Source organism: Rhodococcus sp. 14-2470-1a (assembly GCF_002259425.1).
In the GTDB taxonomy this organism is placed as follows: domain Bacteria; phylum Actinomycetota; class Actinomycetes; order Mycobacteriales; family Mycobacteriaceae; genus Rhodococcoides; species Rhodococcoides fascians_E.
In genome coordinates this window covers 172208-229252 of the sequence record NZ_NPFZ01000001.1, presented here as the reverse complement: position 1 = coordinate 229252, position 57045 = coordinate 172208, and the positions used below count along the sequence as shown (strand labels likewise).

The 57045-nt window shown below is 65.7% G+C and carries 54 protein-coding genes (2 of these 54 only partly in view); 26 read left to right on the top strand and 28 right to left on the bottom strand.

Features of this window, described 5'->3' with window-relative positions; translation table 11 throughout:
• On the bottom strand, positions 1-833 hold the 5' portion of the coding sequence (locus tag CH292_RS01095) for a LacI family DNA-binding transcriptional regulator (protein ID WP_094653818.1). Its footprint begins 166 nt before the window's first position; the window shows 833 of its 999 coding nt (coding positions 1-833); it begins with the start codon at positions 831-833; its stop codon lies beyond the left edge, outside the window.
• 201 nt (positions 834-1034) lie between these two features.
• Between CH292_RS01095 and CH292_RS01090 the strand changes: the two genes are divergently transcribed.
• Positions 1035-2198: a Gfo/Idh/MocA family protein gene (locus tag CH292_RS01090; RefSeq protein WP_179277882.1), complete on the top strand. Its 1164-nt coding sequence runs from the start codon at positions 1035-1037 to the stop codon at positions 2196-2198.
• Positions 2199-2216: 18 nt separating this feature from the next.
• On the opposite strand, the gene CH292_RS01085 is transcribed toward CH292_RS01090, so the two are convergent.
• From CH292_RS01085 to CH292_RS01075, 3 genes are read right to left on the bottom strand one after another with little or no spacing between them, the layout of a single operon-like run.
• Entirely contained in the window at positions 2217-3197 is a 981-nt protein-coding gene (locus CH292_RS01085; protein WP_094653817.1) for a Gfo/Idh/MocA family protein, read from the bottom strand.
• 3 nt (positions 3198-3200) lie between these two features.
• Positions 3201-4097, bottom strand: a complete 897-nt coding sequence (locus tag CH292_RS01080; RefSeq protein ID WP_020112189.1) for a sugar phosphate isomerase/epimerase — start codon at positions 4095-4097, stop codon at positions 3201-3203.
• Positions 4094-5101 (bottom strand): Gfo/Idh/MocA family oxidoreductase, encoded by a 1008-nt coding sequence (locus CH292_RS01075; RefSeq protein WP_094653816.1) that lies wholly within the window; start codon positions 5099-5101, stop codon positions 4094-4096. Before CH292_RS01075 ends, CH292_RS01080 begins: the two co-directional genes overlap by 4 nt.
• A 104-nt stretch (positions 5102-5205) precedes the next feature.
• On the opposite strand from CH292_RS01075, the gene CH292_RS01070 reads away from it, so the two are divergent.
• Positions 5206-6228, top strand: coding sequence for a LacI family DNA-binding transcriptional regulator (locus tag CH292_RS01070; RefSeq protein ID WP_033190630.1), 1023 nt, complete (start codon positions 5206-5208; stop codon positions 6226-6228).
• An 18-nt stretch (positions 6229-6246) separates the two neighbouring features.
• Here CH292_RS01070 and CH292_RS01065 read toward each other — a convergent pair whose 3' ends face one another.
• Positions 6247-7275, bottom strand: a complete 1029-nt coding sequence (locus tag CH292_RS01065; protein WP_020112186.1) for a Gfo/Idh/MocA family protein — start codon at positions 7273-7275, stop codon at positions 6247-6249.
• 60 nt (positions 7276-7335) lie between these two features.
• Here CH292_RS01065 and CH292_RS01060 point away from each other — a divergent pair, with 60 nt between their 5' ends.
• From CH292_RS01060 to CH292_RS01045, 4 genes are all read left to right on the top strand, one after another.
• A complete protein-coding gene (locus tag CH292_RS01060; protein WP_094653815.1) occupies positions 7336-8313 on the top strand; it encodes a Gfo/Idh/MocA family oxidoreductase in 978 nt (325 codons plus the stop codon).
• 14 nt (positions 8314-8327) lie between these two features.
• Positions 8328-9155, top strand: a complete 828-nt coding sequence (locus CH292_RS01055) for an aldo/keto reductase (RefSeq protein ID WP_037142828.1) — start codon at positions 8328-8330, stop codon at positions 9153-9155.
• A 32-nt stretch (positions 9156-9187) separates the two neighbouring features.
• Positions 9188-10567, top strand: coding sequence for an MFS transporter (locus CH292_RS01050; RefSeq protein ID WP_094653814.1), 1380 nt, complete (start codon positions 9188-9190; stop codon positions 10565-10567).
• Positions 10568-10677: 110 nt separating this feature from the next.
• Positions 10678-11013, top strand: coding sequence for a hypothetical protein (locus CH292_RS01045; protein ID WP_094653813.1), 336 nt, complete (start codon positions 10678-10680; stop codon positions 11011-11013).
• A 133-nt stretch (positions 11014-11146) separates the two neighbouring features.
• Here the strand turns inward: CH292_RS01045 and CH292_RS01040 are convergent, their stop codons facing one another.
• From CH292_RS01040 to sdhC, 4 genes are read right to left on the bottom strand one after another with little or no spacing between them, the layout of a single operon-like run.
• The gene (locus CH292_RS01040; RefSeq protein WP_019666216.1) at positions 11147-11926 is read right to left on the bottom strand and encodes a succinate dehydrogenase iron-sulfur subunit; all 780 of its coding nucleotides are present in this window, start codon (positions 11924-11926) and stop codon (positions 11147-11149) included.
• Between the two features lies 1 nt (position 11927).
• Positions 11928-13679, bottom strand: a complete 1752-nt coding sequence (sdhA, locus tag CH292_RS01035; RefSeq protein WP_019666215.1) for a succinate dehydrogenase flavoprotein subunit — start codon at positions 13677-13679, stop codon at positions 11928-11930.
• A 16-nt stretch (positions 13680-13695) separates the two neighbouring features.
• The gene (locus CH292_RS01030) at positions 13696-14151 is read right to left on the bottom strand and encodes a succinate dehydrogenase hydrophobic membrane anchor subunit (RefSeq protein ID WP_019666214.1); all 456 of its coding nucleotides are present in this window, start codon (positions 14149-14151) and stop codon (positions 13696-13698) included.
• Positions 14151-14561 (bottom strand): succinate dehydrogenase, cytochrome b556 subunit, encoded by a 411-nt coding sequence (gene sdhC, locus CH292_RS01025; protein ID WP_094620628.1) that lies wholly within the window; start codon positions 14559-14561, stop codon positions 14151-14153. The genes CH292_RS01030 and sdhC overlap by 1 nt, the downstream gene beginning before the upstream one ends.
• Positions 14562-14829: 268 nt before the next feature.
• On the opposite strand from sdhC, the gene CH292_RS01020 reads away from it, so the two are divergent.
• The 3 genes from CH292_RS01020 (at position 14830) to CH292_RS01010 (ending at position 17710) form a co-directional block, all read left to right on the top strand.
• A complete protein-coding gene (locus tag CH292_RS01020) occupies positions 14830-15243 on the top strand; it encodes a cytidine deaminase (RefSeq protein WP_094653824.1) in 414 nt (137 codons plus the stop codon).
• Positions 15236-16516: a thymidine phosphorylase gene (locus tag CH292_RS01015; protein WP_094653812.1), complete on the top strand. Its 1281-nt coding sequence runs from the start codon at positions 15236-15238 to the stop codon at positions 16514-16516. Before CH292_RS01020 ends, CH292_RS01015 begins: the two co-directional genes overlap by 8 nt.
• A 69-nt stretch (positions 16517-16585) precedes the next feature.
• The gene (locus CH292_RS01010) at positions 16586-17710 is read left to right on the top strand and encodes an adenosine deaminase (protein ID WP_094653811.1); all 1125 of its coding nucleotides are present in this window, start codon (positions 16586-16588) and stop codon (positions 17708-17710) included.
• Positions 17711-17730: 20 nt separating this feature from the next.
• Here the strand turns inward: CH292_RS01010 and CH292_RS01005 are convergent, their stop codons facing one another.
• Genes CH292_RS01005 through CH292_RS00985 form a run of 5 tightly spaced genes read right to left on the bottom strand, consistent with a single transcriptional unit; the run spans position 17731 to position 21108 of the window.
• The gene (locus CH292_RS01005; protein WP_020112179.1) at positions 17731-18993 is read right to left on the bottom strand and encodes a hypothetical protein; all 1263 of its coding nucleotides are present in this window, start codon (positions 18991-18993) and stop codon (positions 17731-17733) included.
• Positions 18994-19008: 15 nt separating this feature from the next.
• Entirely contained in the window at positions 19009-19311 is a 303-nt protein-coding gene (locus CH292_RS01000; RefSeq protein WP_230595720.1) for a YbaB/EbfC family nucleoid-associated protein, read from the bottom strand.
• Positions 19308-19649: a hypothetical protein gene (locus tag CH292_RS00995; protein ID WP_094626491.1), complete on the bottom strand. Its 342-nt coding sequence runs from the start codon at positions 19647-19649 to the stop codon at positions 19308-19310. Before CH292_RS00995 ends, CH292_RS01000 begins: the two co-directional genes overlap by 4 nt.
• Positions 19646-20812, bottom strand: coding sequence for a C40 family peptidase (locus tag CH292_RS00990; RefSeq protein WP_094653810.1), 1167 nt, complete (start codon positions 20810-20812; stop codon positions 19646-19648). The genes CH292_RS00995 and CH292_RS00990 overlap by 4 nt, the downstream gene beginning before the upstream one ends.
• Positions 20809-21108, bottom strand: a complete 300-nt coding sequence (locus tag CH292_RS00985; RefSeq protein WP_026347965.1) for a type VII secretion target — start codon at positions 21106-21108, stop codon at positions 20809-20811. Before CH292_RS00985 ends, CH292_RS00990 begins: the two co-directional genes overlap by 4 nt.
• A gap of 106 nt (positions 21109-21214) precedes the next feature.
• Here CH292_RS00985 and upp point away from each other — a divergent pair, with 106 nt between their 5' ends.
• Positions 21215-21838, top strand: a complete 624-nt coding sequence (gene upp / locus CH292_RS00980) for a uracil phosphoribosyltransferase (RefSeq protein ID WP_026347964.1) — start codon at positions 21215-21217, stop codon at positions 21836-21838.
• Here the strand turns inward: upp and CH292_RS00975 are convergent.
• Positions 21820-22152, bottom strand: a complete 333-nt coding sequence (locus tag CH292_RS00975; protein ID WP_230621115.1) for a hypothetical protein — start codon at positions 22150-22152, stop codon at positions 21820-21822. The two genes, upp and CH292_RS00975, sit on opposite strands and share 19 nt — an antisense overlap.
• Before the next feature lie 3 nt (positions 22153-22155).
• On the opposite strand from CH292_RS00975, the gene CH292_RS00970 reads away from it, so the two are divergent.
• Complete coding sequence (locus tag CH292_RS00970) at positions 22156-22761, top strand: DUF2797 domain-containing protein (RefSeq protein WP_256977826.1); 606 nt, start codon at positions 22156-22158, stop codon at positions 22759-22761.
• A 1-nt stretch (position 22762) separates the two neighbouring features.
• Here CH292_RS00970 and CH292_RS00965 read toward each other — a convergent pair whose 3' ends face one another.
• A complete protein-coding gene (locus CH292_RS00965; protein WP_094653808.1) occupies positions 22763-24364 on the bottom strand; it encodes a phospho-sugar mutase in 1602 nt (533 codons plus the stop codon).
• The gene (locus CH292_RS00960) at positions 24361-25194 is read right to left on the bottom strand and encodes a purine-nucleoside phosphorylase (protein ID WP_094653807.1); all 834 of its coding nucleotides are present in this window, start codon (positions 25192-25194) and stop codon (positions 24361-24363) included. The genes CH292_RS00965 and CH292_RS00960 overlap by 4 nt, the downstream gene beginning before the upstream one ends.
• Before the next feature lie 74 nt (positions 25195-25268).
• Here CH292_RS00960 and CH292_RS00955 point away from each other — a divergent pair, with 74 nt between their 5' ends.
• From CH292_RS00955 to CH292_RS00945, 3 genes are read left to right on the top strand one after another with little or no spacing between them, the layout of a single operon-like run.
• Positions 25269-25976 (top strand): enoyl-CoA hydratase-related protein, encoded by a 708-nt coding sequence (locus CH292_RS00955; RefSeq protein WP_094653806.1) that lies wholly within the window; start codon positions 25269-25271, stop codon positions 25974-25976.
• A gap of 15 nt (positions 25977-25991) precedes the next feature.
• A complete protein-coding gene (locus tag CH292_RS00950; RefSeq protein ID WP_094653805.1) occupies positions 25992-27161 on the top strand; it encodes a M20 family metallopeptidase in 1170 nt (389 codons plus the stop codon).
• Positions 27158-28336, top strand: a complete 1179-nt coding sequence (locus tag CH292_RS00945; protein ID WP_020112170.1) for a M20 family metallopeptidase — start codon at positions 27158-27160, stop codon at positions 28334-28336. The genes CH292_RS00950 and CH292_RS00945 overlap by 4 nt, the downstream gene beginning before the upstream one ends.
• A 6-nt stretch (positions 28337-28342) precedes the next feature.
• Here the strand turns inward: CH292_RS00945 and CH292_RS00940 are convergent, their stop codons facing one another.
• A complete protein-coding gene (locus tag CH292_RS00940; RefSeq protein ID WP_026347963.1) occupies positions 28343-28804 on the bottom strand; it encodes a gamma-glutamylcyclotransferase in 462 nt (153 codons plus the stop codon).
• Positions 28805-28974: 170 nt separating this feature from the next.
• Between CH292_RS00940 and CH292_RS00935 the strand changes: the two genes are divergently transcribed.
• A complete protein-coding gene (locus CH292_RS00935) occupies positions 28975-30381 on the top strand; it encodes an NAD(P)H-quinone dehydrogenase (RefSeq protein WP_019666193.1) in 1407 nt (468 codons plus the stop codon).
• A gap of 139 nt (positions 30382-30520) precedes the next feature.
• The gene (locus CH292_RS00930; protein WP_094653804.1) at positions 30521-31702 is read left to right on the top strand and encodes a PLP-dependent aminotransferase family protein; all 1182 of its coding nucleotides are present in this window, start codon (positions 30521-30523) and stop codon (positions 31700-31702) included.
• Here CH292_RS00930 and glpK read toward each other — a convergent pair.
• The gene (gene glpK, locus CH292_RS00925; protein WP_020112167.1) at positions 31687-33192 is read right to left on the bottom strand and encodes a glycerol kinase GlpK; all 1506 of its coding nucleotides are present in this window, start codon (positions 33190-33192) and stop codon (positions 31687-31689) included. The two genes, CH292_RS00930 and glpK, sit on opposite strands and share 16 nt — an antisense overlap.
• Positions 33193-33302: 110 nt before the next feature.
• Here glpK and glpD point away from each other — a divergent pair, with 110 nt between their 5' ends.
• Positions 33303-35039, top strand: coding sequence for a glycerol-3-phosphate dehydrogenase (gene glpD / locus CH292_RS00920; RefSeq protein WP_094653823.1), 1737 nt, complete (start codon positions 33303-33305; stop codon positions 35037-35039).
• A 134-nt stretch (positions 35040-35173) separates the two neighbouring features.
• On the opposite strand, the gene CH292_RS00915 is transcribed toward glpD, so the two are convergent.
• Together CH292_RS00915 and CH292_RS00910 are read right to left on the bottom strand one after the other, a co-directional pair.
• Entirely contained in the window at positions 35174-35956 is a 783-nt protein-coding gene (locus CH292_RS00915; protein WP_037142798.1) for a DNA-formamidopyrimidine glycosylase family protein, read from the bottom strand.
• A 1-nt stretch (position 35957) separates the two neighbouring features.
• Positions 35958-40499, bottom strand: coding sequence for an ATP-dependent helicase (locus CH292_RS00910; protein WP_094653803.1), 4542 nt, complete (start codon positions 40497-40499; stop codon positions 35958-35960).
• A 74-nt stretch (positions 40500-40573) separates the two neighbouring features.
• On the opposite strand from CH292_RS00910, the gene CH292_RS00905 reads away from it, so the two are divergent.
• From CH292_RS00905 to CH292_RS00895, 3 genes are all read left to right on the top strand, one after another.
• The gene (locus tag CH292_RS00905; RefSeq protein WP_019666186.1) at positions 40574-40825 is read left to right on the top strand and encodes a hypothetical protein; all 252 of its coding nucleotides are present in this window, start codon (positions 40574-40576) and stop codon (positions 40823-40825) included.
• 220 nt (positions 40826-41045) lie between these two features.
• A complete protein-coding gene (locus CH292_RS00900) occupies positions 41046-41561 on the top strand; it encodes a hypothetical protein (protein ID WP_373454663.1) in 516 nt (171 codons plus the stop codon).
• Between the two features lie 63 nt (positions 41562-41624).
• A complete protein-coding gene (locus tag CH292_RS00895) occupies positions 41625-43220 on the top strand; it encodes a flotillin family protein (protein WP_094653802.1) in 1596 nt (531 codons plus the stop codon).
• A gap of 75 nt (positions 43221-43295) precedes the next feature.
• On the opposite strand, the gene CH292_RS00890 is transcribed toward CH292_RS00895, so the two are convergent.
• Entirely contained in the window at positions 43296-43931 is a 636-nt protein-coding gene (locus tag CH292_RS00890) for a hypothetical protein (RefSeq protein ID WP_033190504.1), read from the bottom strand.
• Positions 43932-44091: 160 nt separating this feature from the next.
• Between CH292_RS00890 and CH292_RS00885 the strand changes: the two genes are divergently transcribed.
• On the top strand, positions 44092-44589 hold the full coding sequence (locus CH292_RS00885) for a DUF1992 domain-containing protein (protein WP_020112159.1): 498 nt from the start codon (positions 44092-44094) through the stop codon (positions 44587-44589).
• Here the strand turns inward: CH292_RS00885 and CH292_RS00880 are convergent.
• Together CH292_RS00880 and CH292_RS00875 are read right to left on the bottom strand one after the other, a co-directional pair.
• Positions 44525-46066, bottom strand: coding sequence for an NAD-dependent epimerase/dehydratase family protein (locus tag CH292_RS00880; RefSeq protein WP_033190505.1), 1542 nt, complete (start codon positions 46064-46066; stop codon positions 44525-44527). The two genes, CH292_RS00885 and CH292_RS00880, sit on opposite strands and share 65 nt — an antisense overlap.
• Positions 46063-47292, bottom strand: a complete 1230-nt coding sequence (locus tag CH292_RS00875) for a pyridoxal phosphate-dependent aminotransferase family protein (RefSeq protein ID WP_170947476.1) — start codon at positions 47290-47292, stop codon at positions 46063-46065. Before CH292_RS00875 ends, CH292_RS00880 begins: the two co-directional genes overlap by 4 nt.
• 290 nt (positions 47293-47582) lie before the next feature.
• Between CH292_RS00875 and CH292_RS00870 the strand changes: the two genes are divergently transcribed.
• Positions 47583-48716 (top strand): acyl-CoA dehydrogenase family protein, encoded by a 1134-nt coding sequence (locus CH292_RS00870; protein ID WP_094653800.1) that lies wholly within the window; start codon positions 47583-47585, stop codon positions 48714-48716.
• Positions 48717-48752: 36 nt separating this feature from the next.
• On the opposite strand, the gene CH292_RS00865 is transcribed toward CH292_RS00870, so the two are convergent.
• Positions 48753-49352, bottom strand: a complete 600-nt coding sequence (locus CH292_RS00865; RefSeq protein ID WP_094626502.1) for a ribulose 1,5-bisphosphate carboxylase large subunit — start codon at positions 49350-49352, stop codon at positions 48753-48755.
• Positions 49353-49463: 111 nt separating this feature from the next.
• On the opposite strand from CH292_RS00865, the gene CH292_RS00860 reads away from it, so the two are divergent.
• Positions 49464-50666 carry an NAD(P)H-binding protein gene (locus CH292_RS00860; protein WP_019666177.1) on the top strand — a complete coding sequence of 401 codons (1203 nt, stop codon included), beginning with the start codon at positions 49464-49466 and terminating at the stop codon, positions 50664-50666.
• Positions 50666-51376 carry a CPBP family intramembrane glutamic endopeptidase gene (locus CH292_RS00855; RefSeq protein ID WP_094653799.1) on the top strand — a complete coding sequence of 237 codons (711 nt, stop codon included), beginning with the start codon at positions 50666-50668 and terminating at the stop codon, positions 51374-51376. Before CH292_RS00860 ends, CH292_RS00855 begins: the two co-directional genes overlap by 1 nt.
• Here the strand turns inward: CH292_RS00855 and CH292_RS00850 are convergent.
• The gene (locus CH292_RS00850; RefSeq protein WP_094653798.1) at positions 51356-52411 is read right to left on the bottom strand and encodes an acyl-CoA dehydrogenase family protein; all 1056 of its coding nucleotides are present in this window, start codon (positions 52409-52411) and stop codon (positions 51356-51358) included. The two genes, CH292_RS00855 and CH292_RS00850, sit on opposite strands and share 21 nt — an antisense overlap.
• A 76-nt stretch (positions 52412-52487) precedes the next feature.
• On the opposite strand from CH292_RS00850, the gene CH292_RS00845 reads away from it, so the two are divergent.
• Together CH292_RS00845 and CH292_RS00840 are read left to right on the top strand one after the other, a co-directional pair.
• Positions 52488-52925: an Lrp/AsnC family transcriptional regulator gene (locus CH292_RS00845; RefSeq protein ID WP_094653797.1), complete on the top strand. Its 438-nt coding sequence runs from the start codon at positions 52488-52490 to the stop codon at positions 52923-52925.
• Positions 52922-54010 carry a lysylphosphatidylglycerol synthase domain-containing protein gene (locus CH292_RS00840; RefSeq protein ID WP_037142774.1) on the top strand — a complete coding sequence of 363 codons (1089 nt, stop codon included), beginning with the start codon at positions 52922-52924 and terminating at the stop codon, positions 54008-54010. The genes CH292_RS00845 and CH292_RS00840 overlap by 4 nt, the downstream gene beginning before the upstream one ends.
• On the opposite strand, the gene CH292_RS00835 is transcribed toward CH292_RS00840, so the two are convergent.
• Both CH292_RS00835 and CH292_RS00830 read right to left on the bottom strand, forming a co-directional pair.
• Positions 53959-56664 (bottom strand): molybdopterin cofactor-binding domain-containing protein, encoded by a 2706-nt coding sequence (locus CH292_RS00835; protein WP_094653796.1) that lies wholly within the window; start codon positions 56662-56664, stop codon positions 53959-53961. The genes CH292_RS00840 and CH292_RS00835 overlap by 52 nt on opposite strands.
• A protein-coding gene (locus CH292_RS00830) for an FAD binding domain-containing protein (protein ID WP_094653795.1) crosses the window boundary here: on the bottom strand, positions 56658-57045 show its final stretch. Its footprint extends 428 nt past the window's final position; only the last 388 of its 816 coding nucleotides appear in the window; its start codon lies off the right edge, out of view; it ends in the stop codon at positions 56658-56660. Before CH292_RS00830 ends, CH292_RS00835 begins: the two co-directional genes overlap by 7 nt.

The window sequence follows — 57045 nt, the reverse complement described above, 5'->3', positions numbered from 1 at the left end:
CCGGCGAGCGAGGTGTTGTCGTAGCCGACGATGGAAATGTCCTCGGGCACGGAGATCTGCCGTTCCTTGCAGGCCGTCATCGCGCCGATGGCCACGATGTCGTTGACGGCGAAGATCGCCGACGGTGCGTCGGTACCGTCCAGAATCGCCGACGCGGCGGCGTACCCGTCGTCCTCGGTCATACCGCTCGGGACGACCGAGGCGAACCGGTCCAGTCCGTGCTCGGCCATGGCAGCGCGGTAACTGGCGGCCCGAATGTTCGCGACTGCACCGGTTCCGGCGAGATGAGCGATTCGGGTGTGCCCGAGTGCGACGAGGTGATCGATCGCGAGTGCGGTGCCCATCGCATCGTCGTTCGCGACGACGTCCACGCCGGGTAGATCCAGGTCGCGGCTGGCGACCACGACCGTCGGAATGGTGCGAGCCGCCTCGAGGATCGTGGGGGTCGGTGTCCGGGTGCCGACGAGCGCGAGGCCGTCGAGTCGCAGATCCATGAAGCTTCGGACGAAGGACGAATCGGAGCTGCGGTCCAGCCTGCCGTCGGCGAGGAACATCTTCAGGTCCTGTTCTTGCAGAACCGAGTTCATGCCTTCGAGGCAGTCGACGAACCAGGGGTTGCGTAGGTCGTTGAGAAGAACGCCGACGATGTCGGTACGGCGTTGGGTCAGGCTGCGGGCGCTCAGGTTGGGGCGGTAGCCGAGCTCGGTGATGGCGTGTTCCACAGCGGCGCGTTTCTCGTCGCTGACCGAGCTGGATCCGCGGAGGACGAGCGAGACAAGAGATTTGGACACGCCTGCGTGGGCTGCCACTGTGCGGATGGTCGGCCTGCTCACTGCGCCGTCCTCTCCTCGTATCCCGGTGGTCCGGGTGAACGCTAGCAGTTCGGTGTTGACTCGACCGTCCTGCGTGGTTCACACTTTACATAGATTGGACCGGTCCAAAGCTGACGTCCATTCGCCACCGTCCCCTTCACGTGAGTGGAAATGTAGGCCTGGCCTACATTTCCACTCACGTAAACGTCAGGAGAACAGCTCGTGAGCTCAGAGCAGAACATTCGCGTCGGAGTTGCCGGATTCGGCTGGATGGGCCGGGTGCACACCCAGGCCTACGCCCGCGTCCGGCATCACTACCCGGATCTGGCGCTGACGCCCGTGTTGGCCTCCGTCGCGGACGAGGTTCCCGGGCGCGCCGAGGAAGCCGCTGCGCAGTTCGGTTTCGCCGACGCCACCACCGACTGGCACGACATCGAGAACGATTCGACCATCGGTGCAGTGTCGATCACGGCCCCGAATTTCCTGCATCGCACCATCGGCACCGCCATGGTCGAGGCGGGCAAGCACATCTGGATCGAGAAGCCCGTGGGACTGTCGTCCGACGATGCGCGCGCAGTCGCCGTCGCGGCGGACAAGGCGGGCGTGCAGACGGCCGTCGGCTTCAACTACCGCAACGCGCCCGCGGTCGAGGAAGCGAAGGCGCTCATTGCCTCGGGTGAGATCGGAACCGTCACCCACGCGCGTTTCCGATTCTTCAGCGACTACGCCGCACACCCGGACGGTGCACTGAGCTGGCGCTTCGAGCGGGCGCGCGGCGGCAACGGCGTCCTCGGTGACCTTGCCTCGCACGGTGCCGACCTGCTCTGGTACCTGCTGGGAGACATCGAGTCCCTCGTTGCCGACACCGCGGTGTTCGTCCCGCAGCGCGCCAAGCCGACCGGCGCGACCAGTGGACATGCGCTCGCCACGGGCGGGGAGCTGGGTCCGGTGGAGAACGAGGATTATGTCTCGAGCCAGATCCGGCTCGCGTCGGGTGCCCGCGCAACGCTCGAGGCGAGCCGAGTGTCGGTAGGGGAGCAGAACGCGTACGGCTTCGAGATCCACGGCACCAAGGGCGCTGTCTTCTGGGACTTCCGCCGGCTGGGTGAACTCGGGCTGAGCGTCGGAGACAAGTACCAGGATCAGTCCGTCCAGACGGTGTACGTCGGTCCCAAGCACGGTGAATACGGTGCGTTCCAACCGGGTTCGGCCTCGTCGATGGGCTACGACGATCTCAAGATCATCGAGGCCAAGCGGTTCCTCCAGTCGATTGCAGACGGCAAGCCCGCCGGTGCGACGGTGTGGGACGCCGTTCGTAGCGCCGAGGTGCTCGACGCGATGACGCAGTCGGTTGCTTCGGGCAGCTGGGTGACGCCAGGGGCGTGATGCCGAGATGTCGCCCCGTTAGCGGGGCGACATTCCTGCGGCCCGGTAGGCGTCGTCGACCATCGCCATGTTCGCGACGGCGTCGCCGGGGCCCATCGGAAGCTCGGTTCCGTGCTGCAGGTGACGCGCGAACGCCTCGAGCTGATACGAGTACGACGAGCGGGTTCCCAGATGCTCGGTACTGGTGGTGTTTCCGACGGTGATGCTCACGCGGTCGTCGGTGCTGGGTTTGATGTAGTTGTGCGCGAACGCTTCGCCCCTGGATCCGGTGACGCGCAGGGTGAACAGATAGTCCGGGTCCGTCATCGAGTTCAGGGTTGCACCTGTTGCGCCGCTGGGGAATTCGACGTTCGCGTCGAACGACTCGTCGACTCCCGGGTGCCGTTCGACGGCGCGTGCCTCGCGAACGGTCGGTTCGCCGCCCGCGTAGGCGCCGAGGTGGCGCAGAACGTGCAGCCCGTAGCACCCGAGGTCCATCATGACGCCGCCGGCGAGGTCGAGTGACCAGCGAAGATCGTCGGGCTCGGGTGCGGGCATACGCATCTCGACCTCGACGTGGCGCAGTTCGCCCAGCGTGCCGTCGGCGACGAGTTGGAAGATCCGCTGCGTCACGGGGTGGAAGAGGTAGTGAAACCCTTCCATGACAACGATGTTCGCGGCGTCCGCGGCAGCGGAGACCCGGACGGCTTCCTCGCGATCGCGAGAGAACGGTTTCTCGGTCAGTACCGATTTGCCCGCATGGATCGCAGCCAGATTCCACGGAGCGTGCAGCGAATTCGCCAGTGGGTTGTAGACGACGTCGACGTCCGGGTCGTCGACGACGTCCTGGTAGGACTCGAGCACGCGCTCGAATCCGTACTTGTCACCGAACGCCTCGGCACGCGCCTTGTCACGCGCAGCGCACGCGACGAGGCGGTGTCCGAGGGCGGTGGCGGGCTCGACGATTGCTTCCTCGGCGATTCGAGATGCACCGAGGACGCCGATCCTGAGTTGATTCACGTCTCAGGACGGTACCCGGGCCTCCACGACGCTCCGAAGGTAGGCGACGCTGGAAATGACGTCGCTCACAGGACCGGCACCGGCAGGCTCCTCGGCGAGAATGGTGTCCTGCTCGAGCACGAACCAGCCGTCGAAACCGGCGTCGAGCAGCTCGTTCACCACCTTCGCGATGTCGACGTCGCCCGTTCCGAGTGGCGTGTACATGCCCTGCGCGACGGCTTCGGTGTAGGTCAATTCACCGGCTTGCACGCGCCCGGCGAGCGCTGCGTCGACGTCCTTGAGGTGTGCATGGGTGATGCGCGACGCGTAGGCCTCCACCAGTTCGAGCGGGTTCGTTCCGCCGATGAGAAGGTGGCCGGTGTCGAGGCACAGTGGGATCGAGGAGCCGTCGAGCACGCGCAGCACCTCGTCGCGCTGTTCGATCATCGTTCCGACGTGCGGGTGAAGCACGGCGCGGATGCCCCGTTCCGCGGCAGCGGCTTGGAGTCGATCGAGGTTGCCGAGCAGTGTGTTCCACTGTGCGTCGTCGAGTTCGGGGCGTGAGTCGTAGCCGTCGCTGCCGGTGGCTGCCGCGAGGACGAGTACTTCGGCGCGGGAGGCGACGAACGCGTCGAGCAGGGGGGCGATGCCGGGCACCGGGTCGTGGTGGGCGTGATGCAGCAGCACGGGTGCGAAACCGCCGACGGATTTCAGGTCGTACTTGTCCAGGGTTGCGGCCAGCTCGTCGGGATCGGCGGGCAGGAACCCTTCGGGTCCGACCTCGGTGGCGGTCAATCCGGCGTCGCGCATCTCGGTCAGGACGCGCTGGGAGTCGATCTGGTATCCCCAGCCGGGAACTTCGCAGACGCCCCAGGAGATGGGCGCGCCGGCGATTCGGATGTCGGTGTGTGTCGTTGTCACAGTCGTACCTCGTCGATTCGCACCGGTCGGTGCTGTTGCAGGGACAGGGTGGCCGCCTCGGCGATGTAGGCCACTTCGAGCGCATCGCGTGCGGTGCAGGGGGATTCGATGCGTCCGGAGATCACGTCGACGAACGCGCCGAGCTCGGCCTGGTATGCCGAGGTGAAGCGGTCCATGAAGAACGAGTGAGGCGTCCCACCCGGGAACGTCGCACCGGATTCGAGGTTGCGCACCGGAACCTGCTGGTCCCAGCCGGCGACGACGGCGTCGTTCGATCCGTGCACCTCTAGGCGGCAGTCGTATCCGCGCGCGTTGTAGCGGGTGTTCGAGACGACGCCGATCGTTCCGTTCTCGAACGTGAGCGTCGTCGTAGCGGTATCGACGTCGCCGTACTCGGTGAACTTCGGGTCGCCCTGGTTGGACCCGGCCGCGTACACCTCGGTGACCTCGTGGCCGACGATCCACCGGACGATGTCGAAGTCGTGGACGCTGCAGTCACGGAAGATGCCCCCCGAGACCGCGACATAGTCGAGCGGCGGGGGCGCAGGATCGAGAGTGGTCGAGCGGACGGTGTGCAGCCATCCGAGATCGCCCGACGCAACAGCGTTCTTGGCCGCGGCGAACGCCGGTGCGAACCGGCGGTTGTAGCCGATCTGCACCTGGACGCCCGACGACTCGATGCCCTGGACGACGGCAAGGCTCTCGCCGGGGGTGGCGGCGATCGGCTTCTCGCAGAACACGGGGATGCCGGCGTCGACGCAGGCGAGTACGAGCGAAGCATGTGCCGGAGTTGCCGCAGCGACGACAGCTCCGTCGACTCCGGACTTCAACAATGCCTCAGCGCTGTCGACCGAGGTGGCGCCGAACTTCGAGGCGACTGCCTCCGTGACGGCGGGGCGCTCGTCGGTGACGACGAGTCCGTCGACCCCGGCGAGCGTGCTCAGTGTGTCGGTGTGAAATGCGCCGATCCGGCCAAGGCCGATGACGCCGACGGTTACGCCCATCTGTGGTGGTCTTTCTGCAGGAGAAATGTAGACCTCGAGTGTGACTCAGATCGAGGCGTAGGATCAACCGTCGGAACGCATCAAAAACGCCTCAGAGGATGGTCGTGACGCATCGCTACAAGGTCAGTGAGATCGCCCAGCAAGCCGGGCTCAGTCGCGCCACCGTCGACCGCGTACTTCACGAGCGGCCGGGGGTGCGCAGTGCTACCAGAGCGGAAGTGCAGCAAGCGATTTCCGACCTGGACAAACAGCGGTCACAGCTTCGTCTGAACGGCAGGAAGTTTCTGTTCGACGTCGTCATGCAGACACCCGCGCGCTTCTCGGCGGAATTCAGGGCGGCGCTGGAGGCGGAACTGCCGATGCTCTCGCCCGCCGTGGTTCGGTGCCGGTTCCACTTCCGGGAGACCGAATCGGTGACCGAGATGGTGGACACGCTGGGCCGGTTCACCGCGCGCGGATCGCACGGTGTCATCGTCAAGGCGCCGGACGACCCCGAGGTGGTGGAGGCGGTCGACCGGCTCGTGGCACTCGGTATTCCCGTCGTGACGTACGTGACCGACGTGCCGAGCAGCGCGCGGCTCGGCTACGTCGGCATCGACAATCGGGCGGCGGGATCCACCGCGGCCTACCTGGTCGACTCCTGGCTGGGCGACGCGCAGTCCTCGGTACTGATCTTGTTGACCAGCAACATCTTCAGGAACGAGGGGGAGAGGGAGATCGGGTTCCGCAGCACGTTGCGGGCGTTGGACTCCGGCAGACGCGTCGTCGAGATATCCGACAGTGAGGGGCTCGACTCGACGGTGGAGGAACGGGTCTCGGACGCGCTCGCGGAGTACCCGGACATCGAGGCCGTGTACTCCATCGGCGGCGGCAACACCGGCGCGGTCCGGGCGTTCGAACGGGCGGGCAGGAGGTGCCGGGTGTTCGTCGCACACGACCTCGACGGCGACAACCGGCCGCTGCTGCGCTCCGGAGCCTTGTCGGCCGTGCTGCACCACGACCTGCGCGCCGACGCCAGGACGGCCTGCCGCCTGCTGATGCAGGCCGCAGGTGCCGTCGACGGCGTCGCGGCCGAGCCGTCTCCGATCCAGATCGTGACGAGGTTCAACACCCCGGCTGTGCGCTGAGGGCTCCGGCGCGCGTCGTTACCGGGCGAACGGGCCGTCGGTGATGCCCAGCTGTCCGCGAATCGAGTCGATGATCGCCAACGTCTGCACGGCGTCCTCGATCGTGTGCACCGACGATTCGAGGCGTCCTTCGCCGATCGCGCGGGCAGCATCGACGGCTGCGTAGTGGAGACCGTCCACCTGCACGCCCTTGTCCTCGCGGTACTCGAGGGTCTCGCCGTCGCGGAGGGTCACGGTGAAGGATCCCGGCATGAAGAACGGGCCCTCGACCGTCAGCGTTCCGTCGCGGCCACAGATCGTCGCCGACGTCGGGGTGTTGCTCAGGATCGTGGTGTTCATGACCGAATGGTTGCCGCCGGTGTGGGTCAGCACGGCGGAGACCTGGCCGTTAAGTTCGTCGTTCGCGGGCTGGCCGACGGCGGTGATGGACTCGGGCGCACCCAGGATCGTGTGGATGAACGATGCGTCGTAGGTGCCGAGGTCCAGCAACGGGCCGCCTGCCAGTGCCGGGTCGTAGATGCGGTGGTCGGTGGTGAAGTACTCGCCGTGGTCCACCAGGACCGTCCGGATCGGGCCGAGCACGCCGCTGTCGACGATCTGCCGGAGTACGTCGAACTTCGGCAGGAACTTCGTCCACATGGCTTCGCCTACGAACACGCCTGCTTCGGCGGCGGCTGCACCGATCTCGGCGGCGCGAGTTGCATCGACGGCAAGTGGCTTCTCGACGAGCACGTGCTTGCCTGCGGCTATCGACGCCAGCGCGTTCGTGTGGTGTTCGGTGTGCGGCGTCGCGATGTAGACGACGTCGATGTCCGGATCGGCGAGCAGAGCGTCGTAGCTTCCGTAGGACTTCGGCAGGGAGTGGCGCCCGGCGAATTCCGCTGCGCGATCTTCGCTTCGGGAGGCCACGGCCACGACCTGCTGAGTCGAGTTCTTCGCCAGCGATTCGGCGAAGCGGTCCGCGATCCAGCCCGGACCGAGAATGCCCCAACGCAGTACCGGTGCCTCGTTCGGATTCGGCACGGTGGAGACGGGTAGCGAAGTCATCGGCAAACCTGTTCTGTCGAAGGGTAGTTTGTTAGGACATCAGGATGTAATACTCAGCACATGACTGTACGCGTTGGAATCATCGGAGTCGGCGTCATGGGTGCCGATCACGCTCGCAAGATCAACGGATCGATCTCGGGTGCGGAGGTGTCGGCAGTCGCCGATTTCGACACCGACCGGGCCAAGACCGTCGCCGCAGAGCTGAAGGCCGCAGACGTGGCGGCCGACGGCTTCGAGCTCATCGCCAGCGACTCGGTCGACGCGATCGTCGTGGCGTCGCACGACTCCACCCACGCCGAGCTCGTGCACGCCGCGCTCGCAGCGGCCAAGCCGGTCCTGTGCGAGAAGCCCCTCGCGCCGACGGCCGACCTGTGCCGCGAGATAATCGCCGCACAGGGCGACCGCAACCTCATCACCGTCGGGTTCATGCGCCGATTCGACCCCGCGTACAACGAACTCAAGCGCGCAGCGGCACCCGAGCGGATCGGCGACACCCTCGTTGCGCACTGCATCAGCCGCAACGTGGTGGCCGGTCCCGGCGACTCCGCCGCGACCATCACCAACTCCGCGATCCACGAGCTCGACATCATGCCGTGGCTGCTCGGCTCACCCATCACCGAGGTCAGCTGGCATGCGGGACGCACCAGCAAGTACTCGGGAGTTCGTCAGGACCCCCAGATCATGCTGCTGCGCACCGAATCCGACGTTCTCATGACCGTCGAACTGTTCGTGAACGCACGGTACGGTTACGACACGCGATGCGAGATCGTCGGGGAAGAAGGGATCGCGCAGTTCGCCATCCCGGCACACGTCATCGTCGACAGCGAACTCAAGCGCTCCATCGAATACCCCCTCGACTGGGTTCCCCGCTACGCCGAGGCCTACCGACTCGAACTCCAGGAATGGGTCGATTCGATCGAGGAAGGCCGCGCCTCCACCCTCGCCGACGCCGACGCGGGCCTGCGCGCCGGTCTCGTCGCCGACGCACTCGTGGTATCGATGAACGAGGGCGGCCGAACGGTCACCGTCGAATACTGATCGAAAGAGGTTCCATGACATCGACATTCCCGCTCGCCGACGGAACCGTCCTCCCCGCAGTGGGTCTGGGGACGGTTGTCGCCGACGGGGAAGACATGGCGGCGACGGTCACGTCGGCGCTCGAATCCGGTTACCGTCTGATCGACACCGCGCTGCGGTACGGCAGCGAGGAAGGCGTCGGACAGGCTGTCCGGGAGTCCGGCGTTCCTCGTGACGAGATTCTCGTGACGACGAAGATTCCCGGTCGCTACCACGGCTACGACGAGGCCAAGGAATCCGTCCGGCTCTCGCTGGAGAACCTGGGCCTGGAACGAATCGACCTGCTGCTCATCCACTGGCCCCTGCCGAAGGTGGACAAGTACGTGGACACGTGGCGCGCGATGATCGACCTCCAGCGTGACGGTGTCGCGACGTCGATCGGTGTTTCCAACTTCACCGAAGCGCATCTCGACCGGCTGGTGCAGGAGACCGGAGTTGCTCCGGTGGTCAACCAGATCGAGCTCCATCCGTACTTCCCCCAAGCACGGTTGCGCGCGTACCACGCCGAGCACGGAATCGTCACCGAGAGCTGGAGTCCACTCGGTCGAGGCTCGGAGCTGTTGAAGGCCGACCCGGTTGCGGATGCAGCCGCCGCACACGACGTTTCGCCGGGCCAGGTGGTCCTGCGGTGGCACAATCAGCTCGGTTCGGTGTCGCTACCGAAGTCGTCCAACCCTGACCGTCAGCGCCAGAACCTCGACATCTTCGGTTTCACCCTGACCGACGACGAGGTGGCGGCGATCTCGTCACTGGAGCGTGGGCGTATCTGGGGCCAGGATCCCGACACCCACGAGGAGTTCTGACCGGCGCAGGCGCGTCGGTATTTCCTCGCGGGCTGGCGCTGCTCGTCGCCGGCGCGTTGTTCATGGAAATTCTCGACGCGACGGTCATCGCGACCGCTGTGCCCGCGATGGCCGAATCGTTCGGAGTGGATCCGGTCGACATCGGTATCGCCATCTCGTCGTACATCCTCACGCTCGCCGTTCTGATCCCGGCGAGCGGGTGGATGGCCGACCGCTTCGGTGTTCGACGTGTGTTCCTGGCTGCGATCGTGGTGTTCACCGCGGCGTCGATCGGGTGTGCGCTGAGCCCGACCCTTCCGGCTCTGGTCGTGATGCGGGTACTGCAAGGCGTCGGCGGCGCCATGATGGTGCCGGTCGGCAGGCTGGCAGTGCTGCGCGCCACGACGAGAACCGAACTCGTGCGAGCGATCGCGTACCTCACCTGGCCTGCACTGACCGCGCCGGTCATCGCCCCCGCGGTCGGCGGCGCAATCGTCACCTATGCGTCCTGGCGGTGGATCTTCCTGATCAACGTGCCGCTCGGCATCATCGGATTCGTGGTGGGACTGCGGCTCGTGCGCGGCGTCGACGGCAGCCGGGCGCGTCGGCCACTCGACTGGCGCGGGTTGGTGGCTACTGCCGTCGGTGTCGCGGTGTTGATCGTGTCCCTAGACGGTGTTCGCACCGAGGGAACGAACTGGCTCACGGTGGGAACCGGCGTGGTCTTCGCGGCGCTGGTCCTGGCTGTCGCCGCTGTTCACCTGACCCGGACCGAGCATCCGCTGCTGGACCTGACGGTGCTGAAGATCGAGTCGTTCCGCAACACCGCGACCTACGGATCGTTCTACCGCATGCTGATCACGGCTGTCCCGTTCCTGCTGCCGTTGATGTTCCAGCTTCGCTTCGGCTGGTCGCCGTTCGTCTCCGGACTGATGGTCATCGCTCTGTTCGCGGGCAACATCCTCGTCAAGCCGACGACGACGCCGCTCATGCGACGATTCGGAATCAGGACCGTCATCATCGCCGACGGAGCGTTGTCGGTGCTGTGCTTCGGAGCGATAGCACTCGTCGACGTGGACACGTCGCCGGTGATCATCGCTGCCGTCCTGGTGATCAGTGGGGCGTTGCGGTCCGTCGGATTCACCGCGTACAACACCCTGGCCTTCGCGGACATCGACAGCGACAGACTCACCCACGCCAACACGTTCCACGCGTCGGCTCAAGAGCTGTTCTCCGGATTGGGCGTCGCGCTGGGAGCAATCGCCCTGACCGTGTCCACCGGCGTCGTCGGCGGGTTGGGGTGGCAGTCGGGGCAGGCGTTCGCACTGTCCTTCGCCTCACTGGGGGTCCTCATGACCGTCGTGGTGGTCGGCGGCCTACTCCTCCCGTCCGACGCCGGTGCCGCGGTGACGAAGCCCAAGACCTCGGCCTGATCCACCCTGGTGGACGATGAGAATTTCCTCATCTCGGCTTCCTCTTCCTCTCACGTTCGGAGGACATGCTTGCCATGTCACCGAAAGTCGGACATCGAAGGGAACACACCATGAGGAAAGTAGTCACACTCGCCGTCGCCGGATCCGCGGCGACACTTCTCGCACTCGGCGGAATCGGCGCCGTCGCACTCGCCGACGACAGCCCAGCGCCCGCACAGCTACCGACATCGGCTCCGACCGCACCCGACTCCGCGCCGGCATCGCCGAACCCAACCGATCCAGGGGTACCACCGCAGCCGTTCGACGACGACTGGCACGACGACGACTGGGACGACCGGCACGATGATGACTGGGACGACCGGCACGATGATGACTGGGACGACCGGCACGACGATGACTGGGACGACCGGCACGACGATGACTGGGACGACCGGCACGACGACTGATTCCCCCTCGACGCAGCGGGGCCTGTCCGACCCACCACATACGCGAAAGGGCCGTGCATACGATCAGATCGTATGCACGGCCCTTTCACGCGATCAGCGGTGCGGCTACCCGCGACGCCGTGGCGACAGAGGTCTAGCGAGCGAACAACAGTGCGCGCTTGACTTCCTGGATCGCCTTGGTGACCTGGATGCCACGGGGGCATGCGTCGGTGCAGTTGAAGGTGGTGCGGCAGCGCCACACGCCTTCGACGTCGTTGAGGATGTCCAGACGCTCGGAGGCGCCTTCGTCGCGGCTGTCGAAGATGAACCGGTGTGCGTTGACGATGGCGGCCGGACCGAAGTAGCTGCCGTCGCTCCAGAAGACGGGACACGACGTGGTGCAGCATGCACAGAGGATGCACTTGGTCGTGTCGTCGAACCGGGCGCGGTCGGCCTGGCTCTGGATGCGCTCACGCGTCGGCTCGTTGCCGCTGGCCATGAGGAACGGCTTGACGGCGCGGAAGGCATCGAAGAAGGGCTCCATGTCGACGATGAGGTCCTTCTCGACCGGCAGACCCCTGATGGGCTCGATCGTGATGGTCAACGACTTGGACGAGTCCTTCGGCAGCATGTCACGCATCAGCACCTTGCAGGCGAGACGGTTGACGCCGTTGATGCGCATGGCGTCGGAGCCGCAGACACCGTGCGCACAGGAGCGACGGAACGTCAGGGTGCCGTCGAGGTAGCCCTTCACGTACAGCAGCAGGTTGAGCAGGCGGTCCGTCGGCAGCGTCGGCACCTGGAAGCTGTCCCAGTGCTGCCCTTCGCCGTTCTCCGGGTTGAAGCGGGCGATCTTCAGGGTGACCATCACTGCACCGTTGGGCACGGGCGGCTCGGCGACCTGATCTGGCTTGTCGAGAGTGGGGGCGCTCATATCAGTACTTCCGCTCCATCGGCTCGTAACGGGTCTGGATTACCGGCTTGTAGTCCAGACGGATGTCGGTGAGCAGGCCAGTGCCTTCTTTGTAGGCCATGGTGTGCTTCATGTACTCGTCGTCGTTGCGGTTGGGGTAGTCCTCGCGTGCGTGCCCGCCGCGCGATTCCTTCCGGTTGAGTGCTCCGACGACCGTGACCTCTGCCATCTCGAGCAGGAAGCCGAGTTCGACGGCCTCGAGGAGATCGCTGTTGTAGCGAGTTCCCTTGTCCTGCACGGTGATGTGGTTGTACCGCTCCTTGAGGGCGCGGACGTCCTTCAGCGCGGTCTCGAGACGCTCCTCGGTACGGAACACCGAGGCGTTGTTGTCCATGGACTGCTGCAGCTCGGTGCGGATGTCCGCGACGCGCTCGTGGCCGTGGTCGGACAGAACGAGCTCGAGCCACTCCTCGACCATCTTCGCCGGCTCCTCCGGAAGCGGGGTGAAGTCCACGGAGTTGGCGTACTTGGCCGCTGCGATGCCCGAGCGACGTCCGAAGACGTTGATGTCGAGCAGCGAGTTGGTGCCGAGACGGTTTGCGCCGTGCACCGACACGCATGCGCACTCACCTGCCGCATAGAGGCCGGGGACGATGTCGTCGTTGTTGCGCAGCACCTCACCGTTGATCTTGGTGGGGATACCGCCCATGACGTAGTGGCACGTCGGGTAGACGGGCACGGGCTCCTTCACGGGGTCCACGCCGAGGTAGGTGCGCGAGAACTCCATGATGTCCGGGAGTTTCTCGTCGAGAACTTCCTCGGGGATGTGCGTGACGTCGATGTAGACGTAGTCCTTGTTGGGACCGCCACCGCGTCCTTCGAGTACCTCGAGGACCATCGAGCGCGCGACGATGTCGCGAGGTGCGAGGTCCTTGATGGTGGGGGCGTAGCGCTCCATGAAGCGCTCGCCGGACTCGTTGCGGAGGATGCCGCCCTCGCCTCGCACGGCCTCGGAGATGAGGATGCCGAGACCTGCGAGACCTGTCGGGTGGAACTGGTGGAACTCCATGTCCTCCAAGGGAAGTCCCTTGCGGAAGACGATGCCCATACCGTCGCCGGTGAGCGTGTGGGCATTGGAGGTGGTCTTGTACATCCGGCCCGAGCCGCCCGTCGCGAAGACGATCGACTTGGCGTGGAAGATGTGCAGTTCGCCCGTCGCCAACTCGTAGGCGATGATGCCGGTCGCAACCGGACCGTTGTCCGTCTCGGTCAAGCAGAGATCGAGCGCATAGAACTCGTTGTAGAACTCCACGTCGTGCTTGACGCAGTTCTGGTAGAGCGTCTGGAGGATCATGTGGCCGGTGCGGTCGGCGGCGTAACACGCACGTCGAACGGGGGCCTTGCCGTGGTCACGGGTGTGGCCACCGAAACGACGCTGGTCGATCTTGCCCTCGGGTGTCCGGTTGAACGGCAGACCCATCTTCTCGAGGTCCAGAACGGCGTCGATCGCTTCCTTGGCCATGATCTCGACGGCGTCCTGGTCGGCGAGGTAGTCGCCACCCTTGACGGTGTCGAAGGTGTGCCACTCCCAGTTGTCTTCCTCGACGTTGGCGAGTGCGGCACACATGCCACCCTGCGCGGCACCGGTGTGCGAGCGCGTCGGGTAGAGCTTGGTCAGTACCGCCGTGCGGGCCCGGGGGCCGGCTTCGATGGCTGCTCGCATGCCTGCGCCGCCGGCGCCGACGATGAGCACGTCATAACGATGTTCCTGCATGAATGCTTCAGTTCCCTTAGCTCGCCGAAATGTTCGGATCGAAGGTGAAGATGACGTAGGTGCCCAAGCCCATGATCAGGATCATCGACAGTACGAGCAGCGTCGTCAGCCAGAATCGGGTCGAGTCCTTGCGCGAGTAGTCCGCGATGATGGTGCGCAGGCCGTTGCCTCCGTGCAGCTGAGCCAGCCACAGCATCGTCAGGTCCCAGAACTGCCAGAAGGGGCTCGACCAGCGTCCGGCGACGAACGCGAAGTTGATGCGGTGCACTCCCTCGTCGAGCATCAACATGATGAACATGTGGCCCAGAACGAGGACGACGAGCGCGAGTCCGGAGAATCGCATGAACAGCCATGCGTACAGCTCGAAGTTGCCGCGGGACTTCCGGCGCGGCGAGCGCGGGTTGTCCAGGCTTGCCGGTCGGTCGTAGGTCTTGCCGAGGGACTTGGCCTCGGATCCGTGTGTCGTTGCCATCAGTGCCCGCTCGCTGTGAACATGTTGTAGAAGATTCGGCCCGCTCCCGGAATCATGACCACGATCCACACCGCGGCGATGACCCACAGCATCAGCTTCTGGTACTTCGGTCCCTTGGACCAGAAGTCGACCAGCATGACGCGGATGCCGTTGAGTGCGTGGTACAGCACTGCAGCGACGAGACCGATCTCCATGAGGCCGACGAGCGGCGTCTTGTAGGTGTCGATGATCGCGTCGTACGTCTCGGGGTTGACCCGGACCATTGCGGTGTCCAGAACGTGGACGAACAGGAAGAAGAACACCAACACACCGGTGATCCGGTGCAGAACCCAGGACCACATTCCGGGATCACCGCGGTACAGAGACCGCTTACGCTCCTTGGCCGGAGCGACTTCCGTCGTGCTACTCATCGAGTGCAAAGCCTCCAACGTCATTGGTGGACGCGTCGAGCCTGGTAGCCGGGGCTTGAATGCCTGGCTCGATTTGTCTTACTCCGGCTCCGAACGGTTATCGAATGCCGCCGTCTTCGAACTCTAAACCCATTGGAAACTTGGAACTAATTCGACTCGAGATTCGTACTGACCTGCATTTCGTTGTTAGGTTTGCCTTCCCAATTCTTCGGGATCGGTTCAGTCGTCTGTGGTGCACGGCGGACTCGCCCGTGATTTGATTGTGAGCATGCCTGAAATCGACTGGAAAACGTTGCGAGACAAAGCTCATGAGGTTATGAGGCAAGCCTATGCGCCGTACTCCGACTATCCGGTCGGTGCCGCGGCTTTAGTGGACGATGGGCGAATTGTCACCGGATGCAATGTGGAAAATGTCTCATATGGTTTGGGGCTCTGCGCAGAGTGTGGGCTCGTGTCCAACCTTCATTCGACCGGAGGCGGACGTTTGGTCGCCTTCGCATGTTGCGACAGCCGCGGGCAGAAGTTGATGCCCTGCGGCCGATGCAGGCAGTTGTTGTTCGAGTTCGGCGGGGCCGGGTTGCTCGTCGACGCCGCATCCGGACCGACCCCGCTGGGGGACCTGCTGCCGTCTGCCTTCGGTCCGGACGACCTCGAATCGGGCAGAGTGGGGAACCATGTCTGACGCAACTTCCGTCATCTCCGCCAAACGCGACGGCCACGAGCTCACCGCCGACCAGATCGATTGGGTGATCGACGCCTTCACTCGGGGCGTCGTCGCCGACGAGCAGATGGCCGCCCTCGCGATGGCCATCTTCTGGCGAGGCATGTCGCGCTCCGAACTGAGCCGATGGACGTCGGCGATGATCGCGTCTGGATCGACGATGGACTTCAGCGGTCTGCCCCGGCCCACCGTCGACAAGCACTCGACGGGGGGAGTGGGTGACAAGATCACGTTGCCCCTCGCCCCGCTGGTGGCCGCCTGCGGCGCTGCGGTTCCCCAGCTGTCCGGTCGGGGGCTGGGCCACACCGGGGGCACGCTCGACAAGTTGGAGTCCATTTCTGGGTGGCGCGCGGACCTGACCGGCGACGACATCCACCGGATCCTCGCCGATCCCGCGGTCGGTGCCGTCGTCTGCGCCGCCAACGCGGACCTCGCGCCCGCCGACAAGAGGCTCTACGCCCTGCGTGACGTCACCGGAACCGTCGAGTCGATCCCGTTGATCGCCAGTTCCATCATGAGCAAGAAGATCGCCGAAGGAACCGGCGCACTCGTCCTGGACGTCAAGGTGGGCGCGGGCGCGTTCATGAAGAACCTCGCCGACGCTCGGACATTGGCGGAAGCCATGGTCGATCTCGGAAGCGACGCAGGTGTGCGCACCATCGCTCTTCTGACAGCGATGGATTCACCGCTCGGACTGACCGCAGGCAACGCGCTCGAAGTCGAGGAATCGCTGGAAGTTCTCGCCGGCGGAGGGCCCGCGGACATCGTCGAACTGACGGTCACGCTTGCCCGAACGATGCTGTCCGCAGCCGGAATCGAAGGTGTCGACCCCGCGGACAAGCTGGCCGACGGTACTGCCATGGACCGGTGGAAGGCGATGATCTCCGCGCAGGGCGGAGATCCGTCGGCTCCGCTTCCGGTCGCGGCGGAGTCGCACGACATCACCGCCGAGTCCGACGGTGTGATCACGGGCCTCGATGCGATGGGTGTGGGCGTCGCCGCCTGGAGGCTCGGCGCGGGGCGGGAGCGGCAGGGCGAGCCGGTGCAGGCGGGCGCCGGGGTACGTCTGCACGCGAAGCCTGGGGACCGCGTCACCGCCGGGCAGAAGATCGCCACCCTCTACACCGACACCCCCGAGAAGTTCGAGTACGCGACGGCGGCGATGGCCGACGCCTGGTCTTTCGGAGACACGTTCGAGGCGTCGCCCATCGTCCTGGAACGAGTGGGCGGGTAGCGCGCAGCCGTGGGTGCGGCGCGGGGCCGATGACACGCGAACGTTCGACGATCGCGCTACCGTCGGACCATGAGTACCGCGACCAGATCGACAGAGTCCACCGGCGGGTCGTCGCCGCTCGACCTCCCCACCATCAAGACCGCTCCGAAAGCACTGCTGCACGACCATCTCGACGGCGGTCTGCGGCCGCAGACCGTCCTGGAGCTCGCCGAGGAATGCGGATACGACGGCGTGCCCGCGACGGACGGACAGGCTCTCGGGGAGTGGTTTCGCACTGCCGCCGACAGTGGTTCGCTCGAGCGGTACCTCGAAACCTTCGCGCACACCGTTGCGGTGATGCAGACACCGGAGGGGTTGTCGAGGGTTGCGCGTGAGTGCGCCGAGGATCTCGCCGACGACGGGGTCATCGACGCAGAGGTCCGCTTCGCACCCGAGCAACATCTGGATCGAGGGCTCTCGCTCGACCAGGTCGTCGAGCACGTTCTCGAAGGATTCCGGGCCGGCGAGTCGGCGGCACGGGTGAACGGCAAGAGGATTCGGGTCGGTTGTCTGCTGACGGCCATGCGCCACGCGGCGCGGTCTCGGGAGATCGCCGAGCTGGCGGTGCGCTTCCGTGATCGCGGTGTCGTCGGGTTCGACATCGCCGGTGCGGAAGCAGGCTTCCCTCCGAGTCGTCACCTCGACGCATTCGAGTACATGCGAGCAGCCAACGCGCACTTCACCATCCACGCCGGTGAGGCCTTCGGGCTGCCGTCGATCCAGGAGGCCGTCGCGTTCTGCGGGACGGACCGACTCGGGCACGGAGTGCGAATCATCGACGACATCGACGTCTCCTCCGACGGTGTCCCGAACCTCGGCCTGCTCGCCGCATACGTGCGGGACAAGCGGATGCCCCTGGAACTGTGCCCCAGCTCCAACGTTCAGACAGGTGCAGTCGACAGCCTCGAGAAGCATCCGTTCGATCTGTTGGCCCGGCTGCGTTTCCGCGTCACCGTCAACACCGACAACCGGCTCATGAGCGACACCACCATGTCACGCGAGATGCACAAGCTGGTGAGCACATTCGGATACGGCTGGACGGACCTCGAGCGGTTCACCATCAATGCCATGAAGTCCGCGTTCATCCCGTTCGACGAACGACTCGAGCTGATCGACGACGTCGTCAAACCGGGTTACGCGGTACTCGTCGGCTGAACCGGCGAGCCGGCCACAGGTCACTCCTTGCGTAGGCGGGCCTCGAATTCGCGTTCGAGCGCCCGCCACGCCTCGGCTTCGACGGCGAACGGCGGACTCGGCGCCAGCCTGTTCGGATCCGGCTCGAGGGTGTACGACACGTACCACCCCAGAGGCGTGGAACTGGCGAGCGCTTCCTCCACCGAATCGTCGTCGGCGAAGTCCGCTGCATCGGTGAACAATTCGACGGCCAGATCCAGCTGGTCGGTATCCACCGAATCCGGACCCTCGGCGAGGTCGTCGGCCAGGCCGGGGAGGACGTAGACGTTGTCGTCGGTCACCTCGATCTGCAGTGAGCCGTCGATCGCGGCCGTCTGAACGTCGGCGAACGTGCTGACCTTGGCGAGATCGTGATCGTGATCGTCGGCGAGGTAGCGGGCCAGCGAACGCTCGGACCCGAACACGGTGATGGACCCGGTGCGCCCGAGGAAGATCGGCTCGTCGTCGATGTAGCACCGCAGGGTGTAGTAGGTGTCCTCGGACGTGATGATGCGTACCGGGTCGATACCGACACCCGCCCAGAAATCGTCCTCGGCGGCGTGCACGGCAATGGGATCCGGATCCTCCTCGGTGTCGCTCTCGCCGTCCTCGGTGTCCTCGTCGGGGTCGTCCTCGCTGAGATCGTCGGCGTCGACGATGTTCTCCGCGGCGGCCAGTAGTTCCGCCTCCGCGACGTCCACGGCCTTGGCGTCGACGTCGGGTGTGGTGACCACCGAGTCGATGGCGTCGATGATGTCGTCCCAGCTCTTGGCGATGGACGCACCGATGCGGTCCCACAGCTTCTGGCCGTCCTTGCCGACGTAGGCGTCGACGCCGAGACCTACCGAACCCAGGTGGGGGTTGCCGGCGAAGAACGAAGCGACAGAGTTGATCTCACAGACGTCGCCGATGGTCTGAACCATCTCGAAGATGGCAGTGAGCTCGGCCAGGACGTCGGAGTCGGGTTCCTCGGCAACGAGCTCCGGCACACCGACCAGATCGAACCGGTGTAGATCGTCGGGCTCGAGCTCGTTCGCCGCAAGCGAGGACACGACCGTCCACGACGGATGGTCGACGAGGTCGTTGTCGTTGTCGTTCCGGATGAATGCGGCGAGGTGAGCAACGGCTTCGAAGCCGTAGAGGTCTTCCTCGTGCCCGAGGAACGCCTCCCACTCGTCGTCGCCCTCTCGCCACTCCGGAGCCCACAGGGTGACGAAGTCGCCGCGGGTGAGACCAAGTTCGATCGGGATGATGTCGCCAGCCATGGCCGGAAGCCTATCTCAGGTCTCTGAGAGGGAACTTTGCATCCTGTCCAAGATCGCCGCGCGACGTTCGAGAGCTTCCCGCGCCGCGTCGGAGGACAGTTCGACGATTGCTCGTCCGAGGTCCCGGGCCGACGTTCCCGTGAGGTCGGGTGCCAGCTCCAGCGCGGTCAACGCACCGCTGCCGTCGACGGTGACCGACACGTGCCCGTCCTCGGTGCGACGTGTGACCTGCAGCGATGCCAGTGCCTCCGATGCGTCGTGCATGGTGTCCAGAGCACGGTCCGCGTGTGCCACGAGCATGACGATTGGATCGGTCACAGTGGTGTCATCCACGACGACGGTGGCTGCTCGGTGTCCATCAGTTCGTTCTCCGCGTCCGCGACGTCGGATGCGGACGGCAGGCCGAGCATGTCCAGGACGTCCCTGCTCATCCCCGATTGTTCTAGAAGTGTTCTCCGTTCGGCACGCGCCCGTTCGGTTGCGCGCCTGCAGAGATCGAGCACCGTGGCAGCCAATTCTGCACCCCCGTAGCGGAGTTCGGCCGAACCGATGTGAATGGACACAGGCAAGCCGGACTCGGATGCACGTACCCGTACCGAGTCGTCTCGAGTAGCCGCCTGCGCGATCATCGGCTCGCTCGTCGTCTCGTCCGTCATTCGGTGGGCCTGTAGAAGCCCTTGAAGCCCATGCCGGAGTTGGTCGTCCTGATCTCGCCGACCTGTACCGGGTCACCTGCTTCCACGAGTTGGCCGTTCCCGATGACCATCGCGACATGGCCGTCCCACACAGCCAGATCGCCCGGCATCAGCTCGTCCTGCCCGACTTGGGTGCCGACGTTCTGTTCCTGAGCCAGCCGCGGAATCTCGACTCCCTGCTCTCCGTACGCCCACTGGGTGAGCCCGCTGCAGTCGAGGCCCTGCCCGGGGGACGTGCCTCCCCAGACGTACGGAGTGCCCTGCTGAGTCAGAGCGCTTCTGACTGCACCCGCGGCTTGCTCGTTGGGAGCAGTCGCGACGCTGCCGTCGGGCAGAGCGACCTGAACGCCGCGGCCGGGCGCGCCGGTGTCGGCTGTCGTGCGGTCCGGAGTTCCGGTGTACATCGACATGCCCGACGGGGGAGGCGATGCGGCCGGACCCGAGGACGGTGAGAGGAGCGAGGACTGTGCGTCGGGCATCGAGGGTGCCGACGCGGACACCGTACGAAGGAAGTTCCGACCGAACTGGCTTCCCGGATCGGATCCAGGAGCCGCGGCCGTCACGGTCCTGACCGGGGCCGGGGCGGGGGAGGCGGCGGTGGGAGCAGCACCGGCGGGCTCGGGAACCGGCGGTGGCGCCGCGTACGCGCCGATCTCCGCTGCGTGGCCGGCGAGCTCGGCTCGCACACGTGCGACGACGGCGAGCGCCCGCTGCAGATGATCGATTGCCGCACCGATCAGCATTGTCGACCCGGCCGGAGTGAACAGCACGGGTGCGGCAGTGGTGGCCACCGCGACGAAGGACTGCAGGATGCCGTGGAGCTCGGCCAAGCCGGCTTGTACCTTGTCGCATGCGCGGTCCACGACGGCCGCGATCTCGTCACCGTGCTCGGACAACCCGATCGCGCTCGTCTGCGCCTGTCCGGCGAGGTCCAGCGCCGCCGTCGCGGCCGGACCACTCCACGTAGCAGCCAGTTCTCCGATGGCGGATCGCCCGATGCTCTGCACGGAGTCGAGTGCCCGAGACGACGATCTCAGTACATCCGCCGGACCACCTGCGGGAATGATTCCCGACCCGAATCCGCCCAGCAGATCCGTGATCGGTTTCGCCAGCACATCGATCACGCCAGGCTCGCAGCCGTCGACGCGTCGGTGGTGTCGTACCCGGCGGCCGACGCGGACGCAGCAACCCCGATGCTCGCGACGGTGCCGGCCAGCCGGGACACCGCAGCGGTGTGCGCAGTGTGCACCGCGGTGAACGCGGCGAGGAATTCCGTCCCGATTGCGCCGAACACCGGCGCGAGCACGGCCGGGCCCGTCGCGGCCGTGGCGGCGGCCGCGACGGCGACCTCGGCCGCCATGGACCCCGCCGTCGACGAGAACGCGTGTATCCCCGCTGCCACTGCCGAAATCTCCGTCACCGGTTCCCCCAGGTTGCTCGAGCCGCTCGATCCGCGCAGGGAAATCCCTACATTTATCTTCGACGCAACCGAGGGCCGATCGGTTCCCACAATTATCCTTGGATCCATGGAAACTCACGTGGTCGAACATCCACTGGCCGCAGCACTGCTCACGAGGATGCGCGACGAGCGCAGCGACAACGCAACCTTCCGCTCCGCCCTTCGCCAACTCACCCACATGTTGGTCTACGAAGCCACCCGCGACGCGGCGATCGAGACGTTCGACGTCAAGACTCCGGTCGCCGTCACCAGTGGCACGCGGCTGAGCAAGCCGCCACTGCTGGTTCCCGTCCTCCGCGCAGGACTGGGGATGGTCGAGAAAGCGAGCGGTCTCATCCCGCAGTCGCGTGTCGGCTTCGTCGGGATGGCGCGTGACGAGCAGACGCACCAGCCGGTGCCGTACATGGAATCGCTGCCCGACGACCTGTCGACGACGCCCGTGTACGTGCTCGATCCCATGCTGGCGACCGGCGGGTCCATGGTTCACACGATCGAATTGCTCGTCGAGCGGGGTGCAGCGGATGTGACGTGCATCTGCGTCGTTGCCGCACCGGAGGGCGTGGCGGCGTTGGAGGCGTCGGGACTGCCGGTGCGACTGGTCGCCGCGAGCATCGACGACGGTCTGAACGAGGATGCCTTCATCGTTCCCGGGCTCGGCGACGCCGGTGACCGTCAGTTCGGTCCACGCTGAGCGTCTCGCTGGTCCTCGGGGTCACCTGGCCCGCGCAGGAGGGTGACCCTCGGTTGCGTGTGCTGGACGTCGAGTCGCGTGAGGTGAGAACGGTCGATCTGCGCGGCGGGCATCTCGGGTTCCACGCGCTCGGTGCCCAGCGCTGGTGCACCGGGCGTGTGGCGTTCGGGGCGGCGCCCGGATATGTACCGTGCCCCGATCAACGTCCCGTGGACAGCGGTAGTCAGTGCGAGGAGTGCGAGTCGAAGGATCCGTTCCGGTTCGTGCACACCGTCCACCGCGGAGGATTCGTGTCGAAGGATCTCGAACCTCATGTGATGCAACCGCATTGGTTGTACATCGCGACGTTCGCGGGCGGAGTGCACAAGGTCGGTACCGCAGCGGATACCAGGAAATGGGGCAGGCTCGCCGAGCAGGGAGCGGTCTGCGCCGAGTACGTGGCGCGGGCCGACGACGGCAAGATCGTACGGGTGCTCGAAGATCGCGTCACCGAGCGACTCCAGGTACGCCAAGCCGTCCGGTCGTCGGCGAAGGCCGCGGCCCTGGCCCTCCCCGTCGACACTGCACGGTTGGGTGCTGCGACGGCGTCACTGGCGACGACGGTGCGCGAGGACCTCGCTCCGGTGTCCGACGACCCCGGGTATCGCGTCGTCACCGAATCCTGGGAGGTGGCAGGGTTCCGCGACCTTGCCTCCGGCAACCGGCTCGCCTACCCCGGCGACCTCACGAGCGGCCCGCACGGATTCACCGTGAATGCCTGCATCGGTCAAACGGCCATCGTGGACATCGCCACGTCGACCACGGGACGAGACGCCGCCGACGAGACGTCGTACGTGGTGGATCTGCACGCGCTGAAAGGGCGCCGAATCAGGTTCGGGGACTACACGTCCGACCTTCCCGCCGTCCAGACCGCACTGTTCTAGGTCACAGGTCCTGCGCGAAGGCCCTCAGTTCGTCGAGCGCCGCCTGCGCCCGGACTCGTGCGTCCGCCAGTCCCTCGCGGGAGTCCACGGGTTCGACGACCTCGAGGTACGCCTTCACTTTGGGCTCCGTCCCGGACGGCCTGACGATGATGCGTACGCCTTGTCCGGCGAGCTCCACCGCGTCGGTGCGCAGCGCGCCTGCATTCTGCAGATAATCCGTGACGGTGAGTGGGCGAGGGCCCAAGTCGGTCGGTGGAGCGTGCCTCAGATCCGCCATCATCCGGGTGATCCGATCGGTGTCCTCGACTCGCTTGGACACCTGTGCGCCCGCGTGCACTCCGAACTCGACGGCGAGATCGTCGAGAGCGTCCAGGAGCGTGCGTCCGTTCTGCTTCAGCGTCGCAACGAGATCTGCCAGCATCACGGCAGCGGAGATTCCGTCCTTGTCGTTGACCGACTGTGGGTCGACGCAGTGCCCGATCGCTTCCTCGTAGGCGTACACCAGGCCGTCACCCGCACGGACGAGCCACTTGAATCCGGTGAGGGTTCGTGCGTAGCGCGCACCCCGGGCCGGTGCAAGTTTCGACAGCAACTGCGAGGAGACGATGGTGTTGGCCACCAACGAGTTCGGAGGTGCGTTGCTCAGAATGTGCTCCGCGAGCAGTGCACCGGTCTCGTCACCGCTGAGCATGCGCCACCCGTCGAGGCCCGGGACCCCGATCGCGCAGCGATCCGCGTCCGGATCCAACGCGATCGCCAGATCTGCCTCGATCTCGTGGGCCAGCGCGAGCACGGCGTCGGCGGCGCCAGGCTCCTCCGGGTTGGGGAAGTCCACCGTCGGAAACTCGGGGTCTGGGTCGAATTGGCTTGTCACGAATGAGATGTCGCGGAATCCGGCGCTGCGTAACGCTGCGACCGCGACCTCGCCGCCGACGCCGTGCATCGGCGTCAGTGCGATGCGGATGCCGCGTTCGGTCGAACGTGCCAGGGGCGCAATCGTGTCGAGGTAGCGTGCGGTGACGTCGGAGCCACCGGAGAAGACGATGGTTCGTGGGACGTCGGCGGCGGGACCGACTGCGGCGATCTCCGCCTCGATCTCGTTGTCTGCGGGCGGAACCAACTGCGCGCCTCCACCGAGGTACACCTTGTATCCGTTGTCCGCGGCGGGATTGTGCGACGCCGTGATCTGGACGCCCAACTCGGCGTTCAGGGCTCGCACGGCGAACGCGAGGACGGGTGTCGGCAGTGGTCGGGGGAGCAGGACGACGTCGAAGCCCTGTGCTGCGAAAACCTCGGCGGCTGCCGTTGCGAAGGCATCGGAACCGTGTCGCGCATCGCGGCCGACGACGACCGTGCTTCCGTCGAGCTTCTGCTTGTGCAGCCACGCTGCGATTCCGGCGGACGTGCGGGTGACGACCGCGACGTTCATGCCGTTGGGGCCTGCACGCACTGCGCCTCGCAGTCCTGCAGTGCCGAAACTCAGTGGTGCCGAGAATCGTTCCGCGAGTTCGCTTTCCGGGAGCTCGGCCAGCTCTTCTCGGGTGGCAGGGTCGGGATCGGCGGCGATCCACGCCGCGACCTGCGCCTGAAGGTCGGAGGTCACAGTGCGCCGACCAGGCGGTGCAGCAGCTCGCCCATCCGCTCCGCCGACGCCTTCCCGGCTTCCAGTACTTCCTTGTGATCGAGGTGCTCGCCGGTCATTCCGGCTGCAAGGTTGGTCACGAGGGACACGCCGAGGACACGGGCGCCCAGCGCACGTGCGGCGATGGTCTCGTGCACCGTCGACATTCCGACCAGGTCCGCACCGAGCGCTCGCAGCATCCTGATCTCGGCAGGAGTCTCGTAGTGCGGCCCTGGCAGGCCCGCGTAGACACCCTCCTCCAAGGTCGGATCGATGTCCTGGGCAAGGGCACGCAGCTCGGGCGAGTAGGCATCGACGAGGTCGACGAACTCTGCCCCGATCAGTGGGGATCGCGCCGTCAGATTCAGGTGATCGGAGATCAGCACGGGCTGTCCGACGCTCATGCCCTCGCGGATTCCGCCCGCGGCGTTGGTGAGAACCACCGTGCCGACACCCGTCGCGATGGCCGTGCGAATCGGGTGGACTACACGGCGGAGCTCGTGGCCCTCGTACGCATGGGTGCGTCCCTGCAGCAGCAGGGTGTCGGTGTCTCCGACCTTCACGGATGTGATGGTGCCCGAGTGCCCGGACGCCGACGGCGGGGCGAACCCGGGGAGGTCGCTCATCGACACCGTGGCGGTCGGTGCGCCGAATCGGTCGGCTGCGGCCTGCCACCCGGAGCCGAGCACGATCGCGACCGAGTGCGAGGCGACACCGGTCGCGTCGGCGATGGCCTGCGCAGCGCCGGCGGCGGCATCGGCCGGGTCGACCGTCGGGTCTGCAGTGCTGGAGTTCGAGTCAGAAGTTCCCACGGTTGACCACCCTAGGAGATGGGTGTCCCGTGGTTCTTGGACCATCGCATGTTACCGATGGGTAGGATTGCCGCATGCCATATCTCGAGCGCAACGGTGACGTCCACATTCTCTTCCTCGGCGACCAGGACGGTCCCGAGAACAACGAGAACCGCTTCCATCCCGACTGGATCGACCGTGTGCACGCACTGCTCGACGAGGTGGAGGCCGTGGAAGGCCCGGCGGCGCTGGTGACGACGGCGACCGGCAAGTTCTTCACCAACGGACTCGACACCGACTGGCTGTTCGCCAACCTCGACAAGATCACGTCCTACCTCGACCGCGTCCACACGCTCTACACACGGATGTTGACCTTTCCGATGACGACGATCGCCTCGGTGCAGGGCCATGCGTTCGGCGCAGGTGCCATGTTGGCCACCGCGCACGATTTTCGGATCGTGCGGGCCGACCGAGGGTTCTACTGCCTTCCGGAGGTGAACCTGAACATGCCGTTCACGGTGGGCATGTCCGCCCTCGTCAACGGCCGGTTGCCGAAGCAGACCGCGGTCGAGGCCATGACGACAGGACGCCGCTACGGAGGTGCGGACGCGGTCGCGGCGGGGATCGCCGACGCCGCCGTCGACGCGGATCAGGTGCTGGTCGCTGCTGTCGAGCGGGCCGCCGCGTCGACGAGCACGCGGGGGAAGAACCTGGCGGGGATCAAGGCAGGGATCCACGCCGACGTCCTCGCAGCGTTGAACATTCCGACCGGTGAGAGCAACTTCAGCTTCGGAAACCAGTAGTGACAGACTGGTGCGGTGATCGATGAGACCGACAGCGGTGTCCACCGCGCCGCACCAGAGCTGCTCGCGCTGTCGCACTCGATTCATTCCGAGCCCGAGCTCGCGTTCGAGGAGCATCGAAGTGTCGCCAAACTGACCGACCTACTCGCCGCCCACGATTTCGCGATCGAACGCGGTGTGGCCGATCTTCCCACCGCATTCACGGCGACGTTCGGTAGCGGAGATTTGGTCATCGGCATCTGCGCGGAGTACGACGCACTACCGGAGATCGGCCATGCGTGCGGACACAACATCATCGCCGCAGCCGCCGCGGGTGCAGCGGTGGCTCTTGCCCCGCTCGCCGACAGCCTCGGCATCACCGTGCGTCTTCTCGGCACTCCCGCCGAGGAGAGCGGCGGCGGCAAGGTGCTGATGCTCGAACGCGGGGTCTTCGAGGGTGTCGGTGCGGCGCTGATGGTGCATCCCGGCCCGTTCGACATCGTCGGGGCGACATCGTTGGCGTTGTCGGACCTCGCGGTGACGTACATCGGGCGCGCGGCACACGCGTCGGCTGCCCCGGAGTGGGGAATCAACGCCGGTGACGCCGTCACCGTCGCGCAGGTCGCCGTCGGTCTTCTGCGCCAACACCTGTCGCCGGGACAGCAACTGCACGGGATCGTCGGCGACGGTGGGCTGGCGCCCAACATCGTTCCCGGCCATGCCGAGCTTCTGTACTACCTGCGGGCGACGTCGTCGGAATCGCTTGCGGCTCTGACGCGCAAAGCGTTCGGCTGCTTCGAAGCGGGGGCTGTCGCCACAGGCTGTACTCACGAGATCCGCACCGTGTCACCGACGTACGAGGAACTGACCCCCGACCCGTGGCTGGTCGCGCAGTTCCGGCGCGAGGCCGAAGCGATCGGTCGTTCACCATTGGCACCCGAACTGGAAGGATTCCGCCCACTGGGCAGCACCGACATGGGAAATGTGACGAACGTTCTGCCGGGGATCCACCCGGTCATAGGCTTGGATTCGGCAGGTGCGGTGACGCATCAACCGGAGTTCGCGGCAGCCTGCATCACCGAGTCGGCGGATACCGCGGTGCTCGACGGAGCGCGGTTGCTCGCGCGAACAGCAGTGCGCGCGGCACAGGACCCGGCTGTGCGCGATCGCCTGCTCGACGGCGCGGAAGCGCGGGCGAGCAGATGACGATCGCGTCGACCGACGATCGGTTCGCCCTCGTCGACAAATGGATCCTCGACCACACCGACGAGCTGTCGGAGTGGCGTCGTCACATTCACGCCAACCCCGAGCTCGCTCGCCAGGAGTTCGCCACCACTGCGTTCGTCGTCCAGAAACTCGAAGCCGCCGGCCTGAGCCCGAAATTGTTGCCGGGCGGAACGGGACTGACGTGCGACATCGGACCCAGCGGCCCTCGCGTCGCGCTGCGCGCGGACATGGATGCGTTGCCGCTGCAGGAATTCACGGGCGCGTCGTACAGCTCGACGGTCCCCGGTGTGTCCCACGCCTGCGGACACGACGCCCACACGACGGTACTTCTCGGCACGGCGCTGGCGTTGGCGTCGCTGCCGGACCTGCCGTTCGGGATCAGGCTCATTTTCCAGCCCGCCGAGGAAGTCATGCCCGGTGGTGCCCTCGACGTGGTCGCCGCCGGCGGTCTCGACGGTGTGTCCAAGATCTTCGCACTGCACTGCGACCCGAGGCTCGAGGTCGGCAAGGTGGGAGTGCGCGTCGGCGCCATCACGTCCGCGGCCGACACCGTCGAACTACGCCTGGACTCCCCGGGCGGTCATACGTCCCGCCCGCATCTGACGGCGGATCTGGTGCACGCACTCGGAACCGTGATCACCGGCTTGCCCGGCATGCTCAGCAGGCGGATCGACCCGCGGACCAGCACGGTGATGGTGTGGGGCGCAGTTGTCGCGGGTCAGGCACCGAACGCGATCCCGCAGACAGGCATGCTCACCGGAACCGTCCGTACGGGCGATCACGAGACCTGGGCACTTCTCGAGCCACTGGTGACGGAAATCGTCGCGGGCTTGCTCGCCCCGACGGGCGTCCGATTCGAACTGAACTACCGGCGCGGGGTTCCGCCCGTGGTCAACGGACCCGAGGTGACGCGAACGTTCGAGAACGCCATCCGCAGGCTCGGGCCGACGGCGCTCGCGGACACGCCTCAGTCCGGCGGAGGCGAGGATTTCTCCTGGTATCTGGAAGATATTCCGGGTGCCATGGCCAGGCTGGGAGTGTGGTCCGGCTCCGGACCCCAGCTCGACATTCACCAGCCGACGTTCGACCTGGACGAGCGCGCTCTCGCGGTGGGCGTCAAGGTACTGACCGGTATCGCCCTCGACCCCCACTGACGTGAGCTAGGGGGTGCCGGGTCCGACGTTCCTGCTGTTGCGCGTGCGGAGGTCTCGGACGTACTCGGCGGGCGCCCCGGCGATCTCCGCTGCCTCGGCCATGACCCCGAGGTAGCGCGCGGACGGCAGGCCTCCCTCGTAGGCGTCCAGCACATAGAGCCACGCGAGCACCGGCCCGTCCGCGGTGTCGACACGCAAGCGAACCTTGCGGTGGATGCCGAGCTCCGAGCCTTCCCACCGGTCCAGGCTCTGCTCGTCCTCGTCCGACACGTCGTAGAGCACGACGAAGACCTTCTCGTCTGCATCGGGTGCAACGGTGGCCAGCGCACCTTCCCAGCCGATATCGCCGCCACCGAACGTCAGGCGCCACCCATGCAACCATCCTGTTCCGGACAGCGGGGAGTGAGGGCAACGCTGCAACATCTGCTCCGGATGCATGTTCGATCCGTAGGCGGCATAGATTGGCACGTCGGCCAGCCTAAACCGTCGGCGTGCGGTCGGTCGCGGGCCGACCCCGGATCGTGGCATTCGTGCTGGTCGAGGCGAAGTGAAGTAATCCTTACCACTGCATGACGCGCGTCACTGGAATAGCCTCGATGTCAGCAACGAGGCTCCCCCAATCTTCAGAAAGAGGATCAATGACGACGCGGATCGTGATCATCGGTGGCGGACCCGCTGGGTACGAGGCAGCACTGGTGGCGGCGCAGCACGGGGGAACGGTGACGCTCGTCGACGCCGACGGGATCGGTGGTGCGTGTGTTCTGTGGGACTGTGTGCCGTCGAAGACCTTCATAGCGTCGACCGGCATCAGAACGGAGATGCGGCGCGCGAGCGATCTCGGCATCGCCCTCGACCCGTCGCAGGCGGCGATCGCTCTGCCGCAGATCCACGAGCGTGTGAAGTCGCTCGCGCAGGCGCAGTCCGCGGACATCGCCGCCCGTGTGCGATCGGTGGGCGTCGAGCTCATCTCGGGTCGAGGTGAGCTGATCGACTCGAAGGTGGGAATGGCCGCGCATCAGATTCGCGCGACGCTCGCCGACGGGTCCGAGCGGATCCTCGACGCCGACGTCGTACTCATCTCGACGGGGGCGAGCCCGCGCATCCTGAAGGGCGCCGAGCCCGACGGTGAGCGCATTCTCAATTGGCGTCAGCTCTACGATCTCGATGCACTTCCCGAGCACCTCATCGTCGTCGGCTCCGGTGTGACCGGTGCCGAGTTCGTCTCGGCGTACACGGAGATGGGCGTGAAGGTCACCGCCGTGTCCAGCCGTGATCGTGTGTTGCCGCACGAGGACGAGGATGCAGCGCTGGTGCTCGAGGACGCGTTCAACGAGAGGGGCGTCACCCTCGTCAAGCATGCCCGCGCGGATTCGGTGGAGCGCACCGACAACGGTGTCATCGTGAAACTGGCCGACGGACGCACGGTCGAGGGATCCCACGCTCTGATGACGGTCGGTTCGGTTCCCAACACCTCCGGGCTGGGGCTGGGGAACGTGGGGATCGAGCTCGACAAGGGTGGTTACCTGCGCGTCGACCGCGTCTCTCGTACGTCCGTGGCCGGTATCTACGCCGCAGGCGACTGCACCGGATTGCTGCCTCTGGCCTCGGTCGCGGCGATGCAGGGCCGCATCGCGATGTACCACGCTCTCGGTGAGGGCGTCACGCCGATCAAGCTGAAAACCGTTGCCTCGGCGGTGTTCACGCGTCCCGAGATCGCGTCGGTGGGCGTCAGTCAGTCCTCGATCGACAAGGGTGAGGTGCCGGCCCGGACCGTCATGCTTCCCCTGGCAACCAATCCGCGGGCCAAGATGTCCGGCCTCAAGCGTGGTTTCGTCAAGATCTTCTGCCGCCCCGCGACGGGTGTGGTCATCGGCGGCGTCGTCGTCGCCCCGACGGCATCGGAACTGATCCTGCCGATCGCGATGGCCGTGCAGAACAACCTGTCCGTGGGCGATCTCGCTGCGACGTTCTCGGTGTACCCGTCGCTGACCGGATCGATCACCGAAGCTGCTCGTCAGCTCATGCGGCACGACGACCTGGACTAGCTGCTGTCTCGAAATGTGAGATCCGCATTTCATATTTTGATTTGTCATGACATAGTGGAGGAGCCGACCACCATCCGGCTCCTCCACACCCCAGTCGATCCTCGGGTTCTTTCAGACGCATCCGACACGGGGAGATCTCATGACTTCTACCTTTCCGACCCTGGCACGCCGACTCGACACCGTGCACAGTTCCGCCATTCGTGATCTTCTCGCGCTCACCGCGCGAGGTGACGTGATCAGCATGGCGGGCGGGCTACCGGCCACGGAATTGATTCCGCTGCAACGGATTCGCGACGCCGCGCACGACGTTCTGGCCGAGACCGCGTCGGTCCAGTACGGCGAGACCTCCGGCGTTCGCGGGCTCCGAGACATCGTTGCCGCCCGCGAATCGGCCGCGATCGGACGCAGAATCGACGCGTCCGAGGTCGTCGTGACGCACGGTTCGCAGCAGGCCTTGACGCTGGTCGCGCAAGCAGTGGTCGACCCGGGGGCAGTCGTCGTCGTGGACGAACCCGCCTACACCGGTGCCCTGCAGGTCTTCTCGATTGCCGGCGCCGACGTCCGTGCGGTTCCGATCGACAACGAGGGCATGGACGTCACAGCGTTGGAACGGCTGCTGGCAGAAGGGCTTCGGCCGGCCCTCGTCCATACCGTCAGCAACTTCCACAACCCGCGGGGAGTGACGATGTCGGCCGATCGCCGACGCGCACTCGCCGAACTGGCCGAACGGTACGGCTTCTGGATTCTCGAGGACGACCCATACGGGGAGATCTGGTTCGACGCACAGCCTCCGGCACCGATCGCGTCGCACTCGGACCGCGTCATCAGACTGTCGAGCGCGTCGAAAATTCTGGCGCCCGCGCTGCGGGTGGGGTGGTTGGTCGCGCCGAAACCCGTGTGCGACGCCGTCGAGCTGCTCAAGCAGGGCGCGGACCTGTGCGGATCGTCGATGACGCAGCAGATTGCGGCACGGCTCCTCAGCGACTCACCGTGGTTGACCGCGCACCTGGACACGTTGAGGGCCGAGTACGGCAGCCGCGCAGCCGCGTTGCATCGTGCTCTCACCACCACGTTCGGTGACGCCATGTCGGTGTCGCCTGCGGACGGCGGCATGTTCGTGTGGGCGACGCTGAACGACGGTACCGACGCGACGGCTCTGCTTCCGCGAGCGCTCGATCACGGCGTCGCGTTCGTCCCGGGTAGAGCCTTCGCGGACGACAGGGTGTACGAAGGCGCCATGCGGTTGTGCTTCGCCAGCGCCGAACCCGACGTTCTACACGAGGCCGTGCGCAGGTTGGCGTCGGCTCACGCGCTGTCGTAGGTGCGCTCGACCGCTCGATTCCACCGGGCGTACATCTCGTCACGAACGGTGGGGTCGAGGTCGGGCTCCCACGTCTTGTCGTCCGACCAGTTGGCGCGGATGTCGTCCTCGCCACTCCAGTAGTCGACGGCGAGCCCGGCAGCGTATGCCGCACCCAGTGCGGTGGTTTCGTTGACGACGGGGCGCACGACGGGAACGCCGAGTATGTCCGACTGGAACTGCATCAGCAGTTCGTTGACGACCATCCCGCCGTCGACCTTGAGCGTGGTCAGTTCCACGTCGGAATCGGCGCGCATCGCGTCGATCACTTCCCTGGTCTGAAACGCTGTGGCTTCCAATGCTGCTCGTGCGATGTGGCCCTTGTTGGCGAATCTGGTCAGTCCCGAGATCACGCCGCGGGCGTCGGGGCGCCAGCGCGGCGCGAACAGCCCGGAGAACGCGGGCACGAAGTAGACGCCGCCGTTGTCGTCGACGGTGCCCGCCAGGTCTTCGATGTCCTTCGCGTTCTTGATGATTCCGAGGTTGTCACGTAGCCACTGGACGAGCGAGCCGGTGACGGCCACGGAACCCTCCAAGGCGTAGACGGTGTCCTTGTCTCCCAGCTTGTAACAGACGGTGGTGAGAAGTCCGTGCTCGCTGCGGACGGGCGTGGTTCCGGTGTTGAGCAGTAGGAAGTTTCCGGTTCCGTAGGTGTTCTTCGCTTCACCGGGCTCGAGGCACGCCTGGCCGAACGTGGCGGCTTGCTGGTCGCCGAGGATGCCGGCGATCGGTACTCCGGCAAGCACTCCTTTCGGGCGTACCTCGCCGTAGATCTCCGAGGAGGTGCGGATCTCCGGGAGCATCGAGACGGGAATGTCGAAGTCTGCGCAGATGTCCTCGCGCCACTGCAACGTCTCGAGATCCATCAGCAACGTGCGTGAGGCGTTGGTGACGTCGGTGACGTGGATTCCGCCGTCGGTGCCTCCGGTCAGGTTCCACAGGACCCAGGAATCCATCGTGCCGAAGCACAACTCACCGGCCTCGGCGCGCTCACGTACGCCGTCGACGTTGTCCAGGATCCACCGAACCTTCGGCCCGGCGAAGTACGTGGAGAGGGGGAGTCCGGTGATGTGTTGGTATCGGTCCGTTCCCTCGTCACCGGCCAACCGGGTGCACAGCTCGTCGGTTCGAGTGTCCTGCCACACGATCGCGTTGTACACCGGCTTTCCCGTCGCGCGGTCCCACACCAGAGTCGTCTCACGCTGATTGGTGATGCCGACCGCGGCGATGTTCTCTGCTTTGACGTCGGCGTTGCCGAGCGCCGCGCCGACCACCTCGCGTACGTTGACCCAGATCTCCTCGGCGTCGTGTTCGACCCAGCCCGCCCGGGGGAAGATCTGCTCGTGCTCCTTCTGTGCCGACCCCACGGGCTTCCCGTCGTGGCCGAAGATGATGCACCGGCTCGAGGTCGTTCCTTGGTCGATCGAAGCGATGAAGGTGTCGGAGGTCACGTCTCTCCTTACGTAGGTGCGATGCACAGGGCGGGTACTCGCCTCGAACGGTAGCCTTGATTCGGCGCCGACAGACGGACAAACGAACCATCCACGTGGGGAGCGAGCTCTTGAGCAACCGATCGAACACCACCTTCCTTGGTCCGAAGGCACGTGAAGACGCGTGGCAGGCTCTCGGTTCGGAACAGTTCGACGTGGTCGTGGTCGGCGGTGGAGTCGTCGGCGCGGGCGCTGCACTCGACGCCGCGACGCGCGGCCTGAAGGTAGCGCTCGTCGAGGCACGCGACTTCGCGTCGGGCACGTCGAGTCGATCGTCGAAGATGTTCCACGGTGGCCTTCGCTACCTCGAGCAGCTCGAGTTCGGCCTGGTGCGCGAGGCGCTGCACGAGCGTGAGCTGTCGCTGTCGACGCTCGCGCCGCATTTGGTGAAGCCGCTGAAATTTCTCTTTCCGTTGACACATCGTGTGTGGGAACGCCCGTACATCGCGGCCGGAATCTTCCTCTACGACACCATGGGCGGGGCCAAATCCGTTCCGGCGCAGAAGCATCTGACTCGTTCCGGTGCGTTGCGGATGGCTCCCGGCATGAAGCGCAAGTCCTTGATCGGTGGGATTCGCTACTACGACACCGTCGTCGACGACGCACGCCACACCATGAGCGTCGCGCGCACCGCAGCTCACTACGGCGCCGTCGTGCGTACGTCCACCCAGGTCGTCGGCTTCCTGCGTGAAGCCGACCGAGTGTCCGGTGTGCGCGTGCGCGATTCGGAGAACGGTGCGACGACGGAGGTGCGTGGCCACGTCGTCATCAACGCCACCGGTGTGTGGACCGACGAGATCCAGGCGTTGTCCTCGCAGCGAGGACGCTTCCGCGTGCGCGCGTCGAAAGGCGTGCACATCGTGGTTCCGCGCGACCGCATCGTCAGCGAGGCCGCGATCATTCTGCGCACGGAGAAGTCCGTGCTGTTCATCATTCCGTGGGGTGCACACTGGATCATCGGGACGACGGACACGGACTGGAAGCTGGATCTGGCGCACCCGGCAGCAACCAAAGCGGACATCGACTACATCCTCGGTGAAGTCAACTCGGTGTTGGTCACTCCGTTGACGCACGAGGACATCGACGGTGTCTACGCCGGACTTCGTCCGCTGCTGGCAGGGGAGAGCGACGAGACCTCGAAACTGTCCCGTGAGCATGCGGTCGCGCGCGTCGCGCCCGGACTCGTCGCGATCGCGGGCGGAAAGTACACGACGTATCGCGTCATGGCGGAGGATGCCGTCGACCTCGCCGCCGACGACATCCCGGCGCGGGTCGCGTCGTCGATCACCGAGAAGGTGCCGCTGGTCGGCGCCGACGGATACTTCGCGCTCGTCAACCAGACCCATCACCTCGCGGAGATGTACGGACTCCATCCGTACCGGGTGACGCATCTGCTGGACCGCTACGGCTCTTTGATCGACGAGGTGCTCGAACTGGCCAAGGACAAGCCGGATCTGCTGCAGCCGATCACCGACGCGCCCAGTTACCTCCAGGTCGAGGCCGTGTACGCTGCGGCAGCCGAGGGGGCACTTCACCTCGAGGACATCCTGTCTCGGCGAACGCGCATCGCCATCGAGTACTCGCACCGCGGCGTCAACTGCGCCGGTCAGGTCGCGGCACTCGTCGCACCCATCCTCGGTTGGGACGACGCAACCGTGGACCGTGAGGTGGAGACCTACACCGCTCGCGTCGAAGCCGAGGTCAAGTCTCAGATGCAGCCCGACGACGAATCGGCCGACGCCCTGCGCGTCGTAGCTCCCGAGGCGCGCCAGGAAATCCTGGAGCCGGTACAGCCACTGACGAAGTGACGCTCACCGTCGCTCCGGGGTCCGAACGAGGCTCCGGGGCGCACGGGATGCCACGGCACCGGACACCGCCATCACGGTCAGGGTGAGAATTGCCAGGAAGATCATGACTCGATGGTGAGAGTCGAACCTGTGGATCAGCTGGGACGAGGCTGGCAATACGGGCACGAATAGATCTGGCGTTCCTCGAGCGGATTGTCTCCCAACAACCCGAATTCGACGGTGGTGCTGCATCGTCTGCAGGGCTTGTTCTCTCGTCCGTACACCCAGAAGTGGCGCCCCGCTCGGCGGTCACCGGTGGTGACTCGCTGGTTGCGGTCCTTGTTCGCCATGATGGTGCGGAAGGAGAGGTCGACGAATTTGGCGATGCTCCCTGCGTCCTTCACCGGTGTGCGCGGATCGACGCCGCGAAGAAAACAGATCTCGTTGCGGTAGACGTTGCCGAGCCCGGCAAGGTTGCGTTGATCGAGGAGAGCGAGACCGATGGGGCGTTCGGGATCCGATTCCAGATTTCGTACGGCCAGTGCCGCGTCCCAGTCCGGCCCCAGGAGATCCGGGCCGAGGTACCCGACGGCGTCGTTCGCGTCCTCGACGATGTCGAGCACACCCAGCTCGAAGCCGACGGCCTGCGACGTGTCCGTGGTCAGGATGATCCGAGCTTGAAACGCCGGACGACGCCACCGCTGGCCCGATTCGTAGACCTGCCAGGTTCCTTCCATCTTGAGGTGACTGTGGATCCAATGATCGTCTACCCCGATCAGCAGGTGCTTACCTCGCGACTGCACCGAGTGCACGGTCTGGCCGGTGAAATCGACTGTGGCGTAACGCGGAACACGGATGTCGCAGCCGGTGAGTTCCTTGCCTTCCAGTGCGGTGCGCAGTCTGTTGGCCGAGCGGTACACGGTGTCGCCTTCGGGCACGTCAGTTCCTCAACCGTAGGCCGCGAGGGGTGGCGGAGAATCCTGCGTCCGTCAGCATTCGGGAGAAGCCGGTGCCGTGAATTTCTTGCCCGTCGACGCGTTCGACGAGCAATTTGTCGACCCCGCCGCGCTTGACGACCTCGGCGAGCGCACCGGCGGCAGCAGCCGTCACCGTATCGTCGTCGGAGAAGGTGAGAACGGTTTTGCCGCCGCGCTCCACGTACAACGCGAGCTCGCCCTCGTGCAGAACGACCAGCGCGCCTGCCTTGCGACCCGGTCGATGTCCCGGTCCATCTTCGCCCGTGTCGCGTTTGGGCCACGTCAGCGCCGCGCCGTACGGGTTGGCAGGATCGCAGGCGGCGAGCACCAGCGCGCCTGTCTTCTCTCGCTCCTCGTAACTGCGCAGTCGGTCCACCACCTCGGATGTGGAGAACTGAGCACCACCGAGGGTGTCCACGAAGTAACCGCGCCTGCTACGTCCGGAGTCCTCGAAGGTGGTCAGCACCTTGTACATCGTCGCGAATCCCCCGGGCACACCTTCGTTCATGACCGCACCTCGCGTGACGACGCCGTATCGCTCGAGCAGTACGTCCGCGGTGGCGTGCGCGCGAATGGTCGCATCGGGTTCGATCTCGGGGACGCGTGACCACCTGCCGCCCGCAGTGGGCGGACCGGTGCGTGTCGGAAACGACGGCCGCTCGAACCGTCGGTACGACCGCAGCCGTGGGGTCCTCCGCGGGGAGCGATGGCTGGGGGCTGCTCGCGTCGTCGAGTTCAGCAGTGCCCGCAGCGGCGCGAACGTGTCGTTGCCGATTCGGCCCGCCCACACCAACTCCCACAGCGCCGCATGCAGACTGTCGTCGTCCGTGCTTCCGACGGTGTCGGAGAGTTGCCGGAAGAAGTAAGCGCCACCGGCAGCGACGGCGTCGAGTATCGAGATCTGTAGTTCGGAGAGATCCGATTCCGCAGGAGGAGCCAAGGTCAGGGGAGCGGTGTCCGCCATGTGCAGGCATACCCATCCGTCCTTGGACGTGATGGACCCGTGGCCGGACCACAGAACCTCTCCGGTCGAGGTCAACTCGTCGAGCATTGCGGGCGAGTAGTCCCGTACACGGGAGGACAGCACCAGCGACTCCCACGCGGAGGCTGGAATGGGCACTCCGGCAAGCTGCTCGACGACCGCCGCGACTCCGTCGATTCCGGAGAGCTGCCTGCTCTGCACGTGCTGCCACGCAGGGAGGAAACGGCCGAGGGTGGCGGTGGCGACGGGCTCCACTTCCTGGCGCGCCGCGGCGAGGGACCGCCGCCGCAGGCGGCGCAGGACTTCGGCGTCGCACCACTCCGATCCTGCTCGGTCCGGACGGAATTCACCTTCGATGATCCGTTTGTCGGCGGCGAGCCCCGCCAGAGATGCTCGCGCGACAGCGATTCCGAGGCCGAACCTCTCGGCGAGGTCGTCCACCGAGAACGGTCCGTGGGTGCGCGCGTACCGGCTGACCAGGTCGGTCAGGGGGTCGTCGACCGGTTCGATGAACGCGGCGGGCGTCCCGATGGGAAGGGGCACACCGAGTGCGTCGCGCAGCCTGCTGGCGTCCTCGATGGCCACCCACCAGGACGTGCCGGCGAACGTGACCTCCATGGCGCGCTTCGCGGAGACCAACTCTGCCAACCACATCGGCGATTCCTCGCCGTTCGTTCGGGCAGCCACCTCGTCGGTGGTCAGCGGCCCGAGCATCCTGAGGAGGTCTGCGACACCCTCGATGTCCTTGGCACGACGGTCCTCGGCGAGGCGTTGCAGCTCCAGTTCCGTCGTCTCGATGACGGCCTGATCGAGGAGCTCGCGCAGCTCCACACGTCCGAGCAGTTCCGCGAGCAGCGTCGAGTCGAGGGACAGGGCTTGGGCACGGCGTTCCGCGAGGGGGCTGTCGCCCTCGTACATGAACGCCCCGACATAGTTGAACAGCAACGAATTCGCGAACGGAGACGGGGTCGGGGTCTCGATCTCGACGATGCGAATCTGACGCCGTCCGATCTGCGCGAGAATGTCCTCGAGCGCGGGCAGATCGTAGACATCTTGCAGGCACTCACGGACCGTCTCGAGCAGAATGGGGAACGTCGGGTACTTCCGCGCCACATCGAGCAGTTGCGCCGAACGTTGCCGTTGCTGCCACAGCGGTGCGCGCTTGCCGGGATTGCGACGCGGCAGCAACAGTGCACGAGCGGCGCATTCGCGAAAGCGTGATGCGAAGAGCGCCGATCCACCGACCTGTTCGGTGACGACGTCGGCGATCTCGTCTTTCTCGAACACGAACAGATCCGCGCCGGGCGGCGTGTCCTCGGTGTCGGGGAGCCGGACGATGATGCCGTCGTCGGACGCAGTGGGTGCCGCGTCGATTCCGTATCTCTCGATCAGCCGTGCTCCGATCGCCAGTGCCCACGGTGCGTGCACTTGCTGCCCGTAGGTCGAGTGCAGCACCAGACGCCAGTCTCCGAGCTCGTCCCGGAACCGCTCCACGATCATTGTTCGGTCGGTGGGCAACTGCCCGGTCGCTTCCTTCTGATCGTCCAGCAATGCAACGAGATTGGTCACGGCGTTGGGGTCGAGGCCGTCACCGGCGAGACGCTGTTCGAGATTTTCTCGCTCGGACGTACTACGCAGGAACTCGCCCAGGGCGCGGCCCAGCTCGGCGGGACGCCCGAGTCCGTCGCCGTGCCAGAACGGCAGTCGTCCGGGTTGACCGTATGCAGGGCTGACGAGGACCCGGTCGTGAGTGATCTCTTCTATCCGCCAACTGGTCGCACCGAGCGCGAAGACGTCCCCGACACGGGATTCGTACACCATCTCCTCGTCGAGTTCGCCGACACGCGACGCCTTCTCGCCCACCATGTACACCGTGAACAAGCCGCGGTCCGGGATGGAGCCACCGGAGGTGACGGCGAGGCGTTGCGCGCCGGGCCTGCCCGTCAGCGTGTTCGCGTCACGGTCCCACACGAGGCGAGGGCGAAGCTCGGCGAACTCGTCCGACGGGTACCGACCGGACAACAGGTCGAGGGTCGACTCGTACGCAGACCGGGGCAGAGTGGCGAAGCTCCCGGTCCGACGCACCGCGTCGTACCAGTCGTGTGCATCGATGGGCTCGAGCGCGCACGCCGCCACCGTCTGCTGCGCCAGAATGTCCAGCGGATTCGCGGGAACGAACAGTGCCTCGATCTTGCCCGTCGTCATCCGCTCGACGGTCACCGCACAATGAATCAAGTCGGTTCGGTGCTTGGGGAACAGCACTCCCTTGGAGATTTCACCCACCTGGTGACCCGCACGCCCCACGCGCTGCAGACCGCTCGCGACCGAGGGCGGTGCTTCGACCTGGATGACCAGATCCACCGCGCCCATGTCGATTCCGAGCTCGAGGCTGCTGGTCGCCACGACGCACCGCAGGCGTCCGGTCTTCAGATCGTCCTCGATGAGGGCGCGCTGATCCTTGCTCACGCTGCCGTGATGCGCACGTGCCAGCAGCGGTTCGGCACCAAGGCCCACGTCGCTGGAGCTACCGACGAGAGACGCGGGGCCGTGGGCGGTGTCGACCCCGTCGCCGAGACGGTCGGCATAGATCTCGTTGAGGCGAGCGGTGAGACGCTCGGCCAGGCGTCGGGAATTGGCGAACACGATGCACGACTTGTGGTCGAGAACCAAGTCCACGACCTTCTCCTCGACGTGCGGCCAGATCGATCCGTGCCGCGGCGCAGCCGAGGCATCACCTTCCGCTGTCTCCACGACACCCAGTTCCGTCATGTCCTCGACCGGGACCTGAACCGTGAGATCGAACGTCTTCGGTGACGGGGGAGCAACGATCTCGATGGGGGCGGCGCCGGTGAGGAACCGTCCGACCTCCTCGTGGGGCCGCACCGTCGCCGACAGCCCGATCCGCTGCGCGGGTGTGCCGAGCAGCAGATCCAGACGCTCCAGGGACAGCGCGAGGTGCGAGCCACGCTTGCTGCCGGCGACTGCATGGACCTCGTCGACGATGACCGTCTCGACCGAGTCGAGAGATTCTCTGGCCGCGGAGGTGAGCATCAGGAACAGAGACTCGGGGGTCGTGATCAATATGTCCGGCGGAGTCTTCAGCATGGCCCGACGATCTGCCTGACTGGTGTCACCGGAGCGGACTCCGACCGAGATGTCCGGTGGCTCGAGGCCCAGCCGTTTGGCCGTCTGTGTCACCCCGACGAGCGGCGCGCGGAGGTTTCTCTCCACGTCGACGGCCAAGGCCTTGAGCGGCGAGATGTACAGAACCGTCGTCTTGCGCTCCGCAGGCACGTCACGGACCGTGAGCCGATCGATGGACCACAGGAACGCGGACAGGGTCTTACCCGAGCCGGTCGGAGCGACGACAAGAGTGTGCCGACCACTGGAAATAGCCTCCCAGGCACCCGCTTGCGCGGCCGTGGGGGCGTCGAACGCGCCGGTGAACCACTCCTGGGTGGCGGGAGAGAACTTGGCCAGCGCCGGGTCCACCTGGTGCGCGTTGGTTCTCTTACCGGCCATTCCACCATGATGCCCCGTGGTACCGACAAACAATCACAGGTGTAGGACCGTCCTCTCATGGGTACGGGGTACCGATGACCGACGACCAAGAGATCATGCAGAAGATTTCCGCAAAGCTCGACGCTCGTCTCGGTGAGAAGACGAACGGCTTGCAGAACGAAGTACCGCCGGGTTCCAGCATTCAGCGCGACGACGAGGACGGTGAGCGGGGCCCACTCGGCCGGGATTACCACTTGGCCAGCAAGTACGCGCAGGCCTTCGCGATCGGTGAGCCCCAGTTGGTGGACCGCGACGAGTTCGATCGTCTCGTCGCCGAGTACGGCTGACCACTCACCGAGGCCACGTCGGCCGCTGCCCGTCCTTCTCACAACACCGCCGTGTGTTCACAACCGTCATGACGATTGTGAACACACGGCGGTGTTGTATCCACGTGGGGCCACCCGCCGCCGTCAGATCACGATACGAGACCGATTCCCCCGTTACGGCCCGATCCCCTTTACTATTCGTTGGACCGACTCGGGGAGTGGAGTTCTTCAATTGTTGACCGTGTTCATCGTGTGTTTCGTCGTGGGCGTCGTCGGGCTGGCGGGAACGTTCACCGTCGGCGAGGTCTCGGATCTCGGTGACAGTCACGGCGACGGTGTGCCGTTCCTGTCGCTGACGACGATCGCGACGGCGCTGTTCGGTTTCGGCGCGGCCGGATGGATCTCGGCGCTCACCGAACTGCCCGACCCGATTGCAGCGCTCGTCGGCATCGCGGTGGCGGCGGGTCTCGTGATCGTGACGCGAGGGCTTTTGATTCCGTACATGCTTCGGCAGCAGGACAATTCGCACATCGGGCGAGCATCGTACATCGGGCTGCTCGGCACCGTCACGCTGGACGTCACGGCGGACGGATGGGGCGAGGTGTCGTTCGCGGACGGTGAAGGCAATCGCGTCGGCGCACGGGCTGTCAGTTCGGGCAAGGTCGCACTCCCGCGAGGCGTCACCGTCTACATCGCCGATGTGGACGACACCTACCTCCACGTCGTGGCCGTCGACGACGTCGTGGACGGTCGATGATCGGAAAGACCTGCACGGTGGGGGCTTTCGACTACAAGCAGAGTTCGTGAGGGGTACTGATACATGCTGACAACAATCGTGATCGCGGCGATCGTCGCGCTGATCGTCTTCGTCGTGCTGCCGACGGTGTACGTCAAGAACTACATCAAGGTTCCGCCCAACGAGGTCGCGGTGTTCACAGGTCGAGGCAAGCCCAAGGTGGTGCGCGGTGGTGCCCGATTCAAGGTGCCGGGCATCGAACGAGTGGACATCATGTCCCTCGAACCGTTCAACATCAGCATCAACCTGCAGAACGCACTGTCCAACGACGGTGTCCCGGTCAACGTCGAAGCAGTGGGCCTGGTACGTATCGGCTCGGCCGACGAAGCGGTTCAGACGGCGGTGCAGCGCTTCCTGACGTCCGACCTGACGGAACTGCAGCGTCAGATCAACGACATCCTCGCCGGTAGCCTACGAGGGATCACCGCGACGATGACCGTCGAGGACCTGAACTCCAACCGCGACACGTTGGCGCGCAGCGTCATCGACGAGGCAGGGAACGACCTCGCGCGCATCGGCATGGAAGTCGACGTCATCAAGATCGCCGGGATCTCCGACAAGAACGGCTATCTCGAATCTCTCGGACAACGTCGAATCGCCGAGGTCAAGCGTGACGCAGCGGTCGGAACCGCGGATGCCGAGCGCGACGCCCAGATTCGTTCGGCCAAGGCACGCCAGGAAGGTTCGGTGGCGCAGGCCGAGGCGGACACGGCCATCGCTACCGCGAATCAGCGTCGTGACGTCGAGTTGGCACGCCTCCGTGCGCAGACCGAAGCGGAGAACGCCGAGGCGGACCAGGCGGGACCACTTGCCCAGGCCACCGCGGCGAAAGCCGTCGGCATTGCGCGGGAGCAAGCCGAAGCCGCCCGGGTCGAGGCACGCACCGAAGTGGAACGTCGTCGCTCGCAGCAATCGGAAGCAGCACTGCAGGCGGACGTCATCGCCCCCGCCGAAGCCGAACGCCAGGCCGCGATCGCGCAGGCCGAAGGTGAGCGGCGAGCCGCAATTCTCCGCGCGGAAGCGCAGGCCGAATCGGCGCGTCAGTCAGGAGCGGCACAAGCGGACTCGCGCAAACTCGTCGCAGATGCCGTGCGTTCGGAGCAGCAAGCCGACGCCGACGGTCTGCGGGCGAAACTGGAAGCAGAGGCGGAAGGTCGCAAGGTCGCAGCGGATGCGCTGCGCGCCGAGCAGCAAGCAGAGGCCGACGGTCTGCGGGCCAAGCTGGAAGCGGAAGCGGCTGGCAAGCGTCAGATCGCCGAGGCGCTCAATTCCTACACGCCGCAGGCTGCTCGGTTGCTCACGCTCCCCGACGTGCTGGCTGCTCTCGTCGAGGCGACGGCGGCAGCGGCGAAGCCGGTGGGCGACATCGACCGCATCTCGATCATCGGCGGCGCCGACGGCGCGAAGGGATCCATCGGTTCACTGCTCGGCATCAGCCCGCAGGTCATCGCGGGCGTCATCGAGACGTTGGAAAGCTCGGGCGTCAACGTCACCGGTCTGCTCAACAACCTCGACGGCAAGAACAAACTGGCAGGTAGCGACAACCTGGCAAGCAGCGACAACCAGGACGAGGACGCGGCCACCTCGAACGGAGTGGCGCACCCCGAGTCGATCAGCTGACACACGACGAAGGGCCCCACGGACTTCAAGTCCTGTGGGACCCTTCGGTTGTCGAATCGGTGTAGCGGTAGCGGCTCAGGGCCTGCCGGTGAAGTAGTCGAACGCGGCCGACTGCAGCGGGTAACCTCCGGTGTTGATCAGGCCGATCACTCCACCTGCGGCGGCACCGATGAGGACACCGGGGATGCACCCGACGAACACCCCGACGACGCAACCGATGACCAGACCGATTCCGGCACCGATGGCGGCACTGACTCCGGCGCCGAACGATGCCTTGTTCAGCTCGTCGAGGAAGCGCCCCTGCGAGTTCACGTCGGTGACAGGCAGGACCGAGCGCGCCACCGGGGTGGCGAACGCTGGATCGGTCTCGGGCGTGAGGGTCAGTTCACGGTCGTCGACGCCGATGAGAGGCGCGATGGAGAACTCCTGGTCGCCGACGCGGTAGGCGAGGGGGATCGTCGCGACGGACGTGCCGGCGGCGTCGAGGACCTCGACGGTCTCCGAGGTCGCGTCGAGTCGGAAGGATCCGGTGTCGAGGATCGTCGTCACGGCTTTGCCGTCCTCGGTGGTGGTGGTGCTGTAGGCGATGCCCTGGTCGGTGCCCGTCACCAGTGGTGCAGGCTCTGCGTGGGCAGTGCCCGTGGCGACAGCCAGCGCCGAGACGGCGATGACAGCTGTCACCGTTGTTCGTGCAAGTCGAGCGAACTTCATGAGACTCCCCGTGGTCCGAAGTGAACGATCCCCCTGAGGTCGACGACGGCGCCGGCCTGGATCGACGTGAGTACCCTAGCGGAATACGGGCGTTTCCGGCAGTGAGGATGTCCAGCGGTGGAACGGCGGTGCAGCAGTGGTGGAACGGAAGAAGCCAGGGGTGACGTTCGAGTCCTTCGTGGACCGGCAGATTCGCGAGGCGCAGGAGCGGGGCGAGTTCGAGAATCTCGAGGGGGCGGGTAAGCCGTTGCCCAGTTCGGCTCACGACGATCTGTGGTGGGTGAAAGGGTTCTTGAAGCGGGAGAACCTGTCGACGGACGCGTTGCTGCCCGAGTCTCTGCAGTTACGCAAGGAGATCGAGAAACTTCCGGTCACGTTGATCGAGCTGCGTCAGGAGTCGTCGGTTCGAGAAGCGTTGCAGGACCTCAATGCGCGTGTCGTGGCGTGGATCCGGATGCCGTCGCCGCCTCTGGTGCCGATCGGCCCGGTCGACGTCGAGGACTGGGTGGCGCAGTGGAAGCAGAACCGCGCAGCCGCGGACGCCGATGCACGCGAGGCACTGTCGTCGCGGAAGGCGAGCGGAGCCGCCGGATCTACCGCGCCGACGAGTGGGCGCGTGAGCTGGTGGGTTCGGCTGCTCCACCGACGAGATCGATGACCTCGGCGACGGATGTCGCGGTGGTCGTCCTGGTCTTGGTACGCCCCCCGAGTGTGTGCGCGCGGACACGACGGGGAAGTAGTCCATCGGCCGGATTGACGGGGTGGTGCCGCCGGAGTCCGCGCAACGTCTGCTTCGGCGGGGGCGCGTGATCGCCGATGTCGACGACGGTGACGGCCGATCCGAAGGTCAGTCGCGCGTAGTCGGCTGCATCGGCGACGGCGTCGTCGAATTCCGCAGCAGTGACGCGTCCTCGCGGCCCCGTGCTGAGCCCGTGACCCGGTAGGTCGAGCAGGATGGTCGTGACGCCGGCGTGCGCCAGTTCCTGGCCTACGGGTGTGAGGTAGCGGGCATGCAGTCCAGGGCGCACGGGCACGACAACCGTCGGACCCTGGGCCGAGCTTCGGTGCAGTTCGACGTGAAGCCGACCCGAGGGTGTCGTGATCGACACGTGCTCACCGCCCACGGTTCCGACGAACCTCGACGCCGGTTCCAGTGCGGCCTCGCAGGCGTCGTGGCTTGTCAGCGCATGCTCGGCGCCGAGAATCGGCTTGCCCTGCAGCAGAACCATGACGGCGGCGCACTCGTGCGAGGTGAGAGTGGGTGTCCAGCCGGTCTTCTCGCTCAACGCAGTGGAGTCGACGACGGGCTCGCCCGCAGTGACCCACTGGCCGGAGAACGGGGTGAGTCCGAGTCGGAACGCAAGATTCGCGGCCGCCACGGCGGGTTTCTCGGGTACGTCGAACAGGATCTGGCCCTGCATACGTGCGAGTTCGCGGACCGGCGTCCAGTCGCGGGGACCGACGTTGTAGGGGCCGATCAGGTCCTGCTTGGCGGCGCGGTGGAAGGCGTCGGCGAGGTCGTTCTGGTGCAGGAACTGGTAGCTGGCCCGGTCCGCCTGTGGGAACGCACCGACCCGGCCGGTGAATTGATCGATGCCGTCGTTGGCGAAGTCCGGACCGATTATGTACGTCGGTCGCAACATGGATACCGCCATCTCGCCGGGGTGGCGGCGGAGCCACCACTCCGCGTAGTGCTCCACCTCCGCCTTGTCGTGAAAGTAGTACCTGTCGGGATCGCCGGCGGGGTAGTGACTTTCGTCGAGGGGCTCGTCGTGAATGTCCGCACCGTACGCATTGATACTCGAGGCGATCACGAGCCTGCCCACCCCTGCGGCGTACGCGGAATCGAGAACGTTCCGTGAGCCGCGTTGGTTGATGTCGTGTGTCTCGGTCTTGTCGCGTAATTCTTCGACGACGAAGGCCAGATGGATGACGACGTCGCTGCCTCGAAGAATCTCTTCGAGTCCGGGTGACCTTATGTCGGCACGTACCGATTCGAGTTTGGGATGCTGCATGCGGAGCGGACGCCGAGCGATCCCGACGACGGAGTCGACGTCGTCGTCGGCGAGCAGGGCAGGCAGGATCGCCGCGGCGAAATCGCTCGTTGCGCCCGTGACGGCAATGCGAAGGGTCACGAGGGCAACTCCGCGACCGTCTCCGCGATGGTGGCGATGGCGGTTCGGATCTGTTCGTCGGTGTGGGAGGCCATCACGCAGAGTCGGAGCAGCGCACCGTTGCGGGGAACGGCAGGATGCAGGGCCGCCGAGGTGAATACTCCCTTGTCGAACAGTTGGCGCCAGAGATTCATGGCGGACAGGTCGTCCCCGATGTGCAGCGAGACGATCGGTGACGCGGTGTCTCCTCCCGGTATCGGGGACCTGGCGCCGACGTCGAGTCCTTCGGCCGCGAGTCCACTGCGCAAGGCTTCGGCGTGTTCCAACACTCGACGCGCTCGCTGACGTCCTTCCTCGCTCCTGATCAGCTTGATCGACGCGAGGGACGCGCCGACTGCGGCGGGCACACCCGATGTCGTGAACAGGAATGCTCTCGCGTGTATACGAAGACTGTCGAGGAGATCGTGGGATCCTGCGATGAAGCCCCCGGTGGAGCTGGGGCTCTTGGACAGAGATGCCATTCTGATATCGGTGTCGCCTGCGGTGCCGAACAATTCCGCAGCGCCGGTGAGACTTTCGCCGTAGATACCGAGGCTGTGGGCCTCGTCGACCATCAACGCGGCACCGTACTTCGTGCACAGAGCGGTCACCTGGTCCAGAGGCGCCAGGTCACCTTCCATCGAGTACAGGCCGTCGACGATGACCAGGACGGCGCCGTCGCCGACGACGGGTCCCTGCAGTTGGAGTTCGAGGTCGGCCATGTCGTTGTGAGCGAACTTGCGGATGGTTGCTCCGGACAGTTGGCTTCCGTCGCGGATGGACGCATGTGCGGCGGAGTCGACCACGATCACGTCGCCCTTGCCCACGACGGCGGCGATGGTCCCGAGGTTCGTCTGGTAACCGGTGGTGAACACCATCGCGTCCTCGGTGCCGTGCCATTCCTTGATCTCGTTCTCGAGCTCGAGGTGTATGTCCATGGTGCCGTTGAGCAGTCGGCTGCCGGTGATGGCCGAGCCGAAGGTATCGAGTGCGTCCTGCGCGCCCTGCGTGATGTCCGGATGGTCGGCGAGCCCCAGGTAGTTGTTGGAGCCCAGCATGATCTTGTCCTTGCCTTCCACCTGGACGATGGGCGCGGTGGCGGACTCCATGACGCGGAAGTACGGGCTCACGTCGGATTCGCGCACGGCGCGGAGGAGGTCGACTCGGTCGTCGCCGTCGAGTCGTTTGATCAATCGGTTGACGGTCATCGCTGCAGGTTCTCCTGACGCAGGGTGGGTTTGGAGTCGGTCGTCGAACGATGGTCGCGAATTCGAGAAGTGATTCGGCTCCATGGGATGGGCAGGATTGGTTCGAATCAAACAAATTTTTATTACTCCAGGTGGGAGGTCATAACAAACTCATCGCCCAGTTTCGAAAAGGGGGGAAGTTTACCTACCCTTGGATGTTTTGCCTGGTAGAACGGTGGGTAGTGAGCACGAGGTTGCGAATTCGATTCACCTTTGTCTGCCATGCGAATTTCAAATTGTTAGGGAGAGTCATGACTGCATTGATGGTTCGAGAACGCGAAATTCTGGAACAATACATTCCGGGTTTACTGGATTATCTGGACCGCACGCCACTGAAAGACCTCGAAAGCAGGGACGGCGAAGCAATCGCCAAATTCAAGGAGTTCGGCGGCACCTCGCTCATCGTTCCCACGGAGCTGGGCGGCAGCGGCGCCTCCGCGCTCGACGCCGTGCGCGCACAGCGGGCGATCGGATCGAGATCTCCGTCGCTCGGAGCGGCGACGACCATGCACCATCTGTCGATCGCGTCGCTCAACGAGTTCGCCACGGGAGCCAGCGAAGAAGATCGTGCGCTGATGAAATCGCTCATCGAGCAGAAGGCCGTGATCGCGTCGGGGTTCTCGGAAGGCACCCCGGGGGGCAGCGTCTTCATTCCCACGATGAAGGCGAAGCGGGTGGGCGACGTGTACGTGATCAACGGAAGCAAGAAGCCCTGCAGCCTGTCCGGTTCGATGGATCTGTTGACGGCCAGCGTCGAGGTCGAAGGTGTCGGCGCGAAGGACGGCGAACGCGCAGTTGCCTTGATCCCCGCGTCGCTCGACGGAGTGTCCGTCACGAAGTTCTGGGAGACACCGTTCCTCGAAGGCTCGCAGAGCGACGAGGTCGTTCTCCGCGATGTCGAGGTACCGGCGGATCTGGTGCTGCTCAACAGCGACGACGACCCGGACGGTGTCCACGAGATGACCGGGTACCTGTGGTTCGGGATGTTGATCAGCGCCAACTACCTCGGGGCGGCGACGATGCTGTTGGAGAAGATGCTTGCGCAGGACAAGGGTGACTACGAGGGTTACACCCGAGCCGCGGCGGAGATCGAGAACGGCATCGCGGCGATCGAGAGCGTGGCACGTGCCGTCGACGACGGTGAGCGAGGCCAGGACATCTCCGCGCGACTGCTGTTCTGCCGCATAGCTATTCGGGATGCGCTGGTTCGGGCGAGTTCGACGGCGATGGAATCCCTCGGCGGAATCGGATTCATCACCTCGCCCGACATCGGGTACCTCGCAGCTGCGTTGCAGGCCTACGCGTTTCACCCGCCGTCCAGGCGCTCCATCTCCGAGACCCTCGCGAAGTACCACGGTGGTGACGAGTTCGCGTTCGTCAAGTAGTCCCGGAGTGATCGAGTCGAGGAGGGCCGCGGACGATCAGTCGCGGCCTTCCTCTTCGTCGAGTCGATCCTGGCCTCGGTTGCGGAAGAACTTGAACCCGGGTATCCCGATCACTGCGCGACGGACATCCTTTGTCACGCCGAGCAATTCGTGGATCTCCGGTGCGACGGAATCGAGGGTTGCCAGGATGGGTATGACGGCTTCCATGTGCTCGACGAGCCCGGGGAGTTGGTCGACCATGGCGATGGCCGCATCGACTTCGCTCTCGTCGAGGTGGTCGACGAACTTCTTCGCGAACGGCGCGGAGCGCTGCGCTATCGGGTCGAACAGTTCGACCAGCTGCAGTGCCGTCACCGACGCCTTGGACGCAGAGTCGACCACACCTTCCGCCGAACGGGTGGTCGTCGCGGCCTCGGCGACGACAAGCTCGGCAGCGTCGACGACGGCGTCGATTCGGGCCATCAGTGCCGTCACCTCGTCGAGAAGCGCCTCGATCCGGCCGGGAAGCCCCAGTGCGAAGACGGCAGTGTCCCGGGTCCACCGCACCCCGTACCGCACCACGTCGAGTCCGATCCTCGCAGCGACGAGGCCGCCGGCAGGATCGGGAAGCCGCACGCCTGCGAGCACCAACGCCATGTGTCAAACAATGCCACACCACCTCTGTCCACCAACGCACACCGCGCCCGGCAGTGCGGCGCCGAGCACACCTTCGGCACAACTCTCGCGAGCCGGTTAGCCTTGGCGAGCATGAGAGTTCTCGTGACGGGGGCAAGTGGTTACATCGGTTCGCGTCTGGTCGCCGCGTTGCTCGACGACGGCGACACCGTCGTGGCCGCGTCACGTCGGCCGGACAGCCTCGATCGCTTCGACTGGCGACACGAGGTGGAGACGGTGGCGCTCGATGCAGGCGACACGAGCTCGCTGGCCGACGCGTTCGAGGCTGCCGGAGACATCGATACCGCGTACTACTTGGTGCACGCGATCGGCCAGGAGGACTACCGAGCCCAGGACCTGCGCTCGGCGGGGCAGTTCGCCGAAGCGGCGGCAGCGGCCGGTGTCAGGAGAATCGTCTATCTCGGTGGTTTCGCTCCGGAAGGTGAAGCGCTGTCCGAGCATCTCGGCAGCCGCGCCGACGTCGGCGAAGCACTCGACGTCGACGGCGTGGAGGTGGTGTGGCTCAAGGCCGCCATCGTCCTCGGCGCAGGCTCGACGTCCTACGAAATGCTCCGCTATCTCGCCGACCGACTGCTGGTGCTGCCGCTACCGAGCTGGCTGAATCGGCCTGTGCAGCCCATCGCCGTCGACGACGTACTGTTCTACCTGCTGGCCTCCAGGCAGGAGGTGCCCGCGGGTGCGTACGACATCGGGGGGCCCGACGTCGTGCCCTACCGAGACTTACTGTTCGCGTACGTCGACGCCGCCGGCCTGACGCGGATCGGGGTGTCCGCTCCCGGCGTCCCCACCGGCCTCGCAGGTCGCGTGATCGGCAAGATCATCCCCGTCCCCGACGCTCTGGCCGAGGACCTCGTTCATTCCCTTCACAACACGATGACGGCGACCGAAAGTCGAATCGTCGATCTCGTCGGAGAGAAGGAGGGCGGGCGGACCACGATCGACGAAGCGATGCGCCGCAGCGTTCTCGGCACCGTCGGTGAGCCGCCGGGAGTTCGTGCATCCAAGGATCCGCTCCGGCTCGCGCACACCGACGCGGTCTGGAGTGGCGGCGACGCAATCGGCATCCGCCGCTACGGCGTCGCAGCATCCTCCGACGAGACGTGGAGCTTGCTCGAAGCCCTCGGTGCACGCAAGATGCTCTACTCGTGGCCGGTGGCAGCGGTGGTGCGCACCAACCTCGACGTGGTCGGTGGTGTTTCGGAACGCGCGAGATCGGTGATACGACGCGTGCGCGGGGGATCGAACGACGAACACGGCGGGGACGAGGAGGCTTGATGGCGACGTGGCAGACCACGGTGGTCGACGTGATGAAGTCCGCGCTCGTGGACAAGGTCGACCGTGATCACCGGCAGTCCGATCGCGCTTTCCTTCGCCGACGCATCGTCGTCGGCATCACACTCGTCGTCGGAGCAGTTCTTCTCGGTGTGTCGCTGTCGGTAAGCCCGGGGGACAACGCCTTCTACCCGCTGACGATCGCGCTGGCGGCTACGTGGATCATCGGCGGATTCGTCTCCGGCCCGTTGCACCTCGGGCGAATCACGTTCAACGGCTCGATGCGTCGGCCGATCATCACACCGATTCTCATCGGTCTCGCTGCCGGCGGTGTGTTCGTCGTCGGCGGTCTCGTCGTTCGCCAGATTCCGCCCCTCGCGGACTTCGTCGCCAACGTGTTGGCGCACGCCACGATGGGGTCGTTGGGCCTGATCGTGTTCATCACGCTCCTGAACGGTGTGGCCGAGGAGATCTTCTTTCGTGGCGCACTCTTCGCCGCCATCGGACGCCGCAAGCCGGTTCTGATCTCGACGCTCGTCTACACGGTCGTCACCCTCGCCAGCGGCAACCCGATGCTCGCGTTCGCCGCCATCACCCTGGGGTTCGTCCTGGCGCTCCAGCGCCGCTCCTCCGGCGGCATCCTGGCGCCGATGCTGACTCACGTCGCCTGGTCGACAGTGATGGTGTTCGCTCTACCGCCACTCTTCGTCTGACGGCCACCGTCCGCTCCTGCCTGCGGGGTCGCCTTGCAAGGTCCGGAGTAGTTCGGCTTTGATCTGGGGCCGTCCCGCGCCGACGAGAGTGAACGTAGCCTCCCGCACCAGCCGCTCCGGCGTGCCGTGCCCGACGATTGCTCCCGAACCGGTGGCGGTCACCAGCGCAGCCGCCGCCCGCATCGCCAGTTCCGACGCTTCCGCCCGCGCCGCGAACATGTCGTACGTGCCGGCGAGGGCGTCGTCGAACGCAGCGCGGCGCTGGGAATGAGAGCGACGAAACGATGAGGTATCGGTTCCGATGTCGTCCATCTGAGTGATGGCGCGACGTGCGACACCCATCGCCATGCACCCGTTCAGATACGACCCGTAGATCTGTCCGGACTGAAACTCCTCGTCCGTCACGACGGACACGACCTGAGAATCGTCCACCTCGACGCCGTCGAACAGCAGCCGGACCGTGTTGCTCGCGTCGACGGCGATCAGCGTCAGGCGTTCGACCTCGATACCGGCCGCATCCGTGGCGGGGATGACGAGGTGCACGATGGAATCGTCGAACTCGTCGCGCGCGGACACCTGAAGGATGTCCACTATGCCCCACCCCGTGACGAACGGCGCGTGTCCGTCCAGCACGTAGCCGGTGTCGGTTCGGCGCGCATACAGCTTGGGCGGCCGAGGTATCGCGCCTGCGAAGGCAACACCCGCCTTGATGGATCCATCGATCACGCCGTCGAGATACCGCGTGCGCAACGACGTGTTGCTCGTGTGGGTGAGCGACATGACGACGCCGTTGTGCTGCATCCAGGTGAAGGTGGTTGCCAGGCAACCGGCGCAGAGGGTTTCGACGACGAGCGGCAATTCATCCGGCCCCAGCGGTTCACCGCGGTCGGATGCGAGCCCGTAGAAGCCCTCCGCCGCCAAGATGTCGAAATGGCTGGAGGGGATCTCACCGTCGACGTCGACGGAGTCGGCGGCAGGGAACAGTACCGAATCGGCGAGTTCACGAGCACGTTCCGGCCAGGACGACACGGACACATCCTAGCTCGCTCCCGGTGCGGATTTCCGGTAGTCCAGTCCGCCGAAACCGGGCGTTCTGGGCTACATTGCGCAGGTGAGCGAAAATCTCGACCGGATCGACCGGTTGATCATCGACGAACTCGTCGCAGACGGCCGCGCGACCCTTGCGACTCTGGCCGAGAAGGCAAGCCTGTCGGTGTCGGCGGTGCAATCGCGTGTGCGCCGTCTGGAATCGAGACGAGTCATTCGTGGCTACACCGCACAGGTCGACTCGGAAGCGTTGGGGCGACCGCTGTCTGCGTTCGTTGCGATCACCCCGATCGATCCGGCGCAGCCCGACGATGCGCCTGCCCGCCTCCGGCACATCACCGCGATCGAGTCGTGTCACTCAGTCGCCGGTGAGGAAAGCTACGTCCTGTTGGTGCGAACCTCGTCACCGCGTGCACTCGAACAACTGCTCCAAGACATTCGAGCTACCGCGAACGTTCGTACCCGCAGCACCATCATTCTGCAGACGTTCTACGACCGATGACGCGGTCGGGAGTGCGCAAGATTGTCTCCGCCGTCCTGTCGTACGGGGTGGTCGGACTGGTGATGTGGCTCCTCTACCGGACCGTCGGTAACTCCGGTTCAGTGTCCGACGCCATCGGGTCCATCTCCCTCACCCACGTTCTCGTCGTCTCCGGTCTCGGCCTCGTCTACCTCGCATCGATGTTCAAGCCCATGACCTATACTCTCCCGGGGCTCGACCTGCCGCGTGCCGGGGTAGCACGAACCGCGTCGTCGGCGCTCGCCAACACTGTGCCCGAAGGCGGCACCGTCGCAACCGGATTGACGTTCGCGATGTATCGATCGTGGGGGTTCACGCTCGCCGCGAGCACGACCTCCATTCTCGCCGTGGGGTTGTGGACCAATCTTTCGCGCTACGGAGTCATGGCGATCGCGCTCGTCGTACTCGTCGTGTTCGGCTCGGTGTCCGGGTCGGTGGTGTGGATTGCCGTCGGCGCGTGCGTGGTCGTGACGGCCATCTGCGCATCGATCGGATGCATCCTGAGCAGCGATCGGTTTGCTCGCGCCCTCGGTCGGCTGCTCACACGGATGCGCGGTGCCGTGGCCGAGCGCATCACCAGAATCCAACCTCGGGACATGGAAGAGCAGATCGCCATCTTCCGTGCCGATCTGCTCGCCGAAGTCCGGACGTCCTGGAGGTCACTGACCGCCACGATGGTGTTGACGCAGGTACTCGGCGCGACAGTGCTCGGTGTGTCGGTTCGGATGGCCGGTCTGGGTCACGACGACATCGGGTGGGACAGAATCTTCGTGGCGTTCGGAGCGATGTCGCTCGCAGCGTTCGTTGCCCCGACGCCGGGTGGCCTCGGGGTCGCCGAGGCCGCGTTGATCGCCGTGCTCGGGGTCGGGTTGTCCACCGGTCAGCAGGCGGAACTCGTTGCGGCTGTTCTGGTGTTCCGATTCGCGACGTGGTTCCTGCCCATTCCCATCGGCCTCGTGTCCTACCTCTACTGGCGTCTGACGAAGAACTGGAAGGTCTTCCAGTCGCCCCGTTCTCAGCCGTCGAGTGAGCGCCACACCCGATCCGAGGAGAGCGGAAGGGCATGAAGCCGTGATCCGATGGCGTCCTTGATCGCATTCGCCAGCGCCGGGGCGACCGGGTTGTACGGTGATTCGCTCATCGACTTGGCGCCGAACGGGCCGAGCTGGTCGTAGGTGTCGGCGAAGTACACCTCGGTCGGAGGTATGTCGGCGAACTGCGGGACGTGGTAGCTGCGAATGGAATCGGTGACGACCGTCCCCGCGCCGTCGGTCTGGATCTCCTCGTACAACGCCGAACCGATGCCCTGAGCCACGCCGCCTTCGACCTGGCCACGGCACTGTTGAGGATTCATGACGGTGCCTGCGTCGGCGCTCTGGATCGACTGCAGGATTCGGACGGTGCCGGTGCTCTCCTCGACTGCGACGCGGAAGGCGTGAACGTTGAACGCCAACGATCGGGGGACCCCGCCACTGTCACCCGACGCGGTCAGTGTTCCGCCCGCGTCGGCGAGGACGTCGGGCAGGGACATGAAGCGATCCTCGCAGTGCACACCCTCCGGCCCGAGGATGCATGCCTCCGGCGCGACGCCGAACGCCGACGCGGCAACACCGCGAATGCGCTCGGAGAGGAGCAGGACCGCTGCCAGGAGCGCTTTGCCCGCCACGACGGTCCCGGCCGAACCGAAGGCACCCGTGTCGTATGTCGCGGAATCGGTGTCGGACTGCCGGACAACGATCCGGTCGGGGGACGTGGCGAGTTCCGTCGCGGCGATCTGCGTGTGCACCGTCGTCGTCCCGTTGCCGAACTCTGCTGTGCCGATGCCGATCTCGTAGGTTCCCTCGCGGCCGAGCGATACGGTGACCTCCGCGAAGTGCCCACGCGGCGGGATGGTTGCGATCATCGCGATCGCCATTCCCTCGCCGACCTTCCATCCCGGTGGAGCACCGACACCGTTGCCCTCCCTCAACGCGCGCTCTGCCAGGTCGAGACACTGGTCGAGGCCGTAGCTGCCGAACATCAGATCGTCTCCCTCGACGTGCGCGGCCACGAGGGGATCACCCGGCACCACGACATTGCGGCGTCGGAACTCGAAGGGATCGATGTCCAGGTCGCGTGCCAGATCGTCGATGGCGGACTCGACCGCGAAGATCACCTGTCCCAGCCCGTACCCGCGGAACGCGCCGGACGGAATGTTGTTGGTGTAGACGGACTTCGCGTCGACCCGCTTGTTGGCGCATCGGTAGACGGCGACCGATTCTCCGCACCCGTGGAACATGACGCCGGGGGAGTGGTTTCCATACGCCCCTGCGTCGGTCACCACATCCACCGCCAGCGCGGTCAGGACGCCGTCGGCGGTGCCCGCCACCGTGACGTCGACCTGGAACGGGTGACGGCACGGTGAGACGGTGAACTCGTCGCCACGGGTGAACTCGAACTGGACGGGCGAGCCCGTTCTCAACACTGCGAGCGCAACGATGTCCTCGGTCAGCAACTCCTGCTTCCCTCCGAACCCACCGCCGACGCGGGCGGTGAACACCCGGACGCGGTCGGGGCGAAGACCGAAGATCTCGCAGATCTCGTTGCGCACCAGAAACGGAACCTGAGTGCTCGTCCGCAGCGTCAGGCGTCCGGAGTCGTCCATCCATCCGATCGTGCCGTGCGTCTCGAGATGCACGTGCTGGATTCGCTGTGTGGTGAATCGGCCGGTGACGACGGCATCGGCATCGGCGACGGCCGCGTCCACATCGCCGGTGCCACCGTGCAATTCGGCAACGAGATTGCGCGACGGGTCCGCGATCCGCGACTCCTGGCCCTTGTCCGCATGTACGAGCGGCGCCCCGGGAAGCGACGCCGCTGCGGGATCGAACACCGCAGGCAGTACCTCGTACTCCACCACGAGCGCTCGGCATCCCGCTTCGGCATCGGCCAGGGTCTCTCCGACGACCACCGCGACGCGTTGCCCCTTGAAGCGCATCACCGTGTCGATCACGCGAGTGTCGTCCGGGTCGTCCGTCCGTTGTTCGTGGCGGGCGGTGGAGAACAGCCGGTCCGGGCTGTCCGCGGAGGTGAGGACCAGTCTGACTCCGGGTAGTGCCTCGGCGACCGACGTGTCGATCGACACCACTCTCGCGTGTGGATGCGGACTGCCCAGAACACTGGCGTGCAGGAGCCCGGCCGGCGTGATGTCCAGTGTGTAGTCCTCGGTTCCCGTGACGATTCGCGTTGCCGCAGGAGCAGACAGCGACCGACCCGACGACGGACCGTCGGTGACCTTCTCGGTGTTCACCACGCCGTGCACCGCGTCGGCGATACTGCGATACCCGGTGCAGCGGCACAGGTTGCCCTTCAGCTTCTGCGCAAGATCGTCGCGGGGCAGATCCGTTTCATCGTCGAGCGTCGACGCAGTGACCACCATCCCCGCAGTGCAGAAACCGCACTGGAAGCCTCCCGCCTCGACGAATCGTCGCTGGACAGGATGCAGGTCCTCGGGCGTGCCCAGCCCCGCGACCGTGGTCACTTGCCGATCGACGGCACGAAACGCCGGAAAGATGCAGGAATGTACCGGCTCTCCGTCGACGAGAACCGAACAGGCGCCGCAGTCTCCGGCGTCGCACCCCTTCTTGACCTCGAAATGCGCGTGATCACGCAGCAGAGTGCGCAGGCATTGCCCTGGGCGAGGGGAACATTCGGTGGGTGTGCCGTTGATGCCGACTAGCACGTCAGTTCCTCCAGAATCTCCGCAGCCGAGCCGATGGTGATGTGTCGGCGCCAATCCGGCGCTCCGTGGGGGTCGTCGTACCATGCAGTGTCGGGAATACTCCCGGCGAGCGCTCCTCTCAGCTCGTCCTGGCTCGGCAGCCCAGGAAAGCGGAGTACGTACGGGCGCCTCGTCGCGGCCGTCACGCTGACGACGAACTGTTCGTCGGTATCGCGACGCCCGACGACCACCGTCGCGGAACGTCCGAGCGGAGAGAGAGCAATCTTCCGGAACGCGGTTGTCGCGGAGAGTGCCTCGGAGGTGAAGCGAACGCTGCGCAGCATGTCGCCCACCCGCAGGGCGTTCTCGTGCGGCCCGGTCACCAAGTCGACCACCGGGACG

What these genes read in the sequence shown, in the direction of transcription:
- CH292_RS01075 (WP_094653816.1), bottom strand. Translation starts at nt 5,101, where the DNA reads ATGGGCGTAACCGTCGGCGTCATCGGCCTTGGCCGGATCGGCGCATTT.
- CH292_RS01020 (WP_094653824.1), top strand. Translation starts at nt 14,830, where the DNA reads ATGCCTGAAATCGACTGGAAAACGTTGCGAGACAAAGCTCATGAGGTT.
- CH292_RS01015 (WP_094653812.1), top strand. Translation starts at nt 15,236, where the DNA reads ATGTCTGACGCAACTTCCGTCATCTCCGCCAAACGCGACGGCCACGAG.
- sdhC (WP_094620628.1), bottom strand. Translation starts at nt 14,561, where the DNA reads ATGAGTAGCACGACGGAAGTCGCTCCGGCCAAGGAGCGTAAGCGGTCT.
- CH292_RS00995 (WP_094626491.1), bottom strand. Translation starts at nt 19,649, where the DNA reads ATGACGGACGAGACGACGAGCGAGCCGATGATCGCGCAGGCGGCTACT.
- CH292_RS00945 (WP_020112170.1), top strand. Translation starts at nt 27,158, where the DNA reads ATGACGATCGCGTCGACCGACGATCGGTTCGCCCTCGTCGACAAATGG.
- CH292_RS01005 (WP_020112179.1), bottom strand. Translation starts at nt 18,993, where the DNA reads ATGGCTGGCGACATCATCCCGATCGAACTTGGTCTCACCCGCGGCGAC.
- CH292_RS00860 (WP_019666177.1), top strand. Translation starts at nt 49,464, where the DNA reads ATGAGAGTTCTCGTGACGGGGGCAAGTGGTTACATCGGTTCGCGTCTG.
- CH292_RS00890 (WP_033190504.1), bottom strand. Translation starts at nt 43,931, where the DNA reads ATGAAGTTCGCTCGACTTGCACGAACAACGGTGACAGCTGTCATCGCC.
- CH292_RS00955 (WP_094653806.1), top strand. Translation starts at nt 25,269, where the DNA reads ATGCCATATCTCGAGCGCAACGGTGACGTCCACATTCTCTTCCTCGGC.
- CH292_RS01065 (WP_020112186.1), bottom strand. Translation starts at nt 7,275, where the DNA reads ATGACTTCGCTACCCGTCTCCACCGTGCCGAATCCGAACGAGGCACCG.
- CH292_RS01030 (WP_019666214.1), bottom strand. Translation starts at nt 14,151, where the DNA reads ATGGCAACGACACACGGATCCGAGGCCAAGTCCCTCGGCAAGACCTAC.
- CH292_RS00930 (WP_094653804.1), top strand. Translation starts at nt 30,521, where the DNA reads ATGACTTCTACCTTTCCGACCCTGGCACGCCGACTCGACACCGTGCAC.
- CH292_RS00910 (WP_094653803.1), bottom strand. Translation starts at nt 40,499, where the DNA reads ATGGCCGGTAAGAGAACCAACGCGCACCAGGTGGACCCGGCGCTGGCC.
- CH292_RS00935 (WP_019666193.1), top strand. Translation starts at nt 28,975, where the DNA reads ATGACGACGCGGATCGTGATCATCGGTGGCGGACCCGCTGGGTACGAG.
- CH292_RS00875 (WP_170947476.1), bottom strand. Translation starts at nt 47,292, where the DNA reads ATGACCGTCAACCGATTGATCAAACGACTCGACGGCGACGACCGAGTC.
- CH292_RS00855 (WP_094653799.1), top strand. Translation starts at nt 50,666, where the DNA reads ATGGCGACGTGGCAGACCACGGTGGTCGACGTGATGAAGTCCGCGCTC.
- CH292_RS01060 (WP_094653815.1), top strand. Translation starts at nt 7,336, where the DNA reads ATGACTGTACGCGTTGGAATCATCGGAGTCGGCGTCATGGGTGCCGAT.
- sdhA (WP_019666215.1), bottom strand. Translation starts at nt 13,679, where the DNA reads ATGCAGGAACATCGTTATGACGTGCTCATCGTCGGCGCCGGCGGCGCA.
- upp (WP_026347964.1), top strand. Translation starts at nt 21,215, where the DNA reads ATGGAAACTCACGTGGTCGAACATCCACTGGCCGCAGCACTGCTCACG.
- CH292_RS00840 (WP_037142774.1), top strand. Translation starts at nt 52,922, where the DNA reads ATGACGCGGTCGGGAGTGCGCAAGATTGTCTCCGCCGTCCTGTCGTAC.
- CH292_RS01045 (WP_094653813.1), top strand. Translation starts at nt 10,678, where the DNA reads ATGAGGAAAGTAGTCACACTCGCCGTCGCCGGATCCGCGGCGACACTT.
- CH292_RS00975 (WP_230621115.1), bottom strand. Translation starts at nt 22,152, where the DNA reads ATGAGGTTCGAGATCCTTCGACACGAATCCTCCGCGGTGGACGGTGTG.
- CH292_RS00870 (WP_094653800.1), top strand. Translation starts at nt 47,583, where the DNA reads ATGACTGCATTGATGGTTCGAGAACGCGAAATTCTGGAACAATACATT.
- CH292_RS01055 (WP_037142828.1), top strand. Translation starts at nt 8,328, where the DNA reads ATGACATCGACATTCCCGCTCGCCGACGGAACCGTCCTCCCCGCAGTG.
- CH292_RS01040 (WP_019666216.1), bottom strand. Translation starts at nt 11,926, where the DNA reads ATGAGCGCCCCCACTCTCGACAAGCCAGATCAGGTCGCCGAGCCGCCC.
- CH292_RS00865 (WP_094626502.1), bottom strand. Translation starts at nt 49,352, where the DNA reads ATGGCGTTGGTGCTCGCAGGCGTGCGGCTTCCCGATCCTGCCGGCGGC.
- CH292_RS01010 (WP_094653811.1), top strand. Translation starts at nt 16,586, where the DNA reads ATGAGTACCGCGACCAGATCGACAGAGTCCACCGGCGGGTCGTCGCCG.
- CH292_RS00905 (WP_019666186.1), top strand. Translation starts at nt 40,574, where the DNA reads ATGACCGACGACCAAGAGATCATGCAGAAGATTTCCGCAAAGCTCGAC.
- CH292_RS00895 (WP_094653802.1), top strand. Translation starts at nt 41,625, where the DNA reads ATGCTGACAACAATCGTGATCGCGGCGATCGTCGCGCTGATCGTCTTC.
- CH292_RS00970 (WP_256977826.1), top strand. Translation starts at nt 22,156, where the DNA reads ATGCAACCGCATTGGTTGTACATCGCGACGTTCGCGGGCGGAGTGCAC.